The sequence below is a fragment of the Gordonia sp. GN26 genome (genome assembly GCF_054823965.1).
This window is the reverse complement of record NZ_JSYC01000006.1, coordinates 1-57671: the sequence shown is the minus strand read 5'-3', so window position 1 is coordinate 57671 and position 57671 is coordinate 1. Positions and strand designations below refer to the sequence as shown.

Sequence of the window (57671 nt, the reverse complement as noted above, 5' to 3'; positions counted from 1 at the left end):
CAAGGCGGCGACGATGTCCTACACCGCCACCGCGACCGGCATCGACCTCGTGTCGCCGCTCGCGACCACCACGATCACCCTCGACGAGAACGGTTTCGTCGCCGACTACCCGGGACTCGCCCGCAGGGTCTGACTAACCCACCCAGACCCGGCCCTGGTGGGCCTGGCGGCGGAGTTCCTCCTGCCAGCCCGGCTCGCCGATGGTCACCCCGCTGATCGGTTCCGGCTCGCCCTCGTGCAGTCGTTCGTATGCGACGCGTGCGCGATGCCCGTCGTCGATCAGGATCTCCGTGGTCCCGTGGTCGCGCAGCTCGTCGCGCGCGGCGATCAGCCGGTCGATGGTCTCGCTGAGCACGTTCAGGACGGCGACGCCGTTGGCCTCGATCATCGCCCGCTGCAGCGCGGGGGCGGTTCCGGCGACTCGGGTCCCGTCGCGGAAACTGCCGGCCGCCAGACGCAGGGCGAGGTCGCTCTCGCCGGCGCCGACCGCGGCGGTCGCGGCCGCCGTGAGATGCGGCATGTGCGAGATCGCGGCAACGGCACGATCATGGGCGTCGGGCGCCACCGGCACCACCTGCGAGCCCGCCAGCCGGGCGATCGACGCGACGGCCAGCCAGTCGTCGGCGTTGCTGTGGTCGGTCGTGGTGACCGCCCACATCGCTCCGCGGAACAGTGTCGGATCGGTCGCCGACCAGCCGGATCGGCTCGTCCCGGCCATCGGATGACCGCCGACGTAGCGCGCACCGGGATGCGCACGGGCGATCACCTTCTCGACTTCCTGCTTGACGCTGATGACGTCGGTGAGCAACGCGCCGGGCGCATGTTCGGCGATGGCCGCGACGATCGGTTCGATCGTCGTGACCGGCGTCGCCAGCACCACAACGGCATCCGTCTCGGCCGCCCGGCGCAGGGTGGCGACGAGGTCCGTCGACGCCTGGTAACCGTCGGCGGTCGCTGCGTCGACGGTCGCCGACGATCGGTTGTAGCCGAACGTTTCGTGGCCGGCGTCGTGCAGGACGCGCAGCAGCGAGCCACCGATCAGACCCAGACCCAACACGCACACCGGCGTCGTGGGCGCAGAACGCGAGGACGACGAGTCAGCAGTCACGCTGACAACGTTCCCATACCTTGATCGATGCCCGTCCCGGGACTTGGGACTGCCGGTGATAGCGGCTACGGTTTCTCCATGGCCGGTGCCGGATTTGGGAAGTCGGGGTCGAACGCGCAAGACGTGGACGACGACATCGACGGTTTCGCCGTTGCGGTGGTCCGTGACGAGAGCGGATGGAAGGTCTCTGCGCTCAAGCCGTCGGCGCTCACCGATCTCGAGGACGCCGAAAGACAACTTCGTGAGCTCCGTTCCGCCGGTGCGGTCTTCGGCCTGCTCGACGTCGACGACGAGTTCTTCATCGTCATCCGTCCCGCGCCGGCGGGCGCTCGTATGCTGCTCTCCGATGCGACCGCGGCGATCGACTACGACGTCGCGGCCGACGTCCTCGACGCCCTGAACCTCGACGTCCCGGACATCGACCCGGACGAGCTCGACACCATCGACCCGTGGGAGGAAGGCGACCTCGCCGTCCTGGCCGACCTGGGCCTGCCCGACGCGGTGATGAGCATCATCGTCGGCGACACCGACCTCTACGCCGACGAGCAGCTCGGCATGATCGCCGCCCGACTCGGCTTCGCCGACGAGCTGGGCAAGGTTCTCGACTCTCTCGGACACTGACCGGCGCCCGATGAGCGCGCCCGCCTGGGAGAGCATGGTCCGCGCGGCACTCGACGCCGCATCGTTGTCGGGAACCGACGACGTCCCGATCGGTGCCGTGGTCTTTGACCCCGAGGGTGTCGAGCTCGCGCGCGCGGCAAATCGCCGCGAAGCTGACGGTGACCCGACCGCACACGCCGAGGTGCTCGCCCTCCGTGCTGCCGCTCAGGCGTTCGGTGACGGCTGGCGACTCCCCGGGTGCACGATCGCGGTGACCGTCGAGCCGTGCACGATGTGCGCCGGCGCGATCACGCTCTCCCGCGTCGACGCGCTCGTCTTCGGGGCGTGGGAGCCCAAGACCGGCGCGGTCGGATCCCTGTGGGACGTCGTACGCGACCCGCGCCTCACACATCGCCCCCAGGTGAAGGGCGGCGTCCTCGAGGACGAGTGCCGGGCGCTGATGGTCGACTTCTTCGCGGCCAAACGCGAGCGCTGAGGCCGACTGCCGAATCGGGCACAAAAAGATCGGGGAGATATCAGGGTCGCGACCGATGGTCGGTGTCGTGCTGCTCTGGCAGATTGGACAGGTAGTCCCATCAGATCTCGAGGAGTAGCCATGTCCGACCCGGCCGACAAGGTCACCGCAGCCTTCGACACCGCCAAGTCCAAGATCAACGAACTGGCCGAGAGCGGCAAGGTGCAGGAAGCACTGGGCACCGCCCGCGACAAGATCGACGAGTTCGTCGAGAGCAAGCAGGTCCAGGATGCGCTCGGCACCGCCAAGGACAAGCTGAGCGAACTCGCCGAGAACGAGAAGGTCCAGGACGCCGTGACCACGGCCAAGGACAAGATCACCGAGGTCGCCCAGAAGTTCGGCAACCGCTGATCGCCCTCTGACCTGCAATTTCTGCAGGTCGGTGAGCGTCTGTGGCACCGTGGAAACCAGGAGTCAGCTCCTGACGACCCCTGCGTCGAGCCACTGGCGCGACGGTCGCCGAGTTCTTCCACCTCGGCCGGCACCGGGCCGCGCCGAACCTCACCGAGGAGGCTTCATGGGAACCACTGACGACGCCAAGAACAAAGCCGAAGAGCTGAAGGGCCGTGGCAAGGAAGCTGCCGGCAGCCTCACCGACGATCAGGATCTGAAGAACGAGGGCAAGGGCGACAAGGCCCAGGCCCAGGGCAAGCAGAAGATCAGCGAGGCCGCCGACGCCGTCAAGGGCAAGGTCGACGACGTCAAGGACAAGCTCACCGGCCACTGAGGTGCCCGCTGCACCCGGTTTTATGGCTCTGACCAGCTGATTTAAGACTCACAGCCCTGCTGCGGTACAGTCTTTCGCGGTGGCGTGTCCGAGCGGCCGAAGGTGCAGCACTCGAAATGCTGTGTGCGGTAACCCCGTACCGAGGGTTCAAATCCCTCCGCCACCGCCAGAGATGACCCCCCGTCCTCACGGATGGGGGGTCATTTCTCTTCGGGGACCCCGTCGCGGAGAAATCTGAGGGCATCCTCGGTCTCGGCGACCCGGTCCGCGCCGAGTGCCGCCTCCCACCGCACGCGAATGCGGTCGAAGGCCGCGCTTCCGACTCTGATGGCCTCGCGTCCGCGGGCGGTGATGCGCAAACTCTTGCGCCGGGCGTCGTCGGCGTCCGCGGCGCGTTCGACGTAACCCAACCCTTCCAGCGCGGTGATCGTCTTCGCGGCGGCCTGACGCGAGACGCCCAGGCGCCGGGCGAGAGATGCCGCGTTGCCCGCTCCGTCGTCGATGGCCTCCATGGCGAGTTCGTTGGTCACGGTGAGGCCCGGGTGCCCGGCGTCGGCCAGTTCTTCGACGACCTCGCGCGTCATCGCATCGAAGGTCTCGAGCAGCAAGCGGGCGAACTGGGCCCCGCGGGAAACATCCACGACCGGAGGTTACCGACCGCCTCGGCTGTTGACAACCAGGTTGACAGAAATCTACCGTATTGACAACCAGGTTGACAGAACGAGGGAATGGTCATGAGTGTGGAAGCGCGTAGTACAACCAGGGCGACGATCCCCGAGGTGGAACACCACGTCGCGTACGTGAACGGGACGTCGCTGCACTATGTCTCGGCGGGGAGCGGTGGTTCGCCCATCCTGCTCGTCCACGGATTCCCGGAGTCGTGGTGGACATTCCACCGATTGATCCCATTGTTGGCGAAGAACCACCAGGTGTTCGCCGTCGATCTGCGCGGTTTCGGTGACTCTGCGGTCGCGGGCGAAGGCTTCGGTGGTGCCATGGCGGCGGATGATCTACATCAGCTCATCCGGTACCTCGCTGTTGGTCCCATGCATGTTCTGGCGCAGGACATCTCGGGCGGCTCGGTCTATCGGCTCGCCTCCGCGCATCCCGAACTCGTGCGGAGCCTGATCGGGGTGGAGATGGGGCTCGCCGGGTTCGGTCTCGAAGGGTTCGCCGATGTCGTCCACGGGGGATCGTGGCACATCGGTGCGTTGGCCGCACCGGGGATCGCCGATCTGCTGTTCGCCGGGCGGGAACGGAAAGTCCTCGGCGACTGGGCGTTTCCGACGATGACGCGTGTCGAGGGGGCGGTCGACGAAGCCGATCTCGACGAGTTCGTGCGGGTGTTCGCGCGAGAAGGTGGCTGGCGAGGAGCGGCAGGCCTGTATCGATCCATGCTCTCCGAGGGTGATGAGTTCCGGGCCAAGGCGGTGGTGTCGTTGACCATGCCGATGCTCGCGGTGGGAACCTACGGTGGCCCGTTCACCGCTCGGACACTGGCTCAGATCTCCGCAGGGCCCGTCTCGACGATCGAGTTCGACGGCGTCGGGCATCATGTCGCGCTCGAGGCGCCGGACCGCTTGGCGCAGGCGATCGACGATTTCCTGACCGACGTCGACGGCTGACACCTCGACGGTCGGTCGCGGTCACGCGGGATGCATTTGTGCTCCGAGCACAAACGCCCCTCCCAAGTCTGGCCTCCGGGGCCGTTCCAGATCACTGTGCGGTTGCTTAGTGTTCTGGATCACATGCCGGAGGACAAACGTCGACTGCCTGGGGAGGACCTACCGTGACCAGTTCCTATTTCGCGTGGGACCTGACAAATCGTGGCGACGCACCGTGCGTACGCGACGACGTGACCGCACTCGACTACGCGGCCTTCGCCGAACGTGTCGACGCCGCGGCCGAGCAGTTCGCCGCTCGAGGTGTCGGACGGGGTGACGTGGTGGCGACCTTCCTGCCGAACCGCGTCGAACTACTGATCACGTTGATGGCGGCCTGGCGACTCGGGGCGGTCGCCACGCCCGTCAATCCCGCCTTCACACCCGACGAGGCCGAGTACCAGCTCGCGGACTCGGGTGCACGCCTCGTCGTCGGAGTGACCGCCGGCGGCACCGATGCCCATCGCGACTTCCTCCCCGTCGACGATCTCGCCACCTCGCCGAACCCGCGCTGGCGGGCCCCGGCCGCGCCGAGCTTCGACGACGACGCCCTGCTCATCTACACGTCCGGCTCGACCGGCCGCCCCAAGGGGGTGCGCCTCTGCCACGGGAACCTGCACCACATGGGATCGTCGATGGCGCAGCACTTCTCGCTCACCGATCGGGACCATGCCCTTCTCGTGTTGCCGCTGTTCCACGTCAACGCCATCTGCGTGAGCTTCCTGGCGCCGATGCTCGTCGGCGGGCAATTGAGCATCACCGGCAAGTTCTCGCCCAGCCGATTCTTCGACGACGTCGCGCGACTGAGACCGACGTACTTCTCTGCGGTTCCGACCATCTACGCACTCCTCGTCTCGCAGCCCGGCCTCACCCCGGATGCCACCGCGTCGCTGCGATTCGCGGTCTGCGGCGCTGCCCCGATCTCCAAGGAACTGCTCGACCGTGTCGAACAGGCCTTCGGCATCCCGATCGTCGAGGGTTACGGGCTCACCGAGGGCACGTGTGCGTCTGCCTGCAACCCGGTCGACGGAGTGCGCAAACTCGGCACGGTCGGGCCTGCGCTTCCGGGCCAGCACATCGTCATCGTCGACGCCACGGGATCCGAGGTGCCGGTCGGTGAGATCGGCGAGGTTGTCATCAGCGGCCCGAATGTCATGCGCGGCTATCTGAATCGTCCCGACGCCACTGCGTCGACGGTCGTCGACGGCCGGTTGCACACCGGTGACGTCGGCCGCCTCGACTCCGACGGCTACCTGACCCTCGTCGACCGGATCAAGGACATGATCATCCGCGGTGGCGAGAACATCTACCCGAAGGAGATCGAGAACGCGCTCGCCACCCACCCCGACGTCCTCGAATGCGCCGTCGTCGGCGCCCCCGACGAGCTCTACGGCGAGCTGCCGGTCGCCTTCGTGGTCGCCTACCCGGACCGCAGCCCGTCCGCCGAGGAACTCACCGCCCACATCGCCGACCGGCTCGCGAAGGTCAAGCAGCCCAGCGTGATCCACGTCGTCGAGGCACTGCCGCGCAATCCCGTCGGCAAGATCGACAAGCCGACCCTGCGCAACGAGTTGCGCAGCCCGGCAACCATCTGAACGACCCCGAACGCTCCACCAACTCGCAGCCGTCGGGCTGCCGAGGCGATACCCCACGCGCCGCGGACCCCCGCGACGCCCGAAACCGGTGCCGGCCACCGCAAGAAGGAGTGCACAGCAATGGGACTCACCCAACCCGATTTCCCGCAAGTGGACCCGGAGACATTCCTCCAGAGACCGTTCTTCGACCGCATCCGCACACTCGGCGCCCATTGGGCCGATTACGGATTCGGCACACCGAAGATGGTGCACATCATCTATCTGGCGAAGGTCTTCGTCTTCTACGTCGGCGTGGGGATCACCATCGCGACCCTCACGTCCGGGCTCAACCCACTGCACGTCACCGAGTGGTGGAACCAGCCCATCGTCTACCAGAAGGCGATCCTGTGGACGGTGCTGGTGGAGATCCTCGGCATCGGCGGCTCCTGGGGTCCGCTGGCCGGCCACTTCAAGCCGATGACCGGCGGCCTCCTCTACTGGTTGCGCCCCAAGACGATTCGGCTCCCACCGTGGCCCGACAAGGTGCCCTTCACCAAGGGTGATTCCCGCTCCCCCTTCGACGTCGCGATCTATGCGCTCATCCTGACGAATCTCGTTGTGGCGATCGCACTTCCGGGTGTCACCTCGAACTCGCTCGACGCCGCGATGGCCGACAACCAGGGCCTGGTCAACCCGACCCTGATGTACCCGCTGATCGCCCTGATCGTCGTGATGGGACTACGGGACAAGGTCATCTTCCTGGCCGGACGATCCGAGCAGTATCTGCCCGCCATGATCTTCTTCGGAATCCTGCCGTTCGTGGACATGATCCTCGCGCTCAAGCTGCTGATCGTGACCGTCTGGGTCGGTGCCGGCATCTCCAAGATGGGCCACCACTTCTCGATGGTGATCCCGCCGATGCTGTCGAACACCCCGTGGCTGCCGAGCAAGACCGTCAAGCGTTCGCATTACCGCAACTTCCCTGAGGACATGCGGCCGTCGAAGCTGGCCGGCGGTGTCGGACATGTGCTGGGCACCATCGTCGAGATCGTCACGCCCCTGGTGCTGCTGTTCTCCACCAACAAGACCCTCACCGTGGCCGCGGTCGTGCTGATGGTGTGCTTCCACCTCTTCATCCTGTCGACGTTCCCGCTGGCCGTCCCCCTCGAATGGAACATGCTGTTCGCCTACGCGTCGGTGTTCCTGTTCCTCGGGTTCCCGGCTTGGGACGGTTACGCCCTCACCGACACGTCGACCCCGTGGGGCCTGGTGCTGATCGTCGCGGCGCTCTGCTTCTTCCCGGTCCTGGGCAACCTGCGGCCCGACCTCGTCTCCTTCCTGCCGTCGATGCGTCAGTACGCCGGCAACTGGGCGTCGGCGACCTGGGCGTTCGCGCCGGGCGCCGAGGAGAAACTCGACAAGCACGTCGTGCGGCCGGCCAAGAACACCCGCACGCAGCTGCTCGAGTCGTACCCGCCCGAGGTCGCCGATGTGGTGATGCACCAGTTGCTCGCCTGGCGGTCGCTGCACAGCCAGGGACGCGCGCTGTACTCGCTGATGATGCGTCACCTCGGTTCCGACATCGACACCTACACCCTGCGGGAGGCAGAGTTCTCCTGTAACTCGCTGGTGGCCTTCAACTTCGGCGACGGACACCTCCACGACGAGAAGCTGATCGCCGCCCTGCAGCGACGCTGCAACTTCGCGCCGGGTGAGTTCACCGTCGCGTGGATCGAGTCGCAACCGATCCACAAGGGCACGCAGAGCTACAAGGTGATCGACGCCGCGCTGGGTGTCATCGAGACCGGCACCTACCGGGTCGTCGACGCGATCAACGAACAGCCCTGGCTGCCGAACGGGCCGATCCCGTTCGAGGTCGAGTGGACGCTCGACGTTGACGCCCGTCGCGCGGTCACCGATCCTGAGGTGGTGCGTGAACCGCAGATGCGCCGCAACGACCGCGGCACGTCGCCCGTACCGGCGACAGACCAGGTGCAGCAGTGACCACTGCTGTCGTGGTCGGCGGCGGGCCCAACGGGCTCGCCGCCGCCCTGCACCTGGCCCGCAACGGGGTGCAGGTGACGGTACTGGAAGCCGCCGACACGGTCGGGGGTGGCGCACGGTCCGGCGAACTGACCGTCCCGGGCGTCATCCACGACCACTGTTCGGCGTTCCATCCGCTCGGAGTGGGGTCGCCGTTCTGGGCCGAGGTCGGGCTCGAGAAGTACGGGCTGGTGTGGAAGTGGCCGGAGATCGACTGCGCCCACCCGCTCGATTCCGGTGACGCCGCGCTGCTGTACCAGTCGATCACCGAGACCGCCGCCGGCCTCGGTTCCGACGGCAGCCGCTGGCAGTCGCTGTTCGGCGATCTGGCCGAACACTTCGACGACCTCGGCGAGGACCTGCTCCGGCCGATCGTCAACGTCCCCGGGCACCCGATCCGTCTGGCGAGCTTCGGTCCTCGCGCGGTGCTGCCGGCGACCGTGCTCGCGCGGTGGTTCCGAACCGACCGGGCGCGTGCGCTCTACGGCGGCATCGCCGCGCATCTGTTCTCCCGTCTCGACCGGCCGTTGACGGCTTCACTCGGTCTGATGATCGCCGCAAGCGGGCATCGATACGGGTGGCCGGTTGCCGAGGGCGGTTCCGGCGCCATCATCGCGGCGGTGTCGGCGGCGCTGCTCGACGCCGGCGGCAAGATCGAGACCGGAGTCCGGGTCAGCTCCCGTGCGGACATCCCGCCGGCCGACCTCGTCCTGCTGGATCTGTCGCCCGCACAAGTGCTCTCGATCTACGGTGACGCCATGCCTGCGCGAGTTCGCCGTTCTTACCGGCGGTACCGAGTCGGGTCGTCGGCTTTCAAGGTCGATTTCGCCATCGACGGCGACATCCCGTGGACCAATCCGGATTGCGTGCGGGCCGGAACCGTCCACCTCGGCGGCGATTTCGACGAGGTCGCGTACACGGAGAAGCAGCGCGCCGCGGGGGTCATGCCGTCCCGGCCCTTCGTCCTGCTCGGTCAGCAGTATGTCGCCGATCCGAGCAGGAGCGCGGGCGGCATCAACCCGATCTACGCCTACGCGCACGTCCCACGGGGCTTCGACGGCGACGCCACCGATCAGATCGTGGCGCAGATCGAGAGGTTCGCGCCGGGCTTCCGCGACCGCATCGTCGCCACGACGAGTATGGGCACCGAGTCGCTGCACCAGGGCAACGCCAACTTCGCGGCCGGCGACATCATCGGCGGCGCGAACGACGGCCTGCAGATGGTCCTGCGACCCCGCCTCGCGGTCGATCCGTACTCGACAGGCGTTCCGGGCGTGTACATCTGCTCGCAGGCGAGCCCGCCGGGCGCCGGTGTGCACGGGTTGTGCGGCTACCACGCCGCCGAGTCGGCGCTACGGCACCGCCGAAAGGGTTCGGTGCGGTGACCGGTTCGGGTTCCTTCCGGTCGATGTCGACGGCCGCCGGTGACGCCGCCCGCGACCGGCTGGCCGGGGTGCCCGCCGCCGCCGGTTCCGAGCTCCTCGAACATGCGGCGCTGGTGGCGAAGATGTTGCGGGAGAGCGAACCCGAGATCGTCGCCGAACTGAGCTCGATGATGACGGGCATCGATCAGCTCGACACCGACCCGAAACTCGTCGAGCTCCTCGAGGCCAGCGTCCACGGTAACGTGTCGACGATCATTCACGTACTCGCCAACGACATTCCCATCGAGCATCTCCAACCCGCCACTGCAGCAGTGGAATACGCGCTTCGGCTGGCGCAGCGTGACGTGCCGTCGAATTCGCTCGTCCGCGCGTATCACCTGGGTCAGAACAATGTGATGCACCGCTGCTACCGGTTGGTGGAAGAACTCGACCTCGACGCCGGAGCGTCGATGGCACTGACCCGACACATCTCCGACGTCGTCTTCGGTTACATCGACTGGATAACGCTCTACGTGTTCGAGGCCTACGAGGACGAGCGCCGCCGGTGGCTGGGCGTCGAGGGCAACGTGCAGTCGGCCGCCATCCACACGTTCCTCGACAGCCTCGACGCCGACGACCGCGACTTCGAGAGCGAGACCGGATACCGCCTGGAGCGGCGGCATCTGGCGCTCATCGTGTGGTCGGCCGACGACGACCCGCGCGGGCTGGGCGTGCTCACCCACGTGGCGCGCGACCTGGCCGTACAGATAGGCGGGGGAGGGGACCCGATCGTCACCGCCATCGACCGGTCGACCGTGTGGGCCTGGATTCCGCTGGGGGTTCGCGGCGGGGAGGACAACCTCGCGCAGGCCTCGATACCGACGGGAGTCAGGGTGGCGTGGGGACTCCCCGCATCGGGTGCCCGCGGCTTCCGACGCACGCACGAACAGGCCCGTGCCGCCTATTCGGTCGCGACGACGCCGGGGAGTTCGGCGGGCCAGGTCGTCGGCTTCGGCGACCGGGGCGTCGCCGTCGTGTCTCTGCTTGCCCGCGAACTGGATTCGACGCGGGCCTGGGTCCACGAGGTGCTGGGCGGGCTCGCGGAGGACACCCCGAACGCGGCGATGCTGCGCGAGACGCTGTCGGTGTACTTCGCCACGAAGGAGAGTCACCTCCACACCGCCGAACGGCTGAACCTGCACCGCAACACGGTGAAGTACCGGGTCGGGAAGGCGCTGGCCGAGGTGCCGCGCGACCGCGACCGCCTCGACCTCGCCCTGGCCCTCAAGGTCTGCGAGTTCCTCGGCCCCACGGTTCTCGACCGCTGAGGCCGTCCGGTCAGCCGATCGCGGTCCGGTTCACCTGTGCGGTGCTCTGCTGTCTCGCCGCGACGGGAGACAGTGCCACCGCGATGGTGCCGGTCACAACCAGGTGAGACGGGATCTGGGCGTGGAGTGTTCGGCGGTGCCGGGACAGGTCGACGACGGTGATGTCGAGCATCGGCCCTGTCGAGCCGGCCCCGGGGAACGCGACGTCGAGGATCGACGAGTGGAGGGGAAGCGCCGCGTCGATGGCGACGACCGCGCGTCCGTGGGAGACGACCACCGAGGTCATGCGGGTCACCAGCGTCGGGTACCACTCCGACGGCTCGCACGAGGACTGGCTCACGGGCAGTCCGTCGGCGTCGAGATAGAAGGCGACCTTGCGTCGAAGGGATTCTTCTCGCAACGAGAGCTCGCCCGCGAGGATGTCGTCCCCGGCGGCGTCGAGCTGGGCTCCCCAGGTGGATGCATCGAAGGTTCTGGTCACTTCTGACCCCTCTCGGCGACGGACTGCGTTCTCACAGTGTGACCGATGAGGAATGGTTCTGCACCTCGACGCGGCGGAAAAACATTGACCAACAACGTGATTGAGGATTCTGGCGGGCGGGCGCACACACGCTGGACCAGGCGCCGATCCGGCGCGAACGACGATCGGGTCCCCGACCACGATCTCGTCGTGTCTCCGATCATGGCGCAACCGGCGAACCTCCGCACCTCGGACACGCCGTTGTCGATCGTTCGGGGGAGCCGCGATACCGGCTAGCCGGTAGCCCCGTCCACCGGTCAGCCTCCGGTCGGGTTGGCGGTCAGCATCGACGACATCGGCCCCGCATCGGACGAGTCTTGGAAGTAACCGATTCACGACTCCGCAGTGGCACTGCGAGAGAGGGGCTGACTCCCGAGAGAACCTCGACCACCGCACATCACGAACCACGGAGCCCCTCAATGTCCACCACCATGAACTCGCACGCCACCGACCTCGTCAGCGTCTACGGCCGCAGCCAGAGCCGGCGAGCGTTCGAGCTACGCGACTTCCTCAGCCGGAGCGTCGTCCACTTCCAATGGATCCCGATCGACACCGACGTCGACTGCACGCAGCACTTCGGTCTTCCGCTCGACGAGACGGACCTCCCGATCGTCGATCTGTGCAACGGTTCGCGGTTGCACTCGCCGACGGTCACCGAACTGGCGGACCGGCTCGGGTGGGTCCGCGAACCGAAGCTGCAGGAGTACGACGTCGCGATCTACGGGGCCGGCCCGGCGGGTCTGTCCGCCGCGGTCTACGCGGCGTCGGAAGGGCTGAGCGTGGCCGTCCTGGAGCGCGAGGTCGTCGGCGGGCAGGCCGGTTACAGCAGCCTCATCGAGAACTACCTCGGCTTCCCGAAGGGCATCCCCGGTGGCGAACTGACCGAACGTGCCCGCCAGCAGGCGGTCTCGTTTGGCGCCGATCTCCTCCTCATGCGCGACGGGATGCAGACCCGCTTCGCCGACGATCGGGTGTACACGACCCTGAACGACGGCACGACCGTCGTCTCACGGACTGCGGTGTGCACCACCGGAGTCGAGTGGCGACGCCTCGGAATCCCCGACGAAGAGCGCTATATGGGCTGCGGCCTGTTCTACGGGGCGGGGACCAGCGAGGCGTCGACGTGCTCTGACCTCGAGGTGTTCGTCGTCGGCGGCGGCAACTCCGCCGGCCAGGCGGTGATGAACCTGTCGGCGTACGCCAAGCACGTCACCATGCTGGTCCGCGGGCCGTCCCTGTCGGCGACCCTGTCGGCCTATCTCGAGGAGCGGGTCGTGCGGCAACCCAATGTCGAGATCAGGACGAACACCCGGGTGATCGGCCTTGACGGAGCACAGGGGCTGACGTCGATCCGTCTCGAGGACACCGCTACCGGCGTCGTCGAGGATGCCGACACGGAACGGTTGTTCGTCTGCATCGGCGGCGACCCCGCCACCGAATGGGCCGCCGGCACCCCGCTGGTGCGCGACGATCACGGATTCCTCATCACCGGGCCCGATCTCGTGCGCACCCACCACGAGGCGCACTGGCCGCTCGAGCGCGCGCCGTACTACATGGAGACGTCGGTCCCCGGGTTCTTCGCGGCCGGCGACGTCCGCCGGAACTCGGTGAAGCGTGTGGCATCCGCCGTGGGTGAAGGGGCTATGGCGGTGACCTTCGTCCACAGTTACCTGGCCTCGATCTAGCTGTGCACCCCGGTGTGGCTTCCGTCGGCGCGCCACGTCACCGTCGTCGGGACCTCGTCGTCCCAGGGTTGGCGGGTGACGAGGTCGGCGACCCGGACATACCCGCGTTCGAAGACGCCGGTCGCCGGATCGATCAGGCGGTATTCCTGGGTCTGGCGATGGATCGGCTGGGCGTCGAGCAGGACGATCCGAACCTCACCGGGCTCGAAATGGCAACGCCGCTGCAGTGATTCGATCAGCTGTTCGTTCGAGAGGTGACCATCGCCGAAGTTCCAACCCATGGCGGTACTGCAGATCCGCTCGCCGTCGGTGAGCACGTACTGCTCCTCGGGGGTGCCGGCCATAGCACGATGAGCGAGCGTGAACAACGCCCGGCCGTGACTGTTGAAGGAGCGGAACGCATACCCCATGTAGAGCGGGATCTGCGCGGCTTCGGGGCTGCCGTAGAAACGTTCGAGCTGTGCGGCGGGCATCGATGCGATGGCGACGATGCCCGCCTCGATCTTCGCCGACGCCGACGGTTTGATGCACCACAACCCGGTGTCCCAGTTGCCCGCGTAGTACCGCATGCCCGGCAGAAACGACACCTTGCGCGGCATCAGGTTCCCGACGACGACGGTCGTCGCCGACACCGCGAACAGCAGGATGGGCCACGGGGATTCGAGATCGGTGAGGCCGATGCCGGGGTGTCCGACGAAGATCGCCAGGATGCCGAACATCATGAAGACGTTCCACTCCAGCGGGACGCCCATCGGGATCGACGACAAGATGCCGAAGTGGAAGACGAGCATGATCGCGGCGGCGATCCCGCCGACCCATCCGCCGTGCGAGAAGAACAGCACGATGGGGACGAGTCCCTCGACGGCGGTGGAGAAGTGGGCGATCCAGCGTGAGCGTCGTCCGGGACGCAGGTCGTCGGGGAAGTTCTCGAAGAACTTGCGTTTGATCTTCGGCGAGCGCCAGATCGGGTTGTTCGACATCATCGTCGCGATGACGAAGGGGAAGTGCTTGTTCAGCTTCGACGTCGCCGCGCCCAGCCAGATGCACAGGAACAGTAGTTTGGCGCCGACGATCATGTCGACGCCGCTGAACAGGAACGTCACCGTGAGCGCCCCGTACACCTCGCCGCGCGCCGCGAGGAAGATCGTCTTGTCGCGGAGTCCGATCGCGGCGAGGAGCGCGAGGATCGTCCAGATCTGCCACAGCGGCAGCACGCCGACAGTCGTGTCGAGAGCGGGGACCGCGCCGGCCCCGGGGCTGAAGAGCGCGATCAGCACGACGACGATCAGCGCGCCGTAGAGCGCGACGTCGACCGGGGTTCGGGTGTCGCCCGCGGTCAACGGGATGCGCGGCCACGGCGGCTGGCGGATGGTCTTGGGGCGCAACCAGTAGAGGATCGAACCGAAGGGTGGGAAGAAGCGGTTGTTCAGCGGACCGAACCCGCAGCCGAATCCCACGACCTCGAACAGCATCGTGTACAGAACGATCTTCTGGAAGACGATCGGCTCGTCGTACCAGTCGGTGACCGCGAAGAAGCCGTCGATGCCGGGCGTCGAGATGACGATCGCCCAGCCGATCAGGATGTAGGCGAGGATCTTTCCGACGTAGAACAGGTGCAAGGCGACCGGCGTCCCGAATCCGACCTCGCCCAGTGTCGCGCCATCGGTCGGATCTTCTCCGCGCGCGTGCCCTGGCTCCAGGTCGGGAAATCGATGTCCGGCGTGGTCTGCTTCAGGAATCCCATCGTCGCTGAACGTAACAAACCAAGCGATTGCTTGGGGTCGGATCGAACCTGGTCGAGCGAGTTCGGCGTCGTACGAGCGCTCGGGTCACCGATGTGTGGCGTCGTACCTTTCGCGGCTCGCGTGTACCTCGTCCATGTGGGCCTCGGCCCAGGTCTTGATCGATGCCATGACCCCGTGCAGGGAGAGTCCGAGGTCGGTGAGTTCGTAGGTGACCGTGACCGGGACCGTGGGAGTCACGGTGCGCGTGAGGAGTCCATCGCGTTCCATCGAGCGCAGCGTCTGCGTCAGCATCTTCTGGCTGACCCCGGCCAGGCGTTGTGCCAGTTGGGAATAGCGCATGGTCTGCGGGCCACCGGGACAGTCGTTGCCCGGGGCGGGGCCATCGCTGCCGAGTGCGGCGAGGATGAGCGCGACCCACTTGTTGGAGATGCGGTCGAGGAGCTGGCGGCTCGGGCACTGCGCGAGGAATGCGTCGTACTGTGCGCGGGCCTCGGCGCGTTTGTCGGCCGCGGTCTGTGTCGGCATGGCGGCACCCTTTCGTTCCGGTGAGTAACGCACTTTGAAGTGCGTACTTTCCATTGGAGAGTTGCTCTCTCATGGTGGTTCATAGGAGCGCCACACACAAGAAGGAGCACACCATGAACACATATCGAGACACTTTTCGTGCCGCCGTCGTGACCGCACCGTCGGGACCCGATTCGATCGAGATCGTCGACGTCCCGGTGCGGCGACCCGCGGACGGCGAGGTGCGCGTCGCGGTCGCCGCTGCGTCGATCAATCCGGTCGACCTCGCGGTCTCGTCGGGGTTCTTCCACTCGGTGGGGGTGATCAACGGCGACGCGGCCGTCGGATTGGGCATGGACTTCGCAGGCACGGTGCTCGAGTCCGGTGCCGGCGTCGACCTCGCCCCGGGAACCAGGGTGGCCGGTGTCCTGCCCGGCTTCGACCATCCGACCGGCGCCTACGCGGACGAGGTCGTGGTCCCGGTCGATGCGGTGGCGGGCGTACCGGAATCCCTGGATCTCGTCGCGGCATCGACCGTGGCCATCAACGCCCTTGCCGCCGAGCAGATCCTCGACCTGCTCGACGAGCCCGGACCCGGCAGCGACCGACTACTCGTGACCGGGGCGGCCGGAGTGGTCGGTGGATACCTGCTGGTCCTGGCCCGGCGTCGAGGATGGGACGTCACCGGGCTGGCCCGACCGGCCGACGAGGGGTTCGTCCGCGGCCTCGGCGCCGGCTTCCTCGACCGGCCACAGGGCGGCTGGCCCGCGGTCGCCGACGCCGCGGCGATGCAGGAGGCCGCACTCGCGCTGGTGCGTGACGGTGGCCGGTTGGTCGGGGTGATGCCCGGTCGAGCGCCGGCCGCCGAACGTGGGATCACCGTCGACGTGGTGGACTCTCACGCCGACGGTCGGCTCGGACGACTGCTCGAACTCGCCGCGGCGGGCGACCTGCCGATCCGGGTCGAGGGGACCCTGCCCCTCGATCAGGCTGCCGATGCTCAGAAGGCCGCGGCGAAGCCGGGCCGGCGGGGTCGGTGGGTGATCACGCCGTGACGACGTGCGGTACGGGCGGGTCGAAGCTGGGGTTGTCGGGGAGGGGTGACTCGCCCTTCGAGTCCCCGATCTCCTTCACCGTCTTCAGGCCGGAGAGCTTCGAGTCACCGCGCCGCGCGAGCGAGTCGTCGTACCACTCGAACCACGGGTAGCCGTACTGGAGATACTCCTCGATCGTGGGAGGAGCGTGGTGCGGAGCGGTGCCGGTCAGTCCCTTCCAGTCGGCGCTGTTGACGATGCGCAGGACGGCCTCGCCGGTGGTGCCGGTGTCCCAGTTGGTGCGCGGTTCGATCGGCGTCGCGATCGACTGCGTGATCGATCCGCCGGCGCCCATGCCCATCGCACCGGTGGCCCCGGGCGCTTCTGCACACAAAACCATCATGTCGGGATCGTCGAGAGTCGGCTCTTCGCGTCGAGTGGCGATCCGCTCGTTCCAGACCGACCCGCGGAGCGGCGTGACCTGGATGCGTAGTCTTCCGTCGTCGGCTCCGGTGAGCTGCTCCGCGGCCGTGTAACCGCCACCGAGAGGCATCGCGACGAACTGCCGGACGGTCTTCTCGTCCACGCGGAAGCCGTCGAGCCAAGGCTGTTCGGGGACCTCGAAGTAGTCCTCGCCCTGGAAGTCGACAGCGTCGGAGAAGTCGTCTCCGGTGACCGCGTTGATGCCGCCGACGGAGATCCGGACCAGGAACGGGTAGTCCTCGGGCGAGGAGAAGCTGAACCACGCGGCCTCGGCCTGCCACATCGGGAGCAGGACGTCGGAACCGGCCCAGGTGCGCGACCTGTGGGCCACCGATTCCGCATTCATCAGCGGAAACGAGCCGATGCTCGGTGGCAGCCCGTAGGTGGTCTCGTCGTCGGGAACGCGGAGGGTGCGATGCACGCGGATGTGCAACCGGGCGTCGGGGTGGACGTCGGGGAAGGCGAATTCCAACTGGTTCCGGGTGACGGTGGGGGACATGTGCGGCCTCCGGCTGGTGCTGATGTGTGTCGTCGACGGTAGAGGTCGGGTCCGACAATCCCCGGCGTCCACGGACCTGCGTTCGAACCGGCGACGGGACCGGCGTCGAGTGGTTCACTGGAAGCATGGTGTTCGTCGCGGTGGCCGTCTTCGTGGTGGTGGTCGCGGTTGCGCTCGTCCTGCTGATGTCCACGGCGATCGGCGCCTTCTCGGCGATGTTCAGCGAGATGAGAGCCGACTCCGCCCGGCGACGCGCCCGCCGCGGTGATTCACCGGTATCGGTGGCGGACCCCGCCGCGTCGAACTCGGCCGATCCACTCGGGGAGCTCGCCGACGACATGCGGTTGGCACAGGCCCGACGCTGGGCGTTGTGCCAGTCCGTGCAGAGCCGTCTCCCCGACGAGACGAACGAGACGTCCGGACACGTCGCCCGCGCCCTCGACATCTGGGGTGGCGGTGACCTCGACCGGCTCAGAGGCGACCGCGTCGGACAGATCGTCTGGACGACGGCGATGATCGCCGACAGCGTGGCCCGTCACCCGGCCTGGAAACTGGACTTCTTCGACCATCATGCCGTCCGCGTCGATCTCGACGGCGAGGTCACCTCGATCGCCACCGCCGCTGCCGGCCTGCGCGACCAGCTCGACATTCTCGGTGATTCCCCCAAGGGTCACCTCGGCGTCGACGACGAGGTGGTCGCCACCTTCACGGAGAAGTCGCGGGTGCTGTCCGGGCGACTCGACGGCCTCGTCGCACGCCTGGAGGCGTTCGCCGACTACGAGCAGATCGTCGCCCGCATCCAGCAACGCCAGGAGAAGCAGGCCTGGCTCGACCGGGTCAGTGCGATAGACGAATTCGAGCACGTCGTCGACGCCGAGTGGGACCGTGCCGAGAGCGACCGCGTCCGCAACATGGCCGACGAATCCGAGGTCCTCGCCTCGATCTACCTGGATGAGATCGCCCCACTGGCGAAGTCGCTCAAGCGAAGTGATGCGGCCTGAGGCTCGTCACGAAGGGGCGATGACCACCTGGAACAAGACTTCCTTCCGGACCTCGAAGCCCAGCTGCTCGTAGAGGCGGATCGCGTTCACGTTGGTGGCCTCCGCGTGCAGGACCGGCGTTGCACCCCGGTCCCGAATGCCCTGTGCGAGTGCGAGAACCAGCCGTGACGCGAGGCCCTCGCCGCGGTGATCGGGATCGGTGCACACGGCGCTGATCTCGGTGTGCCCCCCAAGGGCGAGTCGTTCACCGCCCATTGCGATCAGGCGGCCGTTGCGTCGAATCCCGAGGTAGGTGCCCATCTCTATGGTGCGATTACGAAACGGCCCGGGACGGGTGCGGCGAACGAGGTCGGTCATCTCCGGGACGTCGTCGGCGGCCAGTCGGATGCCGGCGTCGTCGGGTCTCGCGAGCACTCCGGCGTCGACCATCTGCACCCCGGGCAGGTGCATCTTCGATTGCCAGCCGACAGGCGGTGTGTCTGCGACGACCGGTAGGAACAGCGCACCTCCCGGACCGACCAATCGTGCGGCGTCGGCCCAGTCCTCGGCGGTCGGGTCGTCGGGGAGGGCGGCCATCGGGCACACGTCGGGGTGGTACCGCAGGGCGGTGCCGACGCTCTGGGCGAACCGCGCATGCGGGCCGGTCAGGGCAGCGCGGGCCGGGTTGTCGAGCGGTGTGGCGCCGGAACGTTCTGTCCCGCCCGCGGATTCGTCGACGCTTCCGGCCACACGGCGACGATACCCGCGATGCGGGACGGAAACACGCACGCGGGAATTGGGCTGCGCAGGACACTCAGACGGTGCCGGCCTTACGATCGGGCGATCAACAGCGCTGGTCGCGGCGTTCCGCGGAACGCCCCCCGGCGGAAGTTCGGGCGAGAAGGAGCCGCGCGTGGCGACGAGTGAGCGTGCCCCCGACGTCGACGCCGACCGTGCGGCGACGCGCAATCTCACCTTGATGCTCGTGCTGACGTTCGCGACCGGCGTGGTCGACGCGGGCGGTTTCCTCGGCTTCGACACCGTGTTCCTCGGCAACATGACAGGCAACGTCCTGATCCTCGGGATGGGTGCAGCCGGCGCCGACGGCCTGCCGGTCCTCGCGCTATCCCTGGCACTGGTCGCGTTCATCGTCGGCGCCGGGATCGCGAGCCTGTTCCTGGGATCCGGCCGTCGCGGATGGAGTCCGCGATTGACCGCCGTGCTGGCGGTATCGGCGTCGCTGGTCGCCGGCACCTCGGTCCTCGTCTGGCTGCAACCGGCCGAGCACATGGCGGCGATGTTCGCCATCGTGATGACGGCGAGCGCAATGGGCATGCAGGCCGCAGCCGCGCGCAACATCGGGGTCGCGGACGTGACCACCGTCGTCGTCACGTCGACGATCACCGCCTGGGCGATCGACATGTTCGCCCGTCCCAGCCGGGCCACGATCCTGAACCGCCGGCTCGCGGCGATCGTCACGATCCTGGTGGGCGCCCTGGTCGGTGCGCTGCTGGTGAAGGTCGCGCTCTGGTCGGTCTTCGCCTTGGCCGCGATCGTCAGCGCCGTCGTGGTGGTGTGCGGGCATGTACTTGCGGCGGCAGGTGGCGGTTCGGATGCGCCCGTCTGACCACGTTGCGTTTTGTCGCGGAAAGCGGCACAAATCGCAACGTGGTCCAGACCCGCACAGAGGAAACGGTCGGCGAACGCGCTATTGCGCACTCGCCGACCGTCTTTCAGGTCCCGGCCGAACGGTCGCCGAGCCCGAGGTTCGTGGAGTCAGCGCAGGACGATGTCGACCGGCACTGCGCTGCCGAGGGTGTGGCCGACGGGAGAGCTGGCCTGGACCTTCGCATGCAGTTCGTCGAGCTTTTCGCGCGGGGCGTCGGAGTCGATGGTGACGTTCGCGGTGATCGAGCTGAAGCCGGCGTGACCTTCGGCGAGCCCGAGGAAGACGCGAAGATCGAGATCGCCCTTGAGATCGATGCGGAGGTCCTTGAGTTCGATGCCGGCCACCGTGGCGTTGGCGGCGTAACCGACCGCCAGGCAGTTGCCGAGCGCACCGAGGAGCTGCTCGACGGGATTGGGTGCGGTGTCGCCGCCGCCCAGGGCAGCCGGCTCGTCGGACCCGATCGGCGAGAAGTTCCGGACACGGGCCTCGGACGAGAACGCACCGTTCCACTGAACATGCGCCGCCCAGGTCGTCTGAGCCTTGGAATCGTCGGCCTGGATGGCTTCGACGAGCTGACCGACAGCTGCGATGTCGACGTCGTTGAGGCGGGTGGCGGTCTCGGTCATGGTGCTCCTTCGCGAACGATGCGGTGGCATCGAACCTAACGAGCAACAGGGCGCGGGACAGCGTTCAGCGCCACGCTGATCCGAACTGTCGAAAATCAGGACGCAGCGTGATCGATCACGGCTATGGGGTACCGCGAGGCGTGATGGGCGGCGCGGGTCACCGAGGTGGTCCAGACCGGGAAGGTGGTTCCGGCGCGGGGGCGGGTGATGACGAGCAGAGACGCCTGCGGTACGGCTTCGGCGAGGGATCGATGGGGATCGCCGTTGACGAGCTGGATGTTGACCGAGAGCGCGGGGTACTGCTTTCGCCACGGCTCCAAGAGGGCGTCGGCTCGCGCGTACACATCCGAGATCTGTTCTGGCGCAGCGTCGTCCGGGATGGCACAGATGATGGTCACCGGTTGATCGATCTCGTGGGCCCGCGCGAACGCGGTGCTGATGGCGTGTTCCGACGGCGCGTCGACGTCGATGGCGGCGACAACCGGGCCGTCGAAGCTCAGGTTGCCGAAAGGCACTGTGACCACCGGGCATTTCGACCGTGCGGTGAGGGTCGCGCTGACGCTTCCGGCGGTGAGTCGTTCCAGCCAGCTCGCCCGATGATGCCCCAGCACCAGGAGGTCGACGTGTTCGGACACCTGTAGTAGCAGCGGAACCGGTAGCTCGGGCTTGACCAGGGTGTCCACGTGCAGGTCCGGATGGTGGGCGCGGAGAGCCTCGGCGACTGCGTCGGCTCGGGTCAGCGCGGCGTCGCGGATGTTCTCGATGTCGAACTCGGCGAGGCTCTGGGCGGCACCCGCGGGTGCGTATCCGCTGACGAGCAGCAGTCGCCCGCCGCGTCGGAGAGCGGCCGCCGCACCCCATCGTGCGGCGGCCTCCGCCTCCGGGCTGTGGTCGAGCCCGACCGCGACCGTGCTCATCGCGGCTGGGTGTCCTCGGTCGAGGCGAGTGCCGCGGCGGCGGCCTCGGCCCGCCGTTCCTCATCGCTGCTCATCGTCTTCAGCGCGACCTCCTTGATGAAGCAGATGGCGACGAGGCTGAGCGCCGCCATGACACCGGCGACCAGGAAGATCCTCGCCGTGCCATCACCGTAGGCGCCGCGGACGATGTCGGCGATCGGACCGGGCAACTCGTTGAGGTTCGCCAGCCCGGCCTGCGAGCCGCCGGTCTGTGCCGCGTCGATGCCGACCGCGCTCAGGCCCTTGGCGATGAGATCGGTGACGTGGTTGGACAGGATCGCACCCAGCACCGACACGCCCGAGGCGCCGCCGAGCGAACGGAAGAACGTGACCGTCGAGGTGGCCGCACCCAGATTGGCGGGGCTGACGTTGTTCTGGACCGCGAGCACCAGGTTCTGCATGGTCATCCCCATGCCGACACCGAGGACGAACAGGTATCCACCCAGGATCACCATGTTGGTGTGTGCGTCGATCGTGGCGAGCAGTCCGAAGCCGACGGTCATCAACGCCGCACCGGCGACCAGGTAGGCCTTCCACCGTCCGAAGCGGGTGATCATCTGGCCGGAGATCGTGGCCGACACCATCGAGCCGAGGATCATCGGCAGCGTCAGCAGGCCGGCCGCGGTCGGCGAGTAGCCGCGCGCGATCTGGAAGTACTGACCCAGGAACACCGCACCACCGAAGAGCGCGACACCGACCGCGATGCTCGCCAGCGTTGCCAGCGTCGTCGTGCGGTCACGGAACAGGTGCAGCGGGATGATCGGGCTGCTCACGCGCGACTCGACGAACACCGCAGCGGCCAGCAGAACCAGTCCCAGCGCGACGAGGCCGTAGGACGTCCCCGACGCCCAGTCGAAGCTCTTGCCGGCGAGGGTCACCCAGATCAGCAGGGTGCTGACGCCGGAGGCGATGAGGAGTGCGCCGCCGTAGTCGATGCTGACCTTCTTGCGGACCACGGGGAGGTTCAGGGTGCGCTGGATGACCATCAGGGCGACGACGGCGAGGGGCACACAGACGTAGAAGGTCCAGCGCCAGCCGAGCCAGCTGGTGTCGACGATCAGTCCGCCGATCAGCGGACCCGCGACGGTGGCGAGCGACATCACCGCGGCCATCGGCCCCTGGTAGCGGCCACGTTCGCGGGGGCTGAACATGGTTGCGACCACGATGACGACCAGCGCCTGCAGGCCGCCCAGGCCGAGACCCTGGATGACGCGGTAGCCGATCAGCATGTCGACGGACTGTGAGGTACCGGCCAGGATCGACCCGATGGTGAAGAGTGCCAGTGACATCTGCACCAGAAGTTTCTTGCTGACAAGGTCCGAGAACTTACCCCAGATCGGCGTGGTGGCGGTCGACGCCAGCAGGGTCGCGGTGACCACCCACGTGTACTGGTCCTGTGTGCCGTGCAGATCGGTGATGATCGTGGGCAGGGCATTGGACACGATGGTCGACGACAGGAACGCGACGAACATACCCAGCAGGAGGCCGACGAGCGCCTCGATCCGCTGGCGGTGTGTCATCGGGATGTCTTCGACGTCCGCCGGCCCGGTGGCGGGTGCGCTCATACTTCGATACCTCCGCGAGACGCGTCCTCGTACTGACCGGAGGTCGCGCACGGGACGGCACATTGTTGAATGCTGCAACTAGGACAGATGTGAAAGTTGTAACACGCAACTATCGAAGATTGTTCCGGCTGTGGCCGACGCCTCAGTCGCGGACGGGTCGAAACCGTCTCGTGACGTGTCGCCGTGTGATTCCGGACGGTGTCGTCGGCGCGCGATAGCCTTCGCCAGACAGGCATCGACGACGCGAGGTTTGACCCATGACGGACACCCTGGGTGCGGCTGACAGAAGGCGGTATCCGTCATGCCTGCGGTGATCCCCGAGAACCCGCGGTTCGCGGCGGCCGGCGAAGAAGTCGTCTTCGACGCGCTGAACGCACAACTCCTGGACGAGGATCTGATCGTCGTCGGGCAGCGGGTCACCGACCACTCGAAGGATCACGAGATCGACTTCGTCGTCGCGATCGAAGGGTCCGGGGTCGTGTGTGTCGAGGTCAAGGGCGGCGAGGTGTGGCACGACGGCGAATCGTGGTGGCAGGAGCGCGTCGGGCAGGGCCCGAAGCGGATCGACCCGGTCGCACAGGTCAGGGACGGCTGCTACGCGCTGCGTGATTTCGTCGAACACGATCCCCGATGGACGCAGGGGCGCGTGCGATGGGATCACGTGGTGGTCTTCCCGCATTCGGAGGTCGATTCGAGCTTCGCACTTCCCGAGTGCCCGCGATGGAAGGTCGTCGACCGCACCCAGCTCCACAAGCTCATGCCGCTCATCCGGAATGTCCTGCTGCAGAAGGACGTCGACTGGCCGGGAATCGACGCCGACGGGATCATCCAGCTGCGGATCGCGCTCAGCGGCAGGGGGTTACCGCAACGCGATGTGGTCGCCCGTGCTCTGGAGAACGAGAGCGTCGCCGACACGCTCACCTCCCACCAGGCGGTGATCCTCCGTGCGATCCACCAGCTCAGTCGCGTCGAGGTGCGCGGCGGTGCGGGCAGCGGCAAGACCTTCCTCGCCGTCGAGCAGGCACGACGCCTCGCCAAGGACGGTCAGCGGGTTGCCTTCGTCTGTTACTCGCATGGGCTGGCGTCGTTCCTCCGGCGACTCACCGAGACGTGGCCACGCAAGGAACGGCCCGCGTATGTCGGCGAGTTCCATGAACTGGGCATCGAATGGGGCGCGCCCACCGGTCCCGACGAGCAGGAACGAACCCAAGCGGCGCAGGACTTCTGGGAACACGAGCTTCCGCAGCAGATGTACGAGCTCGCGCAGGGGCTCCCGCCGGGAAAGCGCTTCGACTCGATAGTCGTCGACGAGGCACAGGACTTCGCCGACGACTGGTGGAAACCGATGCTCGCGTGCCTGCGCGACCCCGAGTCCGGCGGCATCTACGTGTTCAGCGACGAAGCGCAGCGTGTCTTCGCCCGACAGGGGTCGCCGCCGGTGGACCTGGTGCCGCTGGTCCTCGACCACAACCTCCGCAACACCAAGCAGATCGCCGAGACCTTCAAACCGCTTGTGGGACAGCGAATGCAGTTGCACGGTGGCAACGGACCGGCCGTGACCTTCGTGCCGTGCGCGGCAGCCGACGCGCTCGACGCCGCCGACGACCAGATCGACCCGCTGCTCGACAAGGGATGGCGGCCCGAGGACATCGCGCTGCTGACCACCGGGAGCCGCCACTCCGAACAGAAAGCACGCCAGGCCGAGGGCACCCGGGAGTACTGGGAGTCGTTCTGGGACGGTGAGCAGGTCTTCTACGGTCACGTCCTCGGTTTCAAGGGACTGGAACGACGCGTCGTCGTGCTGGCGCTCAACGAGACGAAGGCGTGGGATCGGTCTCGCGAACGCCTCTACGTCGGATTGTCCCGCGCCCGTGATGAACTGGTGGTCTGTGGTGATCCCGAGTTCGTTCGGGAGGTCGGTGGACCCCAGGTCGCTCGCCAACTCGGCATCGCCGACACGGAACCGCAGTGATGACAACGGAAGAGTGGAGACCGGACATGGCAGCGGTGGACGACGTACTCGCGGAACTGGAATCCCTCGGTTCCGAGCAGACACGCAAGACCTACAGCCGGCACGGGGTCGGCGACAACCAGTTCGGTGTCAGCTACTCCGCGCTCGGGAAGCTCAAGAAGCGGATCAAGACCGACCACGAACTCGCTCTGGGATTGTGGGCCAGCGGGAATCACGATGCGCGCGTTCTGGCCGCCATGATCGCCGATCCCGAGAAGGCCGATCCGAAGCTCCTCGACGCCTGGGCACACGACGTCGACAACTACACGCTCTCCGACGCGGTGTCCGGGTACGCGTCGTCGACCCTGCTGGCGAAGGACACCGCCGAGCGTTGGATCGAATCGGACCACGAGTTCGTCGCCGCGATGGGATGGGGGATCCTCGCCACCATCGCGACGAAGGACAAGAAGCTGCCGGACTCCTACTTCCGACAACTGCTCTCGCGGATCGAACGCGACATCGCGGGCGGCCAGAACCGCGAGCGGTACTCGATGAACACGGCGCTCATCGCGATCGGGGTACGGAACGACGCTCTCGAATCGGAGGCGTTGGCTGCGGCTGCCCGGATCGGCACCGTCGTCGTCGACCACGGCGACACCAGCTGCAAGACGCCGGACGCCGCGGCCTACATCGCGAAGACGAAAGAACACCGCGCGCGGAAGCGCTGACCCACTCTCGACCGGACTCAGGGGCCGAGTTGGCACGCCTCCGACCAGGACATTTGCCCCAGTTGCGGCCCACCGTCTCGCGCGTCGGGACCTTGGTCCCGACCATAAGTGGACTTATGTCCCGCGGCTGTAGGGGCCTAGTTACCCGAAGTGAGAAGATCTGAGCCCACCACGTCTCAGACCGTTTGGTCTGGCTGAAGGCCTCCCTACGCTCCGCAGGCATGAATGCCAGACGCGCCCTCTGTGCGGGCCTCGCAGCAGTCGCTGTCTTCGTCGGTGGTGCCGGCGTACTGACCCCGGCGGCCACTGCTGCTCCCGCAAGTCGCTGTGCCCCCGCCTCGACCCCTGAGACGAAACAGCGACTGTCGGAACTGACCGACACGTCCGAGATCCAAGACCTTCGACGATGCGCGCTCCACGATCAGCGACCTGCGCAAGGAGCTCAGCAAGTCGAACAACTATCTCGGCACGTTCCCGATCGCCTTCGACAACATCTTCGACCTCGTCGGACCCAGCATCGAATCCGGAATCTATGAACATCCGGAGTGGGCGTCGGACCTCGCGGTCGAGGTCGTCCGCCTGTACGTCGGGAACCTTCACGAGTACGCCACCGGCGGTGAGCCGCAGCCGCATTGGGCGCAGGCCTTCGCTCTCACGACCGCGTGCGACCGCAGTCCCGGACGGGTCCTGCTCGGGCAGATCTTCGCCCATCTCCTCGTCGACTTCCCCTACGCCCTGGAGAACATCGACACGACGGCCGGCCACACCCGGGACTTCTACACCTTCGGCGGTGCGCTCGTCGACGCCACCCCGACGATCGTCCAAGACGTCAAGCGCACCTACGGTGTCGACCTCGGCCCGCTCTTCACCGCGTGGTTCGTCGGAGACCTGATCGGCGACAGCCAGGCCACGACGCTCCTCTTCCAGTCGACCCGGACCGCTGCGCTCGTCAACAGTTTCGGCTTGCAGAACCCGGCAACCCGTGGCGTGACCGTGGCCGAGATCAATGCACTGTTCCAGACGGCGAATGTCGCGCTCGACGTGATGGAGAAGCTCGGCCAGATCTGAGCGAAGAACGCGAGCCGGTGACCACCGGTCACCGGCTCGCGTCTTGGTTCTCGAAGAGAAGAACTACCAGGAGATCTCGATCTCGATCTCCGATGCGTCCTCACCGCGCTCGAACTCGACTTTCAGCTCCACCTGAGCGGGGATGTCGATGCGCACGGTCTTGTTGTTCTCGATGTACGACACCTCGTTGTGCCGGGCGATCGCATCGGCGAGGTCGTGGAGCCGCTGCGCCACCTCTTCGCGGGTCAGCGTGGTCTTGGTCTCGTGCTCGAACAGTTCGTCGCTCATGCGTTCATCTGAGCCGATCGGGATGGGCCGGTCAAGCGTGCCGCATCGACAGGTCGACCGACGGACATCCGGGCGTCACCCGCAGTTCTCCGGCGCGTCGAACCGTTGCGCAAATCTGACCCGGGTGACCTCAGCACCCTTCCTCTCCCAGCATCTCTCCCGCCGCACGATCCTGCGCACCGCCGGGGCGGGGGCCCTCCTGATCCCGGCCGGGGCCGCGGCCGCATGCGGATCGCCGGACTCGGGTTCCGGTGCAAGTCTGATCAGGTCGCGTCCGAAGCTCACCCACGGCGTCGCCACCGGGGAGGTCACCAGCAGTGGCGCACTGGTGTGGGCGCGATCGGACCGGCCGGCGGCGATGATCGTCGAGACCGCCTCGTCTGAGTCGTTCCGGGGTGCTCGACGCATCCGCGGACCCGTGGCGACGCCGGATACCGACGGCACCGGTCGCGTTCGTGTCGCCGGCCTCGAACCCGGGCAGACCGTTCACTACCGCGTGACCCTCGAAGGTGACGACGGCGCAGTCGGTGAACCGGTCGTCGGGACCTTCACCACCGCCCCGGTTCAGGCGCGAGACATCACCTTTCAGTGGTCGGGTGACGTCGCGGGACAGGGGTGGGGCATCAACCCCGACCTCGGCGGGATGCCGATCTTCGCCACGATGGCCGAGCGCAACCCGCTCTTCTTCATCCACTCCGGTGATGCCATTTACGCCGATGGGCCCATCAGTGCGACCCAGGAACAGAACAACGGCATGATCTACCGGAACGTGACCAGCCCGGCGAAAGAGCAAGTGGCCCAGAGCGTTGACGATTACCGGGGCAATTACGCCTACAACCTCACCGACGAGCACTTTCGACGGTTTGCCGCGTCGGTGCCCCAACTCGTGCAATGGGACGACCACGAGGTCGTCAACAACTGGTTCCCGGGCGAGAACCTCGCCGGTCAGGGGCGCGATGGTTACACCGAGACCGACGTCGATGTTCTGGCCCGCAATGCGCGACAGGCCTGGCAGGAGTGGCAACCCGTCGATGCGTCGAGGTCGAAACGCCTGTACCGCAAGGTCTCTTACGGGCCTCTGCTCGACGTCTTCCTCCTCGACATGCGCACACACAAGGACCCCAATCCCGATGCGTGGTCGACGGTCAATGGCGACGGTGTACTCGGGGCGGAACAGACCCAGTGGCTCATCGACGGGCTGAAGGGATCGACGGCGACCTGGAAGGTTGTTGCCAACGACCTCCCGCTGAGCATCGTCGTCGCCGACAAGAACACGACGCCCGAGAACGGCCCGACGGCGATGGAAGCTGTGGGCCAGGGTGATCCGGGTGCACCCCTCGGACGCGAGATCGCATTCTCACGCATCCTGTCGCAGACGAAGACCGTGCCGAACATCGTGTACCTCACCGCAGACGTGCACTACACGGCGGCGATCTCCTATGAACCCGATCGCGCTGCTTTCAAGGACTTCTCGCCGTTCTGGGAGTTCGTTGCCGGGCCGCTGCACGCGGGTGCGTTCCCGCAGAGCCCGTTGGACGAGACCTTCGGCGCGAAATACGAGTTCGTGCATGCGCCCACCGAGGAGAACGTGTCCCCGGCCGAGGGATACCAACACTTCGGCGAGGTGTCGATCGACGGAAGGACTCGCGTGCTGTCCGTCCAGCTCGCCGACGCCTCGGGAAGGGCTCTGTACACGAAGCAATTGGCGCCGGCGAGATAGGCGCGGCGTCGACGCGGGACGGACGCCGTCAGTTGGTCAGCGGCCGCAGGAATTCCCCGCTGACCTGAACCGCGGGCCCCGACGACCCGCCGCCGACGACCAGCGTCGCGAAGGCGAGGTCGCCGACGATGCCGGCGAACCAGCCGTGCGGGTTCTTGTTGTCGCCGTACTCGGCGGTGCCGGTCTTGCCGCCGAGGCCGGGGACATCTTGGAGCGCGGTGGCGGTTCCGCGGGTGACGGTGTCGCGCATCATGCTTCGCAGCGCACGGACAACGTCACCGGGGATCGGCTGGGAGTCGGTGTCACCGGTGGTCGCCTGTCCCTCGACCAGCGTCGGGGTGACGGTCTCGCCCCGAGCGAGACTCGCCTCGGCCAGCGCCAGTCCGAACGGGCTGACCGTGACCGTGCCCTGGCCGATGCCGTTCTCGACACGAAGCGCGGGGGAATCGGCCTTCGGCACAGAACCGGTCACGGTCGTCAGCCCGGGCACGGTGTAGTCGGCGCCGATGCCGAACTTGCGGGCCATCGAGGTCAACGCGTCGGCGGGGAGTTTGTTGGCCAGCGCGCCCATGGAGGTGTTGCACGATCGGGCGAATGCCGTTGGCAGAGGGACGGTCCCGAGATCGAAGTCGTTCTCGTTGGGGATCGTCCGGCCCTCGATGGTCGCGCGACCCGGACACGGGACCTGCGATGTCGGCTGCACCCCGCCCGACGCCAGGGCCGCAGCGGTGGTGATGGTCTTGAAGGTCGATCCCGGCGGGTACAACCCACTGAGGGACACTGCGCCGGACTTGTCGGCGGCGTCGTTCTGGGCGACGGCGACGATCCCGCCGGTCGACGGGGTGATCGCGACGATCATCGCGGGGCGTCGTTCTCCGTCGACGGCCCGCTGTGCCTGGGCCTGGATGTCGCGGTCGAGCGAGGTGCGGACCGGAGACGTCTGACCGGGCTGCGCCGAGTCCACGAGATGCGTTGGTGCGCCGTCCCGGTCGACGATCTGGATCGACCAACCGGCGGTGGCGTCGATCGCCTTGCGCCAGATGTCCTCGAGTCCTGCCATAGCCGGGGAGTGGAGTGCCTTGGTCGCGCTGAGGAGTGCGCCCTGCTCGGTGGTCGTGACACCGGGGATCTCGCCGATACTGCGTTGGACGCGTTTGAGATCGCTTTCCCGCAACCTGATCACCGTCTGGCTCGGGGCGTTGTTGCCCTCGAACAGTTTGCGGATGGTCGCCGTCGTGATCGACGGCTCGATCGGCCGCAGTGCGCGGGCCAGCTGACCGGCCGACGCGAGCTGTGCCCGTTCGAGATCGATCAGCGCCACCGGCTGCCAGGTCATCAGCGGCCGGGCGTTGGTGTCGAGCACGGGAGTGCGGTAGGCGCGATCGTCGCTGTAGGAGAAGGACTGTCCCTCGCGGAGTTGCCGGTGCATGACCGAGGGCTGCCACCGGATGCGCCAACCCGAATCCGTCTCGGCGAGAACAACCGACGTCTGGTAGGCGGCGTTGGTGTCCCGGATCTGCCACTGGTGGTCGAGAGTGCCGGTGACCTTCTTGTCATCGACGAGGTCGGGGGTGACCGACAGTTTCGGGGTGGAACCCATGCCGTCGAAGATCGATTTGATGGTCGTGCGCGCCGCGGCCGGATCGTCGGTGAGACCGGCGGCGGCGTCGGCGTCACCCCGTTGCAGTGCCTCCGCGAACGACTGCAAGGTGTCTTCCGGTGAGTCCTGGGTCAGGAAGCACCCGGACAACGTGCCGACCAGCACGGCTAGAACACTGAGGACGACCAACCACCGACGCATGTGGCCAGACAACCGATCCGGGGGCGTCCACGCAAAGTCACGGCGCGCGATGGCCCGATAGTGATCCGCTATCGGGCCAGGTCGAGTGGTTAATCGGCGGGAACACGGAGCTCTGTCACGACCGTCCGGGCCACCTCGCCGATGGCCCGGTCGACGTGGGGCAGAGCGAGCTCCGATCGGGCGCTCAGGGTGAAGACGGCGACCGCGACCGGAAGTTCTCCGGGGAACTCGACGACACCGATCTCATTGCGGATCGCGACCAGGGTCCCGGTCTTGCCCGCCACGGTGACCCGCCGGAAGGGAAAACCCGACGCGAGGCGGGCGGTGAAGACCTGACGGCGCATCGTGTCCCTGATGAACGAGCACATCTCCGCCGACGCCGCGCGATCGGTCCAGACCGCGGACAGGAGCGTCGTGCAGTCCCGGGGCGTCGAGGAACTCGAGTATGCGGCGTCGTAGGCACTCACCGACGCGTCGCTGTCCGGATCGGCGAGAGCGGCGAAAGCCTCTGCCACCGTGCTGGTTCCGGTCTCGCGCTGAAGGCGCTCGTGTAATTCCGCGACACCGCCGACGATCCGCGTGCTGTCGGCGCCGACCGAGACGAGATCCTCACGGACGCGGTCGAGGCCGATCTCGTCGAGGATGACATCGGCGGCAACGTTGTCGGAGACCGTCATCATCGAGGTGGCGAGGTCGCGCCGGCTCAGCGTGACCGGGTCATGGAAGGCGGCCAGTCCCGTCGGGCCCTGCGCCCATCGCGTCGGGTCGACCGTGATCGAGGAGGCGAGGTCGATGTCACCGCGATCGGCACTGCGACACAACGAGATCAGGACGGCGAGCTTGTACACCGAGGCCAGGACGACCGGCGCGTCGGCGTCGAAGGAGTGCTCGATCTGCGGTGAGCCGATCGTCGTGGCATGTACCCAGCCGGAACAGCCGGCGTCGGCGAGAATCTCGGCGACGTCGCGATCGACTCGCTTCCGCACGTGGTCGGGGAGTGTGCTCGGGGCACTCAACCGGACGCCTTGCTGATCTTCCAGAGTGCCGCCGTCGTCACGTCGGCGACCTCGGCGAGTGCTGACTCCCGGTAGACGACCCGAAGCCGGAGTGCGGTGGTGTCGCGCCCGAGAGGCAGGCACCGGACGGCATCGAGTGACGCGAGACGTTCTGCGTCGGCGGTCAGACCGAATGCGCCACCGCCGGCGACGGCCGCCACCAGGTGCTCGGCAGACGAGACGGGAAGGACGTGTGGGTCGAGTCCGGATTCGCGGAGACGATCGATCAGCTGGTCGTGGGCGGGCGGGTTGGCTGCTCGTGGCGGGTGGCAGAGGTCGAGTCCCGCGAGCTGGCGGAGCCGCGGCCGCGTCGCGGTGGTGACCGGATGACCGGCCGGCACGACCACCTGGCGTCGGAAGACGACGACCGGCCCGGTCGTGAGCGTGCCGGTGACGCAGGGGGCGTCGACGATGGCGAGGTCGAGGGTGCCCGCCGACACCTGCTCGACGAGACCCACCGTCGTGGCACTCACCATCTCCTGGCCGGAGGACACGTCGCCGAGGCGTTGCGCGACAGCGGCAACGGCGGCGGCCCCGGCGAGAGGGACTGCACCCCAACGCAACACCTCGGACCCGTCATGAAGGCGTCGTGCCTCGCCGAGGAACCGCGCGGCGTCGTCGATCAGGAGTCGTGCGCGGGGTAGGAGATCACGGCCGGCGTCGGTGAGTTCGGCGCCACGGGAGGTGCGTCGGATCAGCTGGACCCCGAGCTCCTTCTCCAGGCGCCGCAACCCCTGCGAGACCGGCGGCTGTGTCATCTCCAGTCGGGCGGCCGCGTCCCCGAAGTGGCCTTCCTCGGCGACGGCGACGAAGAATCGCAGGTGCCTGACGAGATCCACGGGTTCCAGGATGGCATGACAACGACGATCGGCCCCGCAAACCCACCACGGATGGACGAACCCACCAGGTCGCGGGGTGGTGGAAGTGGCGAAAAAGGGTGGGTTTGCGTAGCGGGTCAGCGCAGGAAGGTCGCGGCGGCGTCGGCGAGATCGAGGAGCGGTTGCGGGAAGATGCCGAGTACGACCGTGACGAGCGTGCAGAGCGCGATCCCCGCGGTGGTGAGGATGCTCGGTTTCACGACGTGCGGTGCGTCGCGGGTGGGGACGTCGTCGAAGAACATGGCGACGATGATGCGGATGTAGACATAGGCGGCGATCGCGCTGCTGATGACGCCGATGACCACCAGGACTCCACCACCGTTGCCGGCAACCGCGGCGAAGACGTCGAACTTGGCGATGAAGCCGCTGGTCAGCGGGATGCCCGCGAAGGACAGCAGGTAGACCGCGAACATGGCGCCGACCAAGGGATACCGCCGGCCCAGACCCGACCACTGGGTGAGGTCGGTGGCCTCGCGGCCGGACAGGTGCGGATTGCGGACCGTCGCCGCGGTGCCGTGGATCGCGGCGGTGCGTGCCGATGTACTCGTGTCCGTATCGGGTTCCCGGATGACCGCCACCATCGCGAAGGCGCCGAGCGTGGTGAACGCGTAGGCCGCCAGGTAGAAGAGGGTCGCGCCGAGACCTGCGTCGTCGAAGGCGATCAGACCGAGCAGGATGAAACCGGCGTGCGCGATCGACGAATAGGCGAGCATTCGCTTCACGTCGTTCTGGGTCACGGCCATCACCGACGCGATGACCATCGACGCGATCGCGACCGCCCACAGCGCCGGCGCCCACTGGTCGCGCAGCGCACCGAAACCGACGTAGAAGACGCGGAGCAGCGCGCCGAACGCGGCGACCTTGGTGGCCGAGGCCATGAACGCGGTGACCGGGGTCGGGGCACCCTGGTACACGTCGGGGATCCACGAATGGAACGGCACCGCCCCGACTTTGAACAGCAGGCCGACCGCCAGCATGGCGAGACCGATCAGTGCCAGCGTGGTGTCCCCGCCGGTCCCGGCGACGTCGGTGATCGACGCCCCGATCGTCGACAGGTTCAGCGACCCGGTCGCGCCGTAGACGAACGCCGCACCGAACAGGAAGAACGCCGACGAGAAGGCGCCCAGCAGGAAGTACTTCAGCGATGCTTCCTGCGAGATCAACCGACGACGCCTCGCCAGCCCGCACAGCAGATAGAGCGGAAGCGAGAAGACCTCCAGCGCAATGAACATGGTGAGCAGATCGCCGCACGCGGGGAACAGCATCATGCCGCCGACCGCGAGCAGGGCCAGCGGGAACACCTCGGTCGTCACGGCACCGGCTCGGGTCGCCTCGAACTCGGCGTCGGTGTTGGGCACGGATGCGCCGGACGGTGTGAACATGTCCGCGTCGACACCACCGCCGTTGAGACCTGTTCTGCCGGACTGATCGTCGCCGACCCCGGCCCCGGCCAGGGTGCGCATGGTGACCGGCGCGACGACCCGTTCGAGTCGCCGTTCGGCCATGAACCCGACCGCGACGATCGCGATGATCAGCAGGAGGCCCTGCAGATACAACGTCGGGCGGTCCATCACGACGGCCCCCGACATCGCGAACTGGCCGTTCGCGCCGTCTGTTGTCTGCGCGGCCGCGACGGTGGCCAACGCCGCGAGAGCGACGACGAGCCCGCCCAGCGAAAGTGCCAGTTGCAGCGAGTACCTCACCCGGCGCGGGGCGAATGCCTCGACGAGGACCCCGATGACTCCCGCACCGAACACGATCAGCATGGGGGACAGCGCCGCGTACTCGACGCCCGGGGCCTCGATCGCGGCCAGCGGGGTCGTGACGAGAGACGTGGTCATCGGTGGGCCTCCGCATCGGTCGTCGAGCCGGCGGGCCGATCATGAGCGGGGTCTGCGACCGCGGGTTCGGGATCGTTGACCCCGACCGTGGTCAACGTGCTCTGCACGGCCGGATCGATCAGATCGATCATCGGTTTCGGATACACACCCAGGGCGATGAGCAGGGCGAGCAGCGGTACGACAACGGCCAGTTCGCGGCCCGCGAGGTCGCGTATCGGCGACCGCTGCTCGTCGTCGGACCTCGCCGGCCCGCCCATCATCCGCTGGTAGGTCCACAGGATGTAGACGGCGGAGAGCACCAGGGCCGAGCACGCGAGGACAGCGGCGATCGGATAGCGCGTGAATGTGCCGATAAGGACCAGGAACTCACTGATGAACGGGGCGAGACCGGGTAGCGACAGAGTCGCCAGACCCGCGACGAGGAACGTCCCGGCAAGGACCGGGGCGACCTTCTGGACACCGCCGTAGTCGGCGATCAGGCGGCTGCCCCGCCGCGACACCAGGAACCCGGCGATGAGGAACAGTGCGGCGGTGGAGAGTCCGTGATTGACCATGTACAGCGCCGAACCGGTCTGGCCCTGATCGGTCATCACGAAGATGCCCAGGATGATGAAACCGAAGTGGGAGATCGACGTGTAGGCGATCAGGCGCATGACGTCGGTCTGACCGATGGCCAGGACCGCGCCGTAGACGATGCTGACGACCGCGAGCCCGCAGATCAGTGGAGCGAAATACTGGCTCGCATCCGGGAACAGCTGCAGGCAGAACCGCAGCATCGCGAAGGTCCCGACTTTGTCGATGACGGCCATCATCAGCACCGCCGATGTCGGGGTGGCGGCAACCGCGGCATCGGGGAGCCACGAATGCAGCGGCCACAGCGGGGCTTTGACCGCGAACGCGAACATGAAGCCGAGGAACAGCAGTTTCGCCAGGCCGGTGGTGTCGTCGATCTGACCGCTCGACACCGCGGCCACGATGTCGCCGAGCGCGAAGGTCCCACCGCCGTCTGCGCCGACACCGTTCTGCGCGGACACCACGTACAGGCCGATCACCGCGGCCAGTAACAGCAGACCGCCGAACAGGTTGTACAGCAGGAACTTCACCGCCGCGCCGGAGCGGTTGGGGCCGGTACCGAAGCCGCCGATGAGGAAGTACATCGGGATGAGCATGGCCTCGAAGAAGATGTAGAAGAGCAGGATGTCCAGAGCGACGAAGCTCATCAGCACCATCGCCTCGGTGGCGAGGAACAGTGCGAGGTAGATGTGCGGGCCCTTCTGCGCCCGTCCGCCTGAGTGATCCAGGGACCCGTCGGAGTCGGCGTCGTGCCAACCGGCGAGCAGGAGCAACGGCAGGAGAGCGGCGGTCAGCAGGATGAGGACCAACCCGATTCCGTCCAGTCCCAACGCATATCGGCTTCCCAGGGCCGGAATCCAGCTCACGTCCTCGGTGAATTGGTAGCGCTCGCCGGCGGGATCGAAACCGACCGCAAGGCCGACGGCCAGGACGAGGACGCCGACGGTGATCGCGAAGGCGAACCAGCGTGCCGCCGCGGGCCGATTGACCGGGATGGCGAGGACGAGAGCCGCGCCCACCGCGGGGGCCAGCCAGAGGATCGTCAGCCAGGGGATGTTCACAGCGCGTTCACCGCCATCACGAGTGCGACGATCAGGGTCGTCCCGGCGAACATCGACAGTGCGTAGGACCGCACATAACCGTTCTGCCAGCCACGTATTCGACGCGACGTGCGGGTCACGGTTTCCCCGACCCCGCTCGTCAACCCGTCGACGCCGTCGGACTCCACGGCGACGAGGCCGGCCGTGATCCGCTGTCCGGGTCGCATCAGCAACTCTTCGTTGATCGCGTCGCCGTACAGATCACGTCGTGCCGCGACGGTCAGCACCGACACGTCGTCGGGTGCGATGGTGGGGACGGGCCGGGTGGCGTACTGACGGTAGGCGACCGCGACGCCGGCCGCGACGACGACGAGAATGATCGCGGTCATCGCCCACACCGGGATCAGGTGGTGGGCGGTGTGCTCGCCGACCACGGGTTCGAGCCAGTGCTCGAGTGAACCGCCGATCGCGAGCAGTCCGCCGGAGACCACCGAACCCAGCGCGATGAGGACCATCGGCCCGGTCATCACCCGGGGTGACTCGTGCGGATGCGGCGCTGGGGCGTCGGTGCCGTCGTGCCAGCGCTTCTCGCCGAAGAACGTCAGCAGCATCACGCGGGTCATGTAGAAGGCGGTGATGCCCGCGCCGAGAAGCGCTGCACCGCCGAGGATCAGGCCCTTCGCACCACCCGCCCCGAAGGCGGCCTCGATGATGTGGTCCTTGGAGTAGAAGCCTGCGAATGGTGGGACGCCGATGATCGCGAGGTAGCCGACCCCGAACGTCACGAAGGTGACGGGCATCAGTGTGCGGAGTCCGCCGTACCGTCGCATGTCGGTTTCGTCATTCATCCCGTGCATCACCGATCCGGCGCCCAGGAACAGGCCGGCCTTGAAGAAACCGTGGGTGAGCAGGTGCAGGATCGCGAATGCGTAGCCGGCCGGGCCGAGTCCGGCGGCGAGCACCATGTAACCGATCTGGCTCATCGTCGACGCCGCGAGCGCCTTCTTGATGTCGTCCTTGGCGCAACCGATGATCGCGCCGAACAGCAGCGTCACGGCACCGACGACCACGACCCCGACCTGCGCGGTGGGCGCCAGGTCGAAGATCGGGCCGGAGCGCACGATCAGGTAAACGCCTGCGGTCACCATCGTGGCCGCGTGGATCAGCGCGGACACCGGGGTCGGACCCTCCATGGCGTCGCCGAGCCACGACTGCAGCGGCACCTGGGCAGACTTGCCGCAGGCGGCGAGCAGGAGCACGAAACCCAGGGCGGTGAGGGTTCCTTCGCCGGCCTGCGGGGCGCCATCGAAGACCGCGGTGAACGCCACCGACCCGAAGGTGGCGAACATGATCATCAGGGCGACGGCGAGCCCGATGTCGCCGACGCGGTTGACCACGAAGGCCTTCTTGGCCGCGGTCGCTGCGGTCGGTTTGAACTGCCAGAAGCCGATCAGCAGATACGACGCCAGACCGACACCCTCCCAGCCGAGGTACAGGCCGAGATAGTTGTCGGCGAGGACGAGGACGAGCATCGCCGCGAGAAACAGGTTGAGGTAGCCGAAGAACCGTCGACGATCGGGGTCGGCGGCCATGTAGCCGATCGAGTAGACGTGGATCAGCGATCCGACGCCGGTGATCAGGAGGACGAAGCACATCGACAACTGGTCCAGGCGGAAACCGAAGTCCACCTGCAGTTCTCCGACCGGAACCCAACTGAAGAGGGTGTCGGTCACCCCGCGGTCATCGGCGGGACGGGACACCATCCCGGCGAACATCACCAGCCCGACCATGAACGACGCGATCGCTGCGGCAGTACCGAGCAGGTGGCCCCAGCGGTCGGTGGTCCGACCACCGAGGAGGAGGATCACCGCACCGGCGAGCGGTAGTGCGGGCACCAGCCAGAGCAGTGACGCGGTCAGTTCGGCGTTCACCAATCCTCCTCTACCGCTTCAGCAGATCCGCGTCGTCGACCGACGCCGAACGGCGCGATCGGAAGATGGTCATGATGATGGCGAGACCCACGACCACCTCGGCCGCGGCGACGACCATCGTGAAGAAGGCGATCACCTGCCCGTCGAAGGACTGGTTCATCCGGGCGAAGGTGACGAAAGCGAGGTTCGCGGCGTTGAGCATCAGCTCGATGCACATGAAGACGACGATCGCGTTGCGTCGCAGCAGCACTCCGGCGGCACCGATGGTGAACAGCAGCGCCGAGAGGTAGAGGTAGTTCTCCGGGTTCATGAGCGGCCCCCCGAATCCTGGCCTCCCAGGTTCTCCGGGGCCTCCGTGTTCTTCTGGCGCAGGGTGCGGGCGGCCAGGATGGCGTTCACCGAGAGATCGGAGGGACTGCCGTCGGGGAGTCGTGCGGGGACGTCCACCGCGTTGTGCCGGGCGTAGACACCGGGACTCGGGAGCGGGGTGATGTTGATGCCGGTGCGGAATCGCGCCTGCGACAACTCCTTCTGGGTGAGGCGCGGACCGAACTTCTCCCGGTGGGCCAGGACCATCGCGCCGAGGGTCGCGGCGATGAGGAGCGCACCGGTCAGCTCGAACGCCCACAGATACCGGACGAAGATGAGTTCGGCGATGGCCTCGATGCCGTAGTTGGTGTCGTCGGCGAGGGCGCCGGGCGCGGTCGCGCCGGAGGTGACCGCGATGGTGGCGTTGCCGATGCCGGCGATCATCAGGACGCCGAAGCCGAGACCGATGAGCATCGCGGCGACACGTTGCCCTCGCAGGGTCTCTTTCAGGGAGTCCGAGGAGTCGACGCCGATGAGCATGAGGACGAAGAGGAACAGCATCATCACCGCGCCGGTGTAGACGACCACCTGCACGACGCCGAGGAACACCGCACCCTGCGCCACGTAGAAGACCGCCAGCACGATCATCGTGGTGGCCAGGAAGATCGCGGAGTACACCGCCTTGGTGGCGAAGACGACGCCGAGCGCACCGGCCACCGCGATCACCCCGAGCACCCAGAACTGCACGGCCTCACCGGTCGAGGTGCGGACCACCTCGTCGGCCAGGATCGCGGTCACCGGCCCGGGCGTCATGGTCGCGGCTCCCGGGCACCCTCGCGCACCGTCGGTGTCGGGAGAGGTGTGACCCGGCCGTCGGAGGTGATCTCGCCGCGGTAGTAGTTCTCCTCGGTCGAACCGGGCGCCATGGCGTGCGGCGGCGGTTCGACGCCCGGTAACAGAGGCGCCAGAAGCCGGTCCTTCTCGTATATGAGGTCGGCGCGGTTGTCGTCGGCGAGCTCGTAGTCGTTGGTCATCGTCAGCGCACGGGTCGGGCAGGCTTCGATGCAGAGTCCGCACCCGATGCAACGCAGGTAGTTGATTTGATAGACGCGGCCGTATCGCTCACCGGGCGAATACCGTTCGTCCGGCGTGTTGTCGGCTCCCTCGACGTAGATGGCGTCGGCGGGGCAGGCCCACGCACAGAGCTCACAGCCGATGCACTTCTCCAGCCCGTCGGGATGACGGTTCAGTTGGTGCCGGCCGTGATAGCGGGGCGCGGTCGGCCGTTTCTCCTCGGGATACTGCTCGGTGATGCTCGGCTGGAACATGCCACCGAAGGTGACGCGTAATCCACTGACCGGCTTGAGGAAATCAGGCATCGGTGGTCTCCCTGCTCGGCTTCTCTTCGGCGGGAAGGGGCGGCTCGGGATCGATCCGGACGGGCTGGGATCTCGAATCCGTCGAGGGCATCGGCGGCACGGGGAAGCCGCCGGCCATGGGGTCGAACTCGGTCGGGCTCTGTGGTTCGGACGAGGCGTCCGGCACATCCGGTACCCGCATCATCCGCCAGATCGCGTAGCCGATGAGTGCGGTCACGGCGAGACCGGCGCCCGCCGAGACGAGTGCCCGGATGAGGCCGGCGTCGTCGCCGCCGATGGAGGCGCGGATGATCGCCACGACCATCACCCATGTCAGCGAGATCGGGATGAGCACCTTCCAGCCCAGGTTCATGAACTGGTCGTAACGCAACCGCGGCAGGCTCGTCCGGAGCCAGATGAACACGAACAGGAACGCCCAGACCTTGATGGTGAACCAGAGGATGGGCCACCACCCCGAGTTCGCCCAGTCGAAGGCGCTCAGCGGCCACGGCGCCTGCCAGCCGCCCAGGAACATCGTGGTGGCCAGGGCGGAGACCGTCACCATGTTGATGTACTCGGCCAGCATGAACATCGCGAACTTCAGCGATGAGTACTCGGTGTGGAAACCGCCGACCAGCTCGCCCTCGGCCTCCGGCAGGTCGAACGGGGCACGGTTCGTTTCACCGACCATCGAGATCGCGTAGATCACGAACGACGGCAGCAGCAGGAGGAAGTACCAGTGGTGCTCCTGCGCCGCAACGATTCCCGAGGTCGACATCGTCCCGGCGTCGAGGAACACCGCGGCGAAGGTGAGGCCCATCGCGATCTCGTAGGAGATCACCTGGGCGGTGGAGCGGAGTCCGCCCAGGAGGGGATAGGTCGAACCGGACGACCAACCGGCCAGCACGATCCCGTACACGCCGACCGAGGTCACGGCCAGGACGTAGAGCACCCCGACCGGCAGATCGGTGAGCTGCAACGGGGTTTGGTGACCGAACACCGACACCATCGGTCCGAACGGGATCACCGCGAACGCCATCACCGCGGGGACGACCGCGATGATCGGTGCGAGGAGGTAGATGACCTTGTCGACGCCGGACGGGATGATGCCCTCCTTCAGCGCGAGTTTCACACCGTCGGCGAGACTCTGGAGGATTCCGCGGGGCCCGACGCGGTTCGGCCCGATCCGGGACTGCATGCGCGCCATGATTTTGCGCTCGAGCAGGATCGCGACCAACGGGTTGACGACGAGGAACGCGAAGACGGCGACCGCCTTGACGACGACGAGCCAGATGGGGTCGTGGCCGAAGTCGGCGAGGTCGGGGTAGTCGATGGCGAGAGCGGTCATCGCACACCTCCCGCGACATCCGCCGACGAGGCCGGCGCCAGCGCGACGAGATCACCCGCGCGGGCCCGGAGGTCGGCGTGCACTCGGGAACCGGGGGAGTTGAGCGGAACCCACACGACGCGGTCGGGCATGTCGGCGTACTCGACGGGCAAGGCGATCTCGCCGTCGGCGGTGCTGATCCGGACCCGCCCGCCGACCGCGACGCCGGCCTCGGCTGCGGTCGTCGGCGACATCCGTGCCACCGGCAGACGTGCGGTCCCGGCGAGGTGCGGCTCGCCGTCCTGCAGACGTCCGAGGTCGAGCAGCAGGTGCCAGGTGGCCAGGACGGCCTGACCGGCCGCCGGTGCGCGCTGGGAACGTTCATGAGCGACGAGGGCCGGGCGCTCACCTGCCCACGCTCCGATGCGGCGCAGATCCATATGGATGGTCTGCGGCCCATCACAGCGCAGGTCGACGCCGAGACGCCGTGCGAGCGCATCCAGTACCCGATGGTCGGGAACATGTCCGGACTCGGTCAGCGCGGCGGTGAAGCTGCGCGGACGGCCCTCCCAGTCGACGAACGTGCCCTCCTTCTCGGCGACCGTCGCCACCGGGAACACCACGTCGGCGTGCGGGGTCACCGTCGAGTGCCGCTGTTCGAGACTCACGACGAAGGGTGCGGCGGCGAGTGCGTCGCGCGCAGCCGCGGGATCGGGGAGATCGTCGAGGTCGACGCCTGCGACGATCAGTGACAGCCCGTGGTAGCGGGCCGCGTCGAGGATGCCGGTGGTGTCGCGACCGGGCAGGGTCGGGATGCCAGGACCCCACACCTCCGAAACAGCTTCGCGCGCCGCGGTGTCGGTGATCGGCCGTCCGCCCGGCAACAACCCGGCGAGAGCGCCGACCTCGAGTGCGCCCCGCTCCCCCGCACGCCGCGGGATCCAGGCGAGGCGGGCGCCCGTGCGGTCGGCGAGGTCGGCGGCGGCCTGCAGGCCACCCGGGACGCCGGCCAGTCGCTCCCCGACGACGATGACCGAACCCGCTTCGCCCAGATGGTCGGCCACCTCGTCGGAGGCGAGGATCTCCCGCTCGGCGCCCGGCGCGACGGGGAACAGTCGAGCATCGAGTTTCTGCGCCCCGCGGCTCGAGAACGGGGCCACGGTGGCCACCCGCTGCCGGTTCGTCCGCACCGCCCGGCGAAGACGGAGGAAGACGATCGGGGATTCCTCCTCGGGTTCGAAACCCGCGAGGAGTACCGCCGGTGCGTCGGACAGGTCGCCATAGGTGGTCTCGAGACCTCGTCCGGCCACCCGGGCGGCGAGGAAGGACGCCTCCTCGGTGCTGTGGACGCGGGCGCGGAAATCGATGTCGTCCGTCTTCAGCACCGTGCGGGCGAATCGTGCGTAGGCGTAGGCGTCCTCCACGGTGAGGCGTCCACCGGCCAACACGCCGACATGCCCACTGGCCGCCGAGATTCCCTCGGCGGCAACGCGGATGGCGTCCGCCCACGACGCCTCCCGGAGATCGCCGTGCCGGTCGCGAACCAGGGGAGACGTCAGGCGGTCGGCCTCGGTCGCGTAGGCGAAGGCCCACCGCCCCTTGTCGCAGTTCCACTCGGAGTTGACCTCTGGGTCGTCACCGGCGAGGCGCCGGAGCACCTTGCCGCGCCGGTGATCGGTGCGCTGGGCGCAACCGCTCGCACAGTGCTCACAGACACTCGGCGTGGAGACGAGGTCGAAAGGCCGCGCACGGAAGCGGTACTGGGCACCGGTCAGCGCGCCGACCGGGCAGATCTGGACGGTGTTGCCGGAGAAGTACGAGTCGAACGGCTCGTCGGAGTAGATGCTGACCTGTTGCAGCGCACCGCGATCCGCCAGTTCGATGAGCGGATCGCCGGCGACCTGCGTGGAGAAGCGCGTGCACCGGGCGCACAGGACGCATCGCTCGCGGTCGAGCAGGACCTCCGACGACAGCGGGACCGGCTTGGTGAACGTGCGTTTGACGCCGTCGAACCGGGACTCGCTGCGACCGGCCGACATGGCCTGGTTCTGCAGCGGGCACTCACCGCCCTTGTCGCACACCGGACAGTCGAGTGGATGATTGATCAGCAGCAGCTCCATCACGCCGCGCTGCGCATCCGCGGCGATCTGCGAACTGAGTTGGGTCCGGACCACCATGCCGTCGGTGGCCGTGGTGGTGCACGACGCCAGGGGCTTCCGCTGGCCCTCGACCTCCACGAGGCACTGGCGGCAGGCACCGACCGGGTCGAGCAACGGGTGATCGCAGAAGCGGGGGATGGTGATCCCGATCTGCTCGGCGGCGCGGATCAGCAAGGTGCCCTTCGGCACCCGCAGCTCGACGCCGTCGATGGTGATGCCGACGAGATTGTCGGCCTGGGTCGTCGGATCACTGCCGTGAGTGAGGGTCATCGGGCATCTCCCGTCGGCTCGGAACCGAGGACGGTCGACAGCGAGTGGTCGAACGGGCAACCGTGATCGAGGTGGGCGAGGTATTCGTCTCGGAAGTACTGCAGCGACGACACGATCGGGCTCCCCGCGCCGTCGCCGAGCGCGCAGAACGACTTCCCGACGATGCTGTTGGTGACGTCGGAAAGGGTGTCGAGGTCGGCGGCGGTGCCGCCCTCGTGCTCGAGCCGATGGAGCAGCTGCACCAGCCAGTAGGTGCCCTCCCGGCACGGCGTGCACTTACCGCACGACTCGTGCGCGTAGAACTCGGTCCAGCGCAGCACCGCACCGACGACGCAGGTCGTCTCGTCGAAGATCTGAAGAGCCTTGGTGCCCAACATCGATCCCGCGGCGCCGACCCCTTCGTAGTCGAGGGGGACGTCGAGATGCTCCGGTGTCAGCAGCGGCGTCGACGATCCGCCCGGGGTCCAGAACTTGAGTTCGTGCCCGGCGCGGACACCGCCGGCGCGTTCGAGGAGTTGCCGCAGGGTGATCCCGAGCGGCGCCTCGTACTGACCGGGATGGGTGACGTGGCCGGACAGGGAGTACAAGGTGAATCCCGGCGACTTCTCGGTGCCCATCGACCGGAACCAGTCGACGCCGTTCCGGATGATCGACGGCACGCTGGCGATGGATTCGACGTTGTTGACCACGGTCGGGCTCGCGTAGAGGCCGGCGACCGCCGGGAAGGGCGGGCGGAGGCGCGGCTGGCCCCGACGACCCTCGAGTGAGTCGAGCAGCGCCGTCTCCTCGCCGCAGATGTAGGCGCCCGCCCCGGCGTGCACCACCAGGTCGAGGTCGAAGCCCGAGCCCAGAATGTTCTTCCCGAGATAGCCTGCGGCATAAGCCTCGTCCACGGCGGCACGCAGCCGTCGCAGGACCGAGGCGACCTCCCCGCGGACGTAGATGAACGCATGGTGTGCGCGGATCGCATACGCCGCGATGATGACCCCCTCGACGAGGGTGTGCGGCGTCGCGAGCATGAGGGGCATGTCCTTGCACGTGCCGGGCTCGGATTCGTCGGCGTTGACCACGAGGTAGTGCGGAATCGACGGTTCGGCGTCGGCGGACTTCTCCTGCGGGATGAACGACCACTTCATGCCGACCGGGAAGCCGGCGCCGCCGCGTCCTCGCAACCCGGAGGCCTTCACCATCTCGATGACGTCGTCGGGCGGGGTGTCGAGCGCGGTCCGCAGGCCGAGGTACCCGTTGTGGCGCAGGTAGTTCTGCAGAGACCAGGACTCGGGCTCGTCCCAGTGCCGGGACAGCACGGGGGGTTCCGGTGGGTCGGGTTCGGCAGGTTCGCTCGTCGCCTGGTCAGCCGGCAGAAGGGGATCGGCCGACGAGGGTGCGGCCCCGGCGAGTTCGAGCTCGGTCTGGCGGAAGGAGCACACGCGCCCGGTGCCGCGGGCGGGTTCGACCGAGACGCCGGCACGGAGGTCCTCGATGAGTTCGATCGTCGACTCCGGGGTCTGGTTGTCGAAGAACTCCCAGTTCACCATCACCACCGGTGCAAAATCACATGCGGCGTTGCACTCGACGTGTTCCACCGTGATGCGTTCGTCGGCGGTGGTGTCACCGGGGCGAACACCGAGGTGGTCGCAGACCGCGCGGAGGATGTCGTCGCCGCCGAGGGTGGCGCAGAGCGTGTTGGTGCAGACCCCGACGAGGTACTCGCCGGTCGGCGAGCGGCGGTACATCGAGTAGAAGGTGGCCACCGAAGCGACCTGGGCGGCGGTCAGATCGAGCTGCGCCGCGCAGAACTCGATGCCCGCGCGGGTGATGTATCCGTCCTCGGACTGCACCAGATGAAGCAGGGGGAGAAGGGCCGACCGCGACTGTGGGTAGCGCGCGATGATCGGCGCCGCCTGCTCGGCGAGGCGTTCGGTGGCCTCGGCCGGGTAGGCGGAGGGGCCGCCGAAGGTGATGGTCGGCGCCGGGATGCCCTGGGCCGGCGCGGCATCTTCGGTGGGCGGCGAGGTGGACAGCTCCACGAACACGGGATCGGTCATCGGTCCACGCCTCCCATCACCGGGTCGATACTGGCGACGGCCGTGATGACGTCGGCGACCATGCCGCCCTCACACATCGCGGCCACCGCCTGCAGATTCGTGAACGACGGATCGCGGAAGTGGACCCGATAGGGCCGGGTGCCGCCGTCGCTGACCATGTGGACACCGAGCTCACCGCGCGGGGACTCGACCGCGACGTAGCACTGCCCGGCCGGTACCCGCATGCCCTCGGTGACCAGCTTGAAGTGATGGATCAGCGCCTCCATCGACGTCCCCATGATCCGGGCGATGTGCTCGGGGGAGTTGCCGAGACCGTCGGGGCCGAGGGCCAGATCGGCCGGCCAGGCCAGCTTGCGGTCGGCGACCATGACCGGACCGGGCCGGAGCCTCTCGAGGCACTGTTCGACGATGCGGATCGACTCGCGCATCTCCTTGACGCGGATCAGGTAGCGGCCGTACGAGTCACAGGTGTCGGCGGTGATGACGTCGAAATCATAGGTCTCGTACCCGCAGTACGGCTGCGTCCTTCGCAGATCGTGCGGATAACCGGTGGACCGCAGCACCGGTCCGGTGATGCCGAGAGCCATGCAACCCGTCAGGTCGAGGTATCCGACGTTCTGGGTGCGCGCCTTCCAGATGTAGTTGTCGTTCAGCAGGTCTCCGAGCTCGTCCAGGCGACCGGGTAGCTGGGCGATGACCTCGGCCACCTGTTCCGGCCCGTCGGGTGGCAGATCCTGCGCGACGCCACCCGGTCGGACGTAGGCGTGATTCATCCGCAGGCCGGTGATGAGTTCGAAGAGGTCGAGGATCAGTTCCCGTTCGCGGAAGCCGAGGAACATCGCGGTGACGGCACCGAGCTCCATTCCGCCGGTGGCCAGGGCCACGAGATGGCTGCTGATCCGGTTCAGCTCCATCAGCATGACGCGGATGACGGTGGCCCGTTCGGGGACGTCGTCGGTGATCCCGAGGAGCTTCTCGACGCCCAGGCAGTAGGCGGTCTCGTTGAAGAACGGCGACAGATAGTCCATTCGAGTCACGAACGTGACGCCCTGCGTCCAGTTGCGGTACTCGAGGTTCTTCTCGATCCCGGTGTGCAGGTAGCCGATTCCGCAGCGCGCCTCGGTGACCGTCTCGCCCTCGATCTCCAGGATGAGGCGGAGCACGCCGTGGGTCGACGGGTGCTGGGGACCCATGTTCACGACGATGCGTTCGTCGCCGGGTTGCTGTTCGGCGCGAGTGCGGACGTCGGAGACGATGGAGTCCCAGTCCTGTCCGGAGACGGTGTAGATGCGGGTCGGGGTCTCCTCCTCGCGGGGCGTCGCGGCGCGGGATTTCGACGATCCGGTGGCTGTGTCGGTCATCAGCTGTACGACCTCCTCCGGTCCGGTGGGTCGACGCGGGTTCCCTTGTACTCGATGGGTACTCCGCCGAGCGGGTAGTCCTTGCGCTGCGGATGGCCCTCCCAGTCGTCGGGCATCTCGATGCGGGTCAGCGAACGGTGGCCGTCGAAGACGATGCCGAAGAAGTCGTAGGTCTCGCGTTCGTGCCAGTCGTTGGTGGGGTAGATGTCGCAGATGCTCGGGATGTGCGGATCGGTGTCGGGCGCCGACACCTCGAGGCGCACGCGCCGGTTGTGGGTCAGGGAGGCGAGGGGATAGACGGCGTGCAGTTCCCGGTCGGCGTCCCCGGGATAGTGGACCCCGTTGACGCCCAGGCACAGTTCGAAGCGCAACGCGGGTGCGTTGCGCAGGGTCAGCGCAACCGTGCGGAGGTGTTCCCGCGCGACGTGGATGGTCATCTCGTCGCGGAAGACGACCACCTTCTCCACCGCCGCGTCGTAGGACTCTCCGAGTTCGGCCGGCAAAAGATCGGCGACCTCGTCGAAGTAGCTGCCATAAGGTCGAGAAGAGCTGGGCGGCAAGGTGATCGGATCGATCAGACCGCCGTATCCAGAAGTGTCACCGGTGCCCGGTGCGCCGAACAGTCCGTGCCGGACGCCGATGACCTCGGGATCGGGCGGTTTCGGGTCGGGCATGCCGAGGTCGGTCATCGCAGCAACCCCTTCATCTCGATGGTCGGAGTGGCCTGCAGGGCAGCGCGTTCCGCCGCCCAGATGGCCTCCTCGCGGTTCACCCCGAGCGGCATCTCCTGGATCTTCTCGTGCAGCTTGAGGATCGCGTTCAGCAACATCTCTGGTCGGGGAGGGCAACCCGGAAGATAGATGTCGACCGGCACGACGTGGTCGACGCCCTGGACGATCGCGTAGTTGTTGAACATCCCGCCGGACGAGGCGCAGACCCCCATTGCCAGAACCCATTTGGGTTCGACCATCTGGTCGTAGATCTGCCGGAGCACCGGGGCCATCTTCTGGCTCACGCGGCCGGCGACGATCATCAGGTCGGCCTGCCGCGGAGACGCCCGGAACGCCTCCATGCCGAATCGGGCGAGGTCGTAGCGACCCGACGTCGTGGACATCATCTCGATTGCGCAGCAGGCGAGTCCGAAGGTGGCCGGCCACAGCGAACCCTTGCGCATGAAACCGGCGAGATCCTCGACGGTGCTCAGCAGGAAACCGCTGGGGAGTTTCTCCTCGAGTCCCATGACTGACCTCCTTGCAGACGGTTACCGGTTGAAAAGTCCTCAGTCCCAGCTCAGTCCGCCGCGACGCCATTCATAGGCGTAGGCAACGGAGACATTGACGATGAACAAGAGCATGGCCGCGAGGCCGAACCAGCCGAAGGAGTCGAAGGCGACGGCCCAGGGGTAGAGGAAGACGATCTCGATGTCGAAGATGATGAACAGCATCGCGGTGAGGTAGTACTTGACCGGCACCCGCTGGACCGGGCCGCTGAACGTGGGGCCCTCGCCCCCGCGACGGGAGGCAGGAGTCAGGAGGCTCTGGCCGACCGGCTCGATGCCACACTCGTACGCCTCGAGTTTGGCGCGGTTGTACCGTTTCGGGCCGATCGCGACGCCGATGAAGACGCTGAAAACGGCAAACGCCACGCCGATTGCCCCGAGGATCATGATCGGGACGTAGGCGTTCAAAGCGTGGACTCCTCCTCGCTCCGGGCGGCCGAAACGCCTGGTGGGCGGTTCCGGCTCGGCGATTGTCCTGCCCGTGCCAGTGGTTCGGTCAGAACCTCCCGACGCGGTTGTGAGCTACAACACAAGCCTAGGTGGTCGTCCCGCGGGAGTCACCCGTTTCAGGCAGTTCGGCGTTTCTCGACCATCTCGACGAAGGCCTCCGGGAGGGCGATCGGATCGACCGGGAGCGTGGCGACGGCATCGGCCCGCGACCATTCGGCGAGCCAGCGATCGTCGGCGCGGCCGAGCAGCACGAGCACCGGTGGACTCGGGTCCAGTTCGTCCTTCATCTGTTTGGCGATCCCCATCCCGCCGGCCGGAGAGGCCTCGCCGTCGGCGATCACCGCATCGACGACTCCGGCGTCGAGCTGGGCGAAGACCATTGGAGCCGTGGCGACTTCGATGAAGCTGAGTTCGGGGATATCCTGGGACGGCCGGGTACCGAGCGCACCGATGACCTGGGCCCGGGTATCGGAATCGTCGGAATAGACCAGCACGCGCAGCGACCGGGCAGCCTGGGGGTGGGTCACGCGTGCGATGTTACCGGTGGGGGCGTCGGGGTGACCCGGTTTTGCACTTCGTCCGGTGGTCCGTGCTAATGCCGAGCTGCTCGCGAAAGTTTTTGTGGAGAAACGTTATTGGTATGCCGACGCACAGTTGTGGCCGCCTACCGGCAGGCCAGGTCAGGGCAACTGTCCGAAAAGTCGGGGTTTGCGTGACGATCGGGTTACCCATAAGGTAAGCCGAACCTTACTTAGGTAAGTACACCCTGATAGAGAGTTGCCGAGATGTCGTACCCGCTTACGCGGCTTCGGCGGTCAGTCGCCGCCCTGTCCACGCTCCTCGTCCCCGTGCTCGTCGTGACGGCGTGCGGCGACGGAGGCTCCGACGCCGACCGTGCCAACGGGCCGGAGACCGCGACGACGCTGACCGTCGCGACCAACAAGGACTCCGGTCCGCTCAACATCTTTGCTGGTCAGACCGATCAGATGGCCGAGATGGTGTACGACAAGCTGCTGGCTCCGTCGCCGTACGTCGCCGAACCGCAGCCGTGGCTCGCGACCTCCGTCGAGCAGATCGACGCGACGACGTGGGAGGTCGCCCTCCGAGACGACGTGAAATGGCACGACGGTGAGCCGTTCACCGCCGATGACGTCATGTTCAGCTTCCACTTCATGCATGCCGCGCCGACGGGCCGTTTCACCCATCACATCAATGACACGCCGTCGATCTCGACCGTGGTCCCGACCGCCGACGGCGTCCGTTTCGTCTGCGACTACGCCTGCCCTGAATTGGGTACGGTGACCCTGGCCGACCTGCCGATCCTCCCGGAGCACGTCTGGTCGAAGATCGATCCCGCCGACGTCAAACAGGTGACAGACCTGCCGATCGGCACCGGGCCGTTCAAGCTCGTCGACTACAACCCGACGTCGGGTTACCGCTTCGAGGCCAACACCGACTACTTCGCGGGCAAGCCCACCGTCGACGAGATCGTCATGCCGGTGATCCCGGATGCGTCGGCCACCTTCACCGCGCTGCGTTCGGGTGAGATCGATGCGACGACACGTCCACTCAATCCCGAACTCGTCGAACAGTTCCAGGCGACGCCGAACATCGGGGTCATCGAGGCCTCACCGCTCCAGTACCCCGAACTCAAGCTGAACTTCCTCGAAGCCCCGTTCACAGAGGCCCGCTTCCGTACCGCGATGAGCCGTGCGGTCAACCGCGACCAACTGCTCGAAGTGGTTGCCCTCGGACGAGGCCGCCCCGCGACGCAGGGCTACGTCCACCCCGACGCGCCGTACGCCAAGCCGGACACCAACACCCCGTACGACGCCGACGAAGCGCGCACCATCCTCGACGAGCTCGGTTACCGCGACGTCGACGGCGACGGCAAGCGGGAGAAGCCCACCGGTGAGAAGCTCTCGCTGACCCTGTACGTCGACGGTGGGCTCGCCCCCGACGTGCGGGCGGCCGAACTCCTCCGGGAGGACTTCGGCGCTGTGGGCGTCGACGTGTCGATCAAGGCCCTCGACGCGGGTTCCATTTCCGAGGTCAGCTCGGACAAAGCCTACGACATGCTGATCACGACGAACTCCCCGCACGCCGTTGCCGATTCGACGCAGTTCATCATGTCGCACCGTTCGGGCAACCTGTGGAAGCACCCGACCCTGCCCTATCCCGAGTTCGATGCGCTCTACGAGGAGTGGAAGGTCACGGAGACCAACGAGGACCGGATCGAGGCGCTGTACAAGATCCAGGACGTCTTCAACAAGCAGCCGACGGCCATCGGCCTGTACTACCCGGAGGAGTACTGGGGCTACCGCTCGGACAAGTTCGGTGGCTGGGTGGTGACGCCGGGCTACGGCATCGTGCAGAAGTGGTCCTTCCTGCCGCGCGATGTTGCCGAGAAGGCTCACGCGATCGCCCCGACCGACTGACATGTACGCAGATCGACTGTGGTCGCTCGTCCGACGGGCCGGCCAGTACCTGCTGGTGCTGTGGGCGGCGGTGACGCTGAACTTCGCGCTACCGCACCTGGCGCCGGGCGACCCGGTCGTCTACCTGTACGGCGGTGAAGAAGGCAACCTCGCGCCGGAATACGTCGAGCAGATCCGCGCCGAGTACGGACTCGATCACAGCATCTTGGAGCAGTACCTGTCCTTCTGGACAGGTCTGCTCCGAGGTGACCTGGGCATGTCGGTGTCGATGAACCGACCGGTGTTCGACGTCCTGATGGACAAGCTGCCGTGGACGGTGGCGCTCGTCGGCCTGGGCCTGCTGTTCGCCGCGGTCCTGGGCACCTTCCTCGGAACCTGGGCGGCATGGCGTCGTGGATCCAGGCGGGAGACCGCGACCGTGACGGCGACGCTTGCCGTGGACTCGATGCCCGGTTTCTGGGTCGGCATGATCCTCATCGCGATCTTCTCCGTGGGGCTCGGCTGGTTCCCGTCCTACGGTGCCGCCACCATCGGGTCGTCGGGTTGGGCCTGGTTCGGCGAGGTGATCTCACGGCTTGTCCTGCCGGTCGCGACCCTGACGATCGCCGGCGTCGGCGGCTTCTTCCTGCTTTCCCGGGCCTCGACCGTGGTGGTGCTCGACGAGCCCTATCTCCGTCTCGCCCGTGCCAAAGGGTTGCGCGAGCGGCAGGTGGCCCTGGGCCACGCGATGCGTAACGCGTTGCTGCCGGTCTTCACCACTCTCACGCTCGCCGTGGGCACCATGCTGTCCGGTGCGGTGGTCGTCGAGACCGTCTTCTCGTATCCGGGTCTGGGAAAACTGACCTACGACGCGGTGACCACCCGCGACTACCCGCTGCTGCAAGGTGCGTTCCTGCTCACGACGATCGGCATCATCGGGGCCAACATCATCGCCGATCTCACCTATCCACTGATCGACCCGCGGGTCCGGCGCCGACGTCACGAGACGGCCGAATCGGAACTGCAGGAAGCGGTTACACCATGAATCGGGCAACCGCCGTGGGCAGCGGCCCCACCGTGTCGTCCAGGTCGCAAACCTCGGCCATCGTCGGCGCGAGCATCCTCGGGCTCTTGGCGGTGTGCGCGATCTTCGCGACGTGGATCTCGCCCTATGACCCCGGCGAACGCGTCACCCGACCGTTCGCGCGGCCTTCCGGTGACCACTGGCTCGGCTCCGACGACGCCGGCCACGACCTGTTCTCCATGCTGTTGCACGGCGCCGAGATCTCGTTGATGGTAGGCATCGTCGCGGCGCTGGCCGCCACCCTGATCGGGGCACTGGTCGGAGTCGTCGCAGGCTACTGCCGCGGCCCGGTCGACTCGGTGCTGATGCGCGTCACCGACGTCGTCCTGTCCCTACCTGTGCTGCCGCTGACGATCGTCGTCGGCGTGTTCATCGGCCCCGGATTGTCCACGCAGATCCTGGTGATCTCCTCGGTCCTGTGGGCGGGCCTGGCTCGCGAACTACGATCCCAGGTGCTGTCGCTGCGTGAGCGCGACCATCTGCAGGCCCTGCGGTCGATGGGCGCGACCACTCCCTACGTGCTCCGGCGTCACGTGCTCCCGGCTGTTGTGCCGCTGGTGATCCCGCAGTTCATCTTGGCCACCAAGACCGCGGTGCTCCTCGAGGCGTCGCTGTCCTTCCTCGGTCTCGGCGACATCTCGGCTCCGAGTTGGGGATCGATGCTTTCGCTGGCACACAAGCGCAGCGCATTCCTCACCGACGCCTGGATGTGGTGGGTGGTGCCGCCGGGAATCGCCATCGCCGCAACCGTCCTGGGCTTCGCACTGATCGGCAACGCATTGGAAGATCGGTCCCGGCCGATGCTGGTGCGGCGGAAGAAGTCGTCGAAGAAGCCCACGGTCCGACACTCCCCGCCGGCCGCCGATGCTCCGCCGATCCGGATCTCGCACCTCTCGGTCACCTACCGTGAGGACGGGAAACACACGGTCGACGACGTGAGCCTCACGGCGAATGCCGGCGAGATCGTCGCCCTGGTAGGGGAATCGGGAAGTGGCAAGTCCACTGTGGCCGCGGTCGCCGTCGGCCTACTGGCACCGGCCGGTGAGATCACCTCGGGTTCGGTGGAGATCTGCGGGACCGACGTCACCTCCATGCGTCCCGATGAACTACGGACCATGCGCGGCAACGACATCGCCTTGATACCGCAGGAGGCGATGAGTGCGCTCAATCCGGTGCAGCGCATCGGTGACCAGCTGATCGAGGCCATCCGGGTTCACCGCGACGTGACCCGGGCGTCGGCACGGGCGCGTGCTCTCGACCTTCTCGGTTTCGTCGGTATCGACGAAAACCGGATCGACGCCTACCCGCACGAACTCTCCGGCGGGATGCGTCAGCGGGTGGTGATCGCCACCGCCCTGGCCAACGACCCGACGGTGCTGATCGCCGACGAACCGACCAGTGGGCTCGACGTGCTCGTGGAGGCCGAGGTCCTCGACCTGCTGTCTCGTCTGCGGAACGAGCTCGGACTCACCGTACTGCTGGTGTCCCACAATCTCGCGGCGGTCGAGAGGGTCGCCGACACCATCGCGGTGATGTACGACGGCAAGATCATCGAGTCCGGACCGACAGCCGAGCTGATGGCCCATCCGCAGCAGGAGCACACCCGCGAGTTGCTGGGTTCGATCCTCCGGTTGGGACCCGCCACAACGGAACTGGTGACCACATGAGTCTTCTCGAGATCTCCGGACTGTCCGTGCAGTTCGGTGAACACACCGTCGTCGACAAGGTGGACCTGCGCGTCGACGCCGGCGAATCCGTTGCCCTGGTGGGCGGCTCGGGGGCAGGGAAGTCGACGGTCGCGAAGGTCGTCGCCGGCCTGGTCCCCGCATCTGCGGGTTCGGTTGTTTTCGACGGCACCGACCTGCTGTCGCTGTCCCGACGGAAGGCCCGACCCCTCCGTCGAGACATCCACCTGGTGTTCCAGGACCCGTATTCCTCACTGCCGCCCACGATGCGGGTATCCGACATCGTTGCCGAACCTCTGGTCATCCACGGGATCGGTGATCGGCAGGAGCGTGCCGACGCGGTGGTCCGCGCGCTCGAAGCCGTGAATCTGTCCCCGGCGCAGGATTATCTCGACCGGTTCCAGCACCAGCTGTCCGGCGGCGAACGGCAACGGGTGGCATTCGCACGGGCGGTCGTGGCCGCGCCCCGGCTCATCCTCGCCGACGAGCCGACGAGCGGCCTGGACGCATCGTTGCGGATGGAGATCATCGATCTGATGGACCGTCTGTGTCGCATCGACGGTATCGCCATCGTCCACATCACCCACGATCTCGCTCTCGCACAACGCGGTTCGAAACGCGTCGTGGTGATGAAAGCCGGTCGTGTGGTGGAATCCGGCTCGGTGGACGAGGTGCTGTCGGCACCCCGAGATCCCTACACCGCACGACTCGTGTCAGCCGCGAGTCGGCCGCGGAACGATTGAGAGAAGGATGATGACAAAGTTCGCCATGGTGACGATGTATCCGACAGGGGAAGGGTCGCCCTTCGCCGAGGGGAGACTCGGCTTCGACGTCACCGGTATCGACTGCTACGCCCTCGACGACGCGACCCTCGCACCATTCGACGTGCTCGTCTTCTCCTCGACCGTCGACCAGGAGCATCTCGCGCGGCGTCGGGACGTGATCCGCCGCTTCCTCGACGCGGGCAACGTGGTCATCTTCGGTGGACATCTGCACCGCGACTGGCTGCCCGGTACCGAGCCGTTCGTGCCTGCCCTACCGCAGCGCCGCGCCACGTACGAGGTCGCCGAGGTCGCGGAGCACCCCATCTTTGCCGGGGTGACGAAGCTCGACATGGACACCCGCCGCGGGGTCCGAGGATTCTTCGCGCGCGGTCACCATCCGGTGCCCGACGGCGCCGAGATCCTCGTGCGGCTCATCGGTGGACAGCCGGTCACCTACATCGACCGCGTGTCGACCGCAGGCACCGTTTTCGTCCATGCGACGGCTGACCTGTTCGCCTACTCCTCGGGGATCGAGGACAGTACCGCCGCGCAGATCCCGTCGCAGCTCGCACGATGGGCGTGCGACGAGGTCGCCGACCTGCGTGCGAGACCGCGTCCGGCAGGTAACGCACCCACCGACCCTCGGGAAGAGTTGCCCGAGAGTCCCTCCACGGGAACAGGTTCCGGGGTTGCCGCGGTTTACGGTGGTAATGCCCACCACCATCGGGCGTTGACCATCGAGAAGTACGGCCAACACCTCACTGGTGGTCTGCTGTATCTCCCCGAGCTCGCCACCACCGACCTGCGCGGCTACGACGCCGTCATCATCCCGGAGCGGATTCATCGCGGACACCTGAACGCGGCGGCGCCACGAATCCTCGAGTTCCTCGAATCGGGTGGCACCGTAGTCGCTTTCAGTGGCGGGGAGCCCTTCGCGGACTTCCTTCCCGGCGTGAGGTGGGCGCATCGTCCGACCAATTACTGGTGGTGGCTCGAGGACGGTGCCGACATGGGGCTGCGATCCCCCCGACCGGACCACTCCCTCTTCGGTCGGCTCGATCTGAAGGCCTGCACATGGCACTACCACGGCGTCCTCGAGCCACCCGCCGGTGCGGAGGCGCTGGTCAATCTGCCGACCGGGGAGACGTTGCTCTACATCGACGAGGTGACCACCCCCGGCACACTTGTGGTTTCCACACTTGATCCGATGTCGCACTTCGGTGCCTACTTCATGCCCGCGACCGAACGGTTTCTCGACGGGTTCATGCCATGGCTCCCGCAGTTCGCGGCCGCCCAGGCGCGCACGTCGCGCCCGCTCAACGACCAGGAGGTCACCAGATGACAGATCTGACACTCGTCGACCAGGGAAAGACGTTGTCCTACAGCATCGACGACGTCATGCTCTACCACGGCCCGGGCTTCCCCGGCGGAGTGGCGCACGCGTACAAGGTGCTCGAACGCGCACTGCCGATGCTCGGTGCCGACGGAACCGTCGAACGCCGAGACATCCACGTGGCGACGGCCCACCGGGGTCCGGGCGTCCGGGACACCATGGAGATGGTGACGCGCGCGGTGACCGAGGACCGGTACTCCGTCGACTCGTCACTGGAACGCAACGATCGCGGAGAGACGCTCGAGCGCTACGTCTTCGAACTCTGCTACCGCGACAGGCGCGTCCGGCTGGAGATCCGTGAGGGCTTTGTCACCGACGAGTTCATCCGACTGGGTCGTCAGACCTCCCGGACCGAGACCGAGGAACGACGGCTGACGGTCCTGAAGCAGGAGATGGCCGAACGGCTTCTTTCGGCGCCCGCCGAGGACGTCTACGACGTCGTCGACGTCTGACGAAAGCGTGGATCGGTAGCGAAAAAGCCCCTGCAGCGATGCCGACCGCTGCAGGGGTCGCCGTGCCGGCCTCAGTGCTCGGTCGAGAACCCGACGCGGCGCCGGTGGACCTCGAGCGCGAAGGTGACGAGCTGATCGATGAGATCGGCGTAGGGCACGCCGGTGGCCTCCCACAGCTTCGGGTACATCGAACCCGGGGTGAACCCGGGGATGGTGTTGACCTCGTTGAGCAGCCACCCGCGGCCGTCGGCCTCGTAGAAGAAGTCCACCCGGGCCATACCGGTGCAGCGCATCGCCGTGAAGGTCCGGGCCGCGAGCTCCCTGGCCTCCGCGATCACGGCGTCGGGCAGGGCGGCCGGGATGACGAGCTTCGCCGCGCCGGTGACGTACTTGTCCTCGTAGTCGTAGAACTCGCTGCCGGGTTCGATCTCGCCGGGCACCGACGTCTCGGGTGCCGTGTCGCCGAGGACGGCCACCTCGATCTCGCGGCCGGTGACGGCCTCCTCGACGATCACCACGTTGTCGTAGCGCAGGGCCAGGTTGATCGCGGCGTCCAGCTCGCGCTCGTCATGGGCCTTGGAGATGCCGACCGACGACCCGAGGTTCGCGGGCTTGACGAACACCGGGAGCCCCAGCTCCTCGACGACCCGCGAGACGATGGTGTCCGGGTCGTCGACGCCGTCGCGGAACTCGACCCAGCGGCACTGCGGGATACCGGCCTGCGCGGCGACGATCTTCGCCATCGCCTTGTCCATGCACACCGCCGACGAGAGCACCCCGGCGCCGACGTAGGGCAGCTTGAACAGCTCGAGCATCCCCTGGATGGTGCCGTCCTCACCATGCGGTCCGTGCAACAGCGGCAGGACGACGGTGATCGCCTCGTCGGCGTGACCACGGAGCTCGGTCAGCGGGTCGACGACGGTGCCGGCCACCTCCAGGACGTCGGGCAGCGGCGTGCCGTCGGCGATCGCGGCCATGGCTTTGTCGTTGCGCAGCCAGGTGCCGTCCTTGGCGATGCCGATGGGGACCAGATCGTATTTTGCCCGGTCAGCGGCGGCGAGAACGTGCGCGGCTGTGACCCGTGACACATCATGTTCGGCGGAGACCCCGCCATAGAGGACCACAAGACGCAGGAGCCGCGAAGACATGCATGTCACGATACGGCCCCCGGCAACCGAGTTCTCGGGGTGGACTGGCCGGTTGTGGGTTTCGACACGGCTCCTCGCTGCGCTCGT

General features: G+C 67.2%; 51 protein-coding genes, 1 tRNA gene and 2 pseudogenes (1 of these 54 running past the window's edge). 25 read left to right on the top strand and 29 right to left on the bottom strand.

The genetic code is table 11. The features are described from left to right. Positions 1 to 133: the end of a putative glycolipid-binding domain-containing protein gene (locus OK17_RS01275; protein ID WP_232717415.1), read on the top strand. Its footprint begins 518 nt before the window's first position; the window shows 133 of its 651 coding nt (coding positions 519-651); its start codon lies off the left edge, out of view; its stop codon occupies positions 131 to 133. On the opposite strand, the gene OK17_RS01270 is transcribed toward OK17_RS01275, so the two are convergent. Further along, on the bottom strand, positions 134 to 1108 hold the full coding sequence (locus tag OK17_RS01270) for a prephenate dehydrogenase (RefSeq protein WP_232717413.1): 975 nt from the start codon (positions 1106 to 1108) through the stop codon (positions 134 to 136). It abuts the gene before it with no gap. A 78-nt stretch (positions 1109 to 1186) separates the two neighbouring features. On the opposite strand from OK17_RS01270, the gene OK17_RS01265 reads away from it, so the two are divergent. From OK17_RS01265 to OK17_RS01245, 5 genes are all read left to right on the top strand, one after another. After that, positions 1187 to 1729 (top strand): tRNA adenosine deaminase-associated protein, encoded by a 543-nt coding sequence (locus OK17_RS01265; RefSeq protein ID WP_232717411.1) that lies wholly within the window; start codon positions 1187 to 1189, stop codon positions 1727 to 1729. Positions 1730 to 1739: 10 nt separating this feature from the next. Next, positions 1740 to 2204 carry a nucleoside deaminase gene (locus OK17_RS01260; protein WP_232717409.1) on the top strand — a complete coding sequence of 155 codons (465 nt, stop codon included), beginning with the start codon at positions 1740 to 1742 and terminating at the stop codon, positions 2202 to 2204. A 120-nt stretch (positions 2205 to 2324) separates the two neighbouring features. Beyond that, a complete protein-coding gene (locus OK17_RS01255) occupies positions 2325 to 2594 on the top strand; it encodes a hypothetical protein (protein WP_232717408.1) in 270 nt (89 codons plus the stop codon). Positions 2595 to 2760: 166 nt separating this feature from the next. Then, positions 2761 to 2970 carry a CsbD family protein gene (locus OK17_RS01250; protein ID WP_006867147.1) on the top strand — a complete coding sequence of 70 codons (210 nt, stop codon included), beginning with the start codon at positions 2761 to 2763 and terminating at the stop codon, positions 2968 to 2970. Between the two features lie 78 nt (positions 2971 to 3048). Further along, positions 3049 to 3139 (top strand) — tRNA-Ser (locus OK17_RS01245). 31 nt (positions 3140 to 3170) lie between these two features. Here the strand turns inward: OK17_RS01245 and OK17_RS01240 are convergent. Next, positions 3171 to 3611 (bottom strand): MarR family winged helix-turn-helix transcriptional regulator, encoded by a 441-nt coding sequence (locus tag OK17_RS01240; protein WP_232717384.1) that lies wholly within the window; start codon positions 3609 to 3611, stop codon positions 3171 to 3173. 93 nt (positions 3612 to 3704) lie between these two features. Between OK17_RS01240 and OK17_RS01235 the strand changes: the two genes are divergently transcribed. The 5 genes from OK17_RS01235 to OK17_RS01215 all read left to right on the top strand — a co-directional run bounded on the left by OK17_RS01235 (position 3705) and on the right by OK17_RS01215 (position 10940). Next, on the top strand, positions 3705 to 4595 hold the full coding sequence (locus OK17_RS01235; protein WP_461416437.1) for an alpha/beta fold hydrolase: 891 nt from the start codon (positions 3705 to 3707) through the stop codon (positions 4593 to 4595). 164 nt (positions 4596 to 4759) lie between these two features. Beyond that, entirely contained in the window at positions 4760 to 6226 is a 1467-nt protein-coding gene (locus OK17_RS01230; RefSeq protein WP_461416436.1) for a class I adenylate-forming enzyme family protein, read from the top strand. 120 nt (positions 6227 to 6346) lie between these two features. Further along, on the top strand, positions 6347 to 8209 hold the full coding sequence (locus OK17_RS01225) for a DUF3556 domain-containing protein (protein WP_461416435.1): 1863 nt from the start codon (positions 6347 to 6349) through the stop codon (positions 8207 to 8209). Further along, complete coding sequence (locus tag OK17_RS01220; RefSeq protein WP_461416434.1) at positions 8206 to 9633, top strand: phytoene desaturase family protein; 1428 nt, start codon at positions 8206 to 8208, stop codon at positions 9631 to 9633. The genes OK17_RS01225 and OK17_RS01220 overlap by 4 nt, the downstream gene beginning before the upstream one ends. Positions 9634 to 9656: 23 nt before the next feature. After that, entirely contained in the window at positions 9657 to 10940 is a 1284-nt protein-coding gene (locus OK17_RS01215; RefSeq protein WP_461416458.1) for a PucR family transcriptional regulator, read from the top strand. Positions 10941 to 10950: 10 nt separating this feature from the next. On the opposite strand, the gene OK17_RS01210 is transcribed toward OK17_RS01215, so the two are convergent. Then, positions 10951 to 11421 carry a hypothetical protein gene (locus OK17_RS01210; RefSeq protein ID WP_461416433.1) on the bottom strand — a complete coding sequence of 157 codons (471 nt, stop codon included), beginning with the start codon at positions 11419 to 11421 and terminating at the stop codon, positions 10951 to 10953. 458 nt (positions 11422 to 11879) lie between these two features. On the opposite strand from OK17_RS01210, the gene OK17_RS01205 reads away from it, so the two are divergent. Beyond that, positions 11880 to 13145, top strand: a complete 1266-nt coding sequence (locus tag OK17_RS01205; protein ID WP_461416432.1) for an NAD(P)/FAD-dependent oxidoreductase — start codon at positions 11880 to 11882, stop codon at positions 13143 to 13145. Here OK17_RS01205 and OK17_RS01200 read toward each other — a convergent pair. Further along, positions 13142 to 14889: pseudogene (locus OK17_RS01200) on the bottom strand (DUF3556 domain-containing protein). The gene OK17_RS01205 and the pseudogene OK17_RS01200 overlap by 4 nt on opposite strands. A gap of 85 nt (positions 14890 to 14974) precedes the next feature. Continuing rightward, the gene (locus OK17_RS01195) at positions 14975 to 15415 is read right to left on the bottom strand and encodes a winged helix-turn-helix transcriptional regulator (protein WP_232717368.1); all 441 of its coding nucleotides are present in this window, start codon (positions 15413 to 15415) and stop codon (positions 14975 to 14977) included. Positions 15416 to 15528: 113 nt separating this feature from the next. Here OK17_RS01195 and OK17_RS01190 point away from each other — a divergent pair, with 113 nt between their 5' ends. Next, positions 15529 to 16449 carry an alcohol dehydrogenase catalytic domain-containing protein gene (locus OK17_RS01190; protein WP_232717367.1) on the top strand — a complete coding sequence of 307 codons (921 nt, stop codon included), beginning with the start codon at positions 15529 to 15531 and terminating at the stop codon, positions 16447 to 16449. Here the strand turns inward: OK17_RS01190 and OK17_RS01185 are convergent. Further along, positions 16439 to 17410, bottom strand: a complete 972-nt coding sequence (locus tag OK17_RS01185) for a hypothetical protein (protein ID WP_461416431.1) — start codon at positions 17408 to 17410, stop codon at positions 16439 to 16441. The genes OK17_RS01190 and OK17_RS01185 overlap by 11 nt on opposite strands. Positions 17411 to 17535: 125 nt before the next feature. Between OK17_RS01185 and OK17_RS01180 the strand changes: the two genes are divergently transcribed. After that, positions 17536 to 18411, top strand: a complete 876-nt coding sequence (locus OK17_RS01180; protein WP_461416430.1) for a hypothetical protein — start codon at positions 17536 to 17538, stop codon at positions 18409 to 18411. Between the two features lie 6 nt (positions 18412 to 18417). Here the strand turns inward: OK17_RS01180 and OK17_RS01175 are convergent, their stop codons facing one another. Next, positions 18418 to 19140 (bottom strand): GNAT family N-acetyltransferase, encoded by a 723-nt coding sequence (locus OK17_RS01175; RefSeq protein WP_461416429.1) that lies wholly within the window; start codon positions 19138 to 19140, stop codon positions 18418 to 18420. A gap of 163 nt (positions 19141 to 19303) precedes the next feature. Between OK17_RS01175 and OK17_RS01170 the strand changes: the two genes are divergently transcribed. Next, a complete protein-coding gene (locus OK17_RS01170) occupies positions 19304 to 20017 on the top strand; it encodes a YoaK family protein (RefSeq protein WP_461416428.1) in 714 nt (237 codons plus the stop codon). A 149-nt stretch (positions 20018 to 20166) separates the two neighbouring features. On the opposite strand, the gene OK17_RS01165 is transcribed toward OK17_RS01170, so the two are convergent. The 3 genes from OK17_RS01165 to OK17_RS01155 form a co-directional block, all read right to left on the bottom strand. Continuing rightward, a complete protein-coding gene (locus OK17_RS01165) occupies positions 20167 to 20685 on the bottom strand; it encodes an OsmC family protein (protein WP_461416427.1) in 519 nt (172 codons plus the stop codon). 95 nt (positions 20686 to 20780) lie between these two features. Further along, the gene (locus OK17_RS01160) at positions 20781 to 21602 is read right to left on the bottom strand and encodes a universal stress protein (protein WP_461416426.1); all 822 of its coding nucleotides are present in this window, start codon (positions 21600 to 21602) and stop codon (positions 20781 to 20783) included. After that, positions 21599 to 23206 carry an MDR family MFS transporter gene (locus tag OK17_RS01155; RefSeq protein ID WP_232717359.1) on the bottom strand — a complete coding sequence of 536 codons (1608 nt, stop codon included), beginning with the start codon at positions 23204 to 23206 and terminating at the stop codon, positions 21599 to 21601. Before OK17_RS01155 ends, OK17_RS01160 begins: the two co-directional genes overlap by 4 nt. 301 nt (positions 23207 to 23507) lie before the next feature. Here OK17_RS01155 and OK17_RS01150 point away from each other — a divergent pair, with 301 nt between their 5' ends. The 3 genes and pseudogenes from OK17_RS01150 to OK17_RS01140 form a co-directional block, all read left to right on the top strand. After that, positions 23508 to 25178 carry a nuclease-related domain-containing DEAD/DEAH box helicase gene (locus OK17_RS01150; RefSeq protein ID WP_461416425.1) on the top strand — a complete coding sequence of 557 codons (1671 nt, stop codon included), beginning with the start codon at positions 23508 to 23510 and terminating at the stop codon, positions 25176 to 25178. Between the two features lie 26 nt (positions 25179 to 25204). After that, entirely contained in the window at positions 25205 to 25885 is a 681-nt protein-coding gene (locus OK17_RS01145) for a DNA alkylation repair protein (RefSeq protein ID WP_461416424.1), read from the top strand. A gap of 420 nt (positions 25886 to 26305) precedes the next feature. Next, positions 26306 to 26668, top strand: a pseudogene (locus OK17_RS01140) (DUF5995 family protein); the annotation flags it as partial. A gap of 348 nt (positions 26669 to 27016) precedes the next feature. On the opposite strand, the gene OK17_RS01135 reads toward OK17_RS01140, so the two are convergent. Continuing rightward, complete coding sequence (locus OK17_RS01135) at positions 27017 to 27241, bottom strand: amphi-Trp domain-containing protein (protein WP_461416423.1); 225 nt, start codon at positions 27239 to 27241, stop codon at positions 27017 to 27019. A gap of 124 nt (positions 27242 to 27365) precedes the next feature. On the opposite strand from OK17_RS01135, the gene OK17_RS01130 reads away from it, so the two are divergent. After that, the gene (locus OK17_RS01130) at positions 27366 to 28961 is read left to right on the top strand and encodes an alkaline phosphatase D family protein (RefSeq protein ID WP_461416422.1); all 1596 of its coding nucleotides are present in this window, start codon (positions 27366 to 27368) and stop codon (positions 28959 to 28961) included. A gap of 28 nt (positions 28962 to 28989) precedes the next feature. On the opposite strand, the gene OK17_RS01125 is transcribed toward OK17_RS01130, so the two are convergent. The 17 genes from OK17_RS01125 to OK17_RS01045 all read right to left on the bottom strand — a co-directional run bounded on the left by OK17_RS01125 (position 28990) and on the right by OK17_RS01045 (position 49168). After that, the gene (locus tag OK17_RS01125) at positions 28990 to 30762 is read right to left on the bottom strand and encodes a penicillin-binding transpeptidase domain-containing protein (RefSeq protein WP_461416421.1); all 1773 of its coding nucleotides are present in this window, start codon (positions 30760 to 30762) and stop codon (positions 28990 to 28992) included. An 89-nt stretch (positions 30763 to 30851) separates the two neighbouring features. Then, on the bottom strand, positions 30852 to 31778 hold the full coding sequence (locus OK17_RS01120; RefSeq protein WP_461416420.1) for a serine hydrolase: 927 nt from the start codon (positions 31776 to 31778) through the stop codon (positions 30852 to 30854). Continuing rightward, on the bottom strand, positions 31775 to 32656 hold the full coding sequence (locus OK17_RS01115) for a LysR family transcriptional regulator (protein WP_461416419.1): 882 nt from the start codon (positions 32654 to 32656) through the stop codon (positions 31775 to 31777). The genes OK17_RS01120 and OK17_RS01115 overlap by 4 nt, the downstream gene beginning before the upstream one ends. A 116-nt stretch (positions 32657 to 32772) precedes the next feature. Then, on the bottom strand, positions 32773 to 34536 hold the full coding sequence (gene nuoN, locus OK17_RS01110) for an NADH-quinone oxidoreductase subunit NuoN (RefSeq protein ID WP_461416418.1): 1764 nt from the start codon (positions 34534 to 34536) through the stop codon (positions 32773 to 32775). Continuing rightward, complete coding sequence (locus OK17_RS01105; RefSeq protein ID WP_461416417.1) at positions 34533 to 36170, bottom strand: NADH-quinone oxidoreductase subunit M; 1638 nt, start codon at positions 36168 to 36170, stop codon at positions 34533 to 34535. Before OK17_RS01105 ends, nuoN begins: the two co-directional genes overlap by 4 nt. Further along, complete coding sequence (gene nuoL / locus OK17_RS01100) at positions 36167 to 38080, bottom strand: NADH-quinone oxidoreductase subunit L (RefSeq protein ID WP_232717342.1); 1914 nt, start codon at positions 38078 to 38080, stop codon at positions 36167 to 36169. The genes OK17_RS01105 and nuoL overlap by 4 nt, the downstream gene beginning before the upstream one ends. Positions 38081 to 38090: 10 nt before the next feature. Then, a complete protein-coding gene (gene nuoK, locus OK17_RS01095) occupies positions 38091 to 38390 on the bottom strand; it encodes an NADH-quinone oxidoreductase subunit NuoK (RefSeq protein ID WP_005200546.1) in 300 nt (99 codons plus the stop codon). Next, the gene (locus OK17_RS01090; RefSeq protein WP_461416416.1) at positions 38387 to 39202 is read right to left on the bottom strand and encodes an NADH-quinone oxidoreductase subunit J; all 816 of its coding nucleotides are present in this window, start codon (positions 39200 to 39202) and stop codon (positions 38387 to 38389) included. The genes nuoK and OK17_RS01090 overlap by 4 nt, the downstream gene beginning before the upstream one ends. Next, positions 39199 to 39768 (bottom strand): NADH-quinone oxidoreductase subunit NuoI, encoded by a 570-nt coding sequence (gene nuoI / locus OK17_RS01085; protein WP_154881961.1) that lies wholly within the window; start codon positions 39766 to 39768, stop codon positions 39199 to 39201. The genes OK17_RS01090 and nuoI overlap by 4 nt, the downstream gene beginning before the upstream one ends. Beyond that, complete coding sequence (nuoH, locus tag OK17_RS01080) at positions 39761 to 41095, bottom strand: NADH-quinone oxidoreductase subunit NuoH (RefSeq protein WP_232717339.1); 1335 nt, start codon at positions 41093 to 41095, stop codon at positions 39761 to 39763. The genes nuoI and nuoH overlap by 8 nt, the downstream gene beginning before the upstream one ends. Continuing rightward, entirely contained in the window at positions 41092 to 43503 is a 2412-nt protein-coding gene (locus OK17_RS01075) for an NADH-quinone oxidoreductase subunit G (RefSeq protein WP_461416415.1), read from the bottom strand. The genes nuoH and OK17_RS01075 overlap by 4 nt, the downstream gene beginning before the upstream one ends. Beyond that, a complete protein-coding gene (gene nuoF / locus OK17_RS01070; protein WP_232717337.1) occupies positions 43500 to 45551 on the bottom strand; it encodes an NADH-quinone oxidoreductase subunit NuoF in 2052 nt (683 codons plus the stop codon). Before nuoF ends, OK17_RS01075 begins: the two co-directional genes overlap by 4 nt. Then, positions 45548 to 46912, bottom strand: coding sequence for an NADH dehydrogenase (quinone) subunit D (nuoD, locus tag OK17_RS01065; protein WP_232717336.1), 1365 nt, complete (start codon positions 46910 to 46912; stop codon positions 45548 to 45550). Before nuoD ends, nuoF begins: the two co-directional genes overlap by 4 nt. Next, positions 46912 to 47601, bottom strand: coding sequence for an NADH-quinone oxidoreductase subunit C (locus tag OK17_RS01060; protein ID WP_461416414.1), 690 nt, complete (start codon positions 47599 to 47601; stop codon positions 46912 to 46914). The genes nuoD and OK17_RS01060 overlap by 1 nt, the downstream gene beginning before the upstream one ends. Then, positions 47598 to 48152 carry a NuoB/complex I 20 kDa subunit family protein gene (locus OK17_RS01055; RefSeq protein WP_154881966.1) on the bottom strand — a complete coding sequence of 185 codons (555 nt, stop codon included), beginning with the start codon at positions 48150 to 48152 and terminating at the stop codon, positions 47598 to 47600. Before OK17_RS01055 ends, OK17_RS01060 begins: the two co-directional genes overlap by 4 nt. Before the next feature lie 39 nt (positions 48153 to 48191). Continuing rightward, positions 48192 to 48599, bottom strand: a complete 408-nt coding sequence (locus tag OK17_RS01050; RefSeq protein WP_006866513.1) for an NADH-quinone oxidoreductase subunit A — start codon at positions 48597 to 48599, stop codon at positions 48192 to 48194. A 158-nt stretch (positions 48600 to 48757) separates the two neighbouring features. After that, on the bottom strand, positions 48758 to 49168 hold the full coding sequence (locus tag OK17_RS01045; RefSeq protein ID WP_232717334.1) for a hypothetical protein: 411 nt from the start codon (positions 49166 to 49168) through the stop codon (positions 48758 to 48760). Between the two features lie 258 nt (positions 49169 to 49426). Between OK17_RS01045 and OK17_RS01040 the strand changes: the two genes are divergently transcribed. The 6 genes from OK17_RS01040 to OK17_RS01015 are packed head-to-tail and all read left to right on the top strand — an operon-like array spanning position 49427 to position 56436. Beyond that, positions 49427 to 51079: an ABC transporter substrate-binding protein gene (locus OK17_RS01040; RefSeq protein ID WP_232717333.1), complete on the top strand. Its 1653-nt coding sequence runs from the start codon at positions 49427 to 49429 to the stop codon at positions 51077 to 51079. A gap of 1 nt (position 51080) precedes the next feature. After that, positions 51081 to 52103, top strand: coding sequence for an ABC transporter permease (locus OK17_RS01035; RefSeq protein WP_461416413.1), 1023 nt, complete (start codon positions 51081 to 51083; stop codon positions 52101 to 52103). Next, positions 52100 to 53809 (top strand): dipeptide/oligopeptide/nickel ABC transporter permease/ATP-binding protein, encoded by a 1710-nt coding sequence (locus OK17_RS01030; protein ID WP_232717330.1) that lies wholly within the window; start codon positions 52100 to 52102, stop codon positions 53807 to 53809. The genes OK17_RS01035 and OK17_RS01030 overlap by 4 nt, the downstream gene beginning before the upstream one ends. After that, entirely contained in the window at positions 53806 to 54570 is a 765-nt protein-coding gene (locus OK17_RS01025) for an ABC transporter ATP-binding protein (protein ID WP_232717328.1), read from the top strand. Before OK17_RS01030 ends, OK17_RS01025 begins: the two co-directional genes overlap by 4 nt. 7 nt (positions 54571 to 54577) lie before the next feature. Then, a complete protein-coding gene (locus OK17_RS01020) occupies positions 54578 to 55933 on the top strand; it encodes a ThuA domain-containing protein (RefSeq protein ID WP_232717326.1) in 1356 nt (451 codons plus the stop codon). After that, positions 55930 to 56436 carry a hypothetical protein gene (locus OK17_RS01015; RefSeq protein WP_232717325.1) on the top strand — a complete coding sequence of 169 codons (507 nt, stop codon included), beginning with the start codon at positions 55930 to 55932 and terminating at the stop codon, positions 56434 to 56436. Before OK17_RS01020 ends, OK17_RS01015 begins: the two co-directional genes overlap by 4 nt. Positions 56437 to 56507: 71 nt before the next feature. Here the strand turns inward: OK17_RS01015 and OK17_RS01010 are convergent, their stop codons facing one another. Then, the gene (locus tag OK17_RS01010; RefSeq protein ID WP_461416412.1) at positions 56508 to 57584 is read right to left on the bottom strand and encodes a D-alanine--D-alanine ligase family protein; all 1077 of its coding nucleotides are present in this window, start codon (positions 57582 to 57584) and stop codon (positions 56508 to 56510) included. Positions 57585 to 57671: the final 87 nt, after the last annotated feature.

Coding starts and splice junctions, on each gene's coding strand:
- OK17_RS01055 (WP_154881966.1), bottom strand. CDS start 48,152: ATGGGACTCGAGGAGAAACTCCCCAGCGGTTTCCTGCTGAGCACCGTC.
- OK17_RS01165 (WP_461416427.1), bottom strand. CDS start 20,685: ATGACCGAGACCGCCACCCGCCTCAACGACGTCGACATCGCAGCTGTC.
- nuoD (WP_232717336.1), bottom strand. CDS start 46,912: ATGACCGACACAGCCACCGGATCGTCGAAATCCCGCGCCGCGACGCCC.
- OK17_RS01145 (WP_461416424.1), top strand. CDS start 25,205: ATGGCAGCGGTGGACGACGTACTCGCGGAACTGGAATCCCTCGGTTCC.
- OK17_RS01185 (WP_461416431.1), bottom strand. CDS start 17,410: ATGTCCCCCACCGTCACCCGGAACCAGTTGGAATTCGCCTTCCCCGAC.
- nuoF (WP_232717337.1), bottom strand. CDS start 45,551: ATGACCGATCCCGTGTTCGTGGAGCTGTCCACCTCGCCGCCCACCGAA.
- OK17_RS01160 (WP_461416426.1), bottom strand. CDS start 21,602: ATGAGCACGGTCGCGGTCGGGCTCGACCACAGCCCGGAGGCGGAGGCC.
- OK17_RS01035 (WP_461416413.1), top strand. CDS start 51,081: ATGTACGCAGATCGACTGTGGTCGCTCGTCCGACGGGCCGGCCAGTAC.
- OK17_RS01235 (WP_461416437.1), top strand. CDS start 3,705: ATGAGTGTGGAAGCGCGTAGTACAACCAGGGCGACGATCCCCGAGGTG.
- OK17_RS01075 (WP_461416415.1), bottom strand. CDS start 43,503: ATGACCCTCACTCACGGCAGTGATCCGACGACCCAGGCCGACAATCTC.
- OK17_RS01060 (WP_461416414.1), bottom strand. CDS start 47,601: ATGACCGACCTCGGCATGCCCGACCCGAAACCGCCCGATCCCGAGGTC.
- OK17_RS01025 (WP_232717328.1), top strand. CDS start 53,806: ATGAGTCTTCTCGAGATCTCCGGACTGTCCGTGCAGTTCGGTGAACAC.
- OK17_RS01155 (WP_232717359.1), bottom strand. CDS start 23,206: ATGAGCGCACCCGCCACCGGGCCGGCGGACGTCGAAGACATCCCGATG.
- OK17_RS01205 (WP_461416432.1), top strand. CDS start 11,880: ATGTCCACCACCATGAACTCGCACGCCACCGACCTCGTCAGCGTCTAC.
- OK17_RS01180 (WP_461416430.1), top strand. CDS start 17,536: ATGGTGTTCGTCGCGGTGGCCGTCTTCGTGGTGGTGGTCGCGGTTGCG.
- OK17_RS01225 (WP_461416435.1), top strand. CDS start 6,347: ATGGGACTCACCCAACCCGATTTCCCGCAAGTGGACCCGGAGACATTC.
- OK17_RS01260 (WP_232717409.1), top strand. CDS start 1,740: ATGAGCGCGCCCGCCTGGGAGAGCATGGTCCGCGCGGCACTCGACGCC.
- OK17_RS01125 (WP_461416421.1), bottom strand. CDS start 30,762: ATGCGTCGGTGGTTGGTCGTCCTCAGTGTTCTAGCCGTGCTGGTCGGC.
- OK17_RS01030 (WP_232717330.1), top strand. CDS start 52,100: ATGAATCGGGCAACCGCCGTGGGCAGCGGCCCCACCGTGTCGTCCAGG.
- OK17_RS01010 (WP_461416412.1), bottom strand. CDS start 57,584: ATGTCTTCGCGGCTCCTGCGTCTTGTGGTCCTCTATGGCGGGGTCTCC.
- OK17_RS01150 (WP_461416425.1), top strand. CDS start 23,508: ATGCCTGCGGTGATCCCCGAGAACCCGCGGTTCGCGGCGGCCGGCGAA.
- OK17_RS01090 (WP_461416416.1), bottom strand. CDS start 39,202: ATGACGCCCGGGCCGGTGACCGCGATCCTGGCCGACGAGGTGGTCCGC.
- OK17_RS01215 (WP_461416458.1), top strand. CDS start 9,657: ATGTCGACGGCCGCCGGTGACGCCGCCCGCGACCGGCTGGCCGGGGTG.
- nuoI (WP_154881961.1), bottom strand. CDS start 39,768: ATGCCTGATTTCCTCAAGCCGGTCAGTGGATTACGCGTCACCTTCGGT.
- OK17_RS01040 (WP_232717333.1), top strand. CDS start 49,427: ATGTCGTACCCGCTTACGCGGCTTCGGCGGTCAGTCGCCGCCCTGTCC.
- nuoN (WP_461416418.1), bottom strand. CDS start 34,536: ATGACCACGTCTCTCGTCACGACCCCGCTGGCCGCGATCGAGGCCCCG.
- nuoK (WP_005200546.1), bottom strand. CDS start 38,390: ATGAACCCGGAGAACTACCTCTACCTCTCGGCGCTGCTGTTCACCATC.
- OK17_RS01015 (WP_232717325.1), top strand. CDS start 55,930: ATGACAGATCTGACACTCGTCGACCAGGGAAAGACGTTGTCCTACAGC.
- OK17_RS01135 (WP_461416423.1), bottom strand. CDS start 27,241: ATGAGCGACGAACTGTTCGAGCACGAGACCAAGACCACGCTGACCCGC.
- OK17_RS01265 (WP_232717411.1), top strand. CDS start 1,187: ATGGCCGGTGCCGGATTTGGGAAGTCGGGGTCGAACGCGCAAGACGTG.
- OK17_RS01195 (WP_232717368.1), bottom strand. CDS start 15,415: ATGCCGACACAGACCGCGGCCGACAAACGCGCCGAGGCCCGCGCACAG.
- nuoH (WP_232717339.1), bottom strand. CDS start 41,095: ATGACCGCTCTCGCCATCGACTACCCCGACCTCGCCGACTTCGGCCAC.
- OK17_RS01190 (WP_232717367.1), top strand. CDS start 15,529: ATGAACACATATCGAGACACTTTTCGTGCCGCCGTCGTGACCGCACCG.
- OK17_RS01020 (WP_232717326.1), top strand. CDS start 54,578: ATGATGACAAAGTTCGCCATGGTGACGATGTATCCGACAGGGGAAGGG.
- OK17_RS01255 (WP_232717408.1), top strand. CDS start 2,325: ATGTCCGACCCGGCCGACAAGGTCACCGCAGCCTTCGACACCGCCAAG.
- OK17_RS01250 (WP_006867147.1), top strand. CDS start 2,761: ATGGGAACCACTGACGACGCCAAGAACAAAGCCGAAGAGCTGAAGGGC.